We start from the raw sequence: 56,671 nt of genomic DNA, 5'->3' as shown, positions 1-56,671 counted from the left end.
GCATGCCGAACGAGACCCGGGTGAACCCGTGCTCGCGGAGCCGGGCCAGCCCGGCGGCGTCCACCGACTCCGGGTTGGACTCGGTGGTCACCTCGGCGTCGTCGGTCAGCCCGAACCGGTCCCGGACGCCGGCCAGCAGCCGGCCCAGGTCGTCCGGTGGCAGCAGCGTGGGCGTCCCGCCGCCGACGAAGACCGTGTCCACCGCCGGGGCGCCGGGGCCGAGCACCCTGGCGGCGAGGTCGAGCTCGGACAGCGCGGCGTCGACGTAGCCGGCCCGGCTGGCGCCGGGGGCGCTGCCGAGCTCGTCGGCGGTGTAGGTGTTGAAGTCGCAGTAGCCGCAGCGGGTGGCGCAGAACGGCACGTGCAGGTAGAGCCCGAGCGGGGTGCCGGGCAGCTCGGCCAGCGCCGACGGGGGCAGGCTGCCGTCGGCGGGCACGGGTTCGCCGTCGGGCAGCTGCGAGGGCACCGCGTCACTGTAGTCGCCGGTGCCGCAGCCCAGCCCGGTCGTCGGCTCGGGCGCGGGTGTGGCTGCATCCGCACGCGGGTACCGCGCCGGACGACGGGGTGGGCTGGGCGACCGCACGGGTGAGGAGAGGTCATGATCGACCGTCGGAGCTTGCTGCTGGGGGGTGCGGGTCTGGGGGCCGCCGCGCTCGGCGGGTGCGCGGGATTCACCGGGCAGGGTGGTGGTGAGGCCTCGCGGGGCCAGACCACGCTGACCTTCGTCAACTGGTCCGGGGACGCCGAGAAGGCCGCCTCCGACGCGCTGATCAGCCGTTTCGAGGAGGCCAACCCCGACATCCGCGTGGAGACCCAGACGGTCCCCTACGCCGACATCTCCACCAACATCGACTCCCGGTTCCAGGCCGGCGACCCGCCGGACCTGTTCCGGGTCTCCTACATCGACATCGGCCTCTACACCAGCCAGGGCGTGCTGCTCGACCTGTCGGAGACGATCGGCGCCCGCGCCGGGGAGTTCGTGCCCGGGCTGTACGAGGCGGTGGTGGTCGACCAGGTGCCCTACGGCGTCCCGCACCAGATCGACACCACCGCCGTGCTCTACCGCACCGACGCGTTCGAGGCAGCCGGCATCACCGACGTCCCGACCGGTCTGGAGCAGGCGTGGAGCTGGGCGGAGCTGGCCGAGGTGGCCGAGCGGCTCAAGGGTGTCACCGGCGCCGACCAGTACCCGTTCGTCTACAACTGGCAGGCGGCGGGGGCCTACCGCTGGCTGTCCTGGCTGTTCCAGGCCGGCGGTCGGCTGCTCACCCGCGGTCTGGACGCCGCCGCGGTCGCCAGCGACGAGGGCCGCCGCGCGGTCGAGTTCACCCAGCGCTTCTTCACCGAGGAGTGGGTGGCCCGCAACACCTCCACCCAGGCGACCACCTACGCCAGCGACGAGTTCGTGGCCGGGACGGCCGCGATGGCCTTCGTCGGCGACTTCTCGCTGCCGACGATCGACACGGGTGCTGACTTCGAGTACGGGGTGCTGCCGATGCCGCGCGACGTCGAGGCGGCCAGCGACCTCGGCGGGAACGCCGTGGTGGCCGCCGCCGACGGCCCGAACACCGGGGCCGCCGCGCGGTTCTGCGCCTTCATCGCCGAGGAGGAGCAGATGCGCCGCTACTGCGAGGCCACCGGCCAGCTGCCGACGCTGACCGCGCTGACCGAGACCGAGCTCGCCTTCGAGGTGCGGCCCGACCTGATGCCGACCTTCGTCGAGCAGGCCACCACGCTGACCGCCGAGCAGGTCCGCCAGGTGACGGTGCCGGCCTTCGGGCGGATCAACGCGCTGCTGGGCGAGGAGCTGGAGCAGGCCTTCCTCGGCGGCCGGGACGCCGCCGCCACCGTGGACGCCCTGGCCGCGGCCGTGGACGGGGCGCTGGGGTGAGCGCGCCGTCCGTCCCCGGCGTGCGCCGCCAGGGTCGTGGCGACCGGTCGGCGCCGCTGTTCGCCGGTCCGGTGGTGCTGCTGGCCGGGCTGTTCCTGGTGCTGCCGATGGGGCTGGCGCTGGTCTTCTCGCTGACCGAGATCGCCCCGCTCAGCGGTGAGGTCGGCTGGGTCGGCCTGGCCAACTTCGCCACCATGGCCGCCGACCCGACGTTCTTCCGCTCGCTGCTCAACACCGCGCTGTTCGCGCTGGTCACCGTGCCGGGCAGCATGGCGATCGGGCTGGCGCTGGCGCTGCTGATGAACTCGGTGCTGCCCGCGCGGCCGCTCTTCCGCACCGTCGTCTACCTGCCGCTGGTGATCTCCGGGGTCGCGGTCGGGCTGATCGGCAGCCTGCTGTTCAACGAGACCAGCGGGGTGCTGCGGGCGCTGGCGCTGGCGCTCGGGCTGCCGGTGGTGCCGTGGCAGTCCTCCGGCCCGGCCGCCTTCGCCTCGGTGGTGCTGATCACGCTGTGGGTCCGGGTCGGGTTCTGCATGATCATCTACCTGGCCGCGCTGCAGGCCGTCCCGCCGGAGCTGCACGAGGCCGCCCAGGTGGAGGGAGCCAGCGGGTGGCAGCGGTTCCACCACGTCACCCTGCCGCTGCTCGGCCCGGCCACCTTCTTCCTCCTGATCATGAGCGTCATCTACTCGTTCAACGTCTTCGACACCGTCTTCGTGCTCACCGGCGGCGGACCGGGGTCGGCCACCGAGGTGCTGGGCACCTACGCCTACGACACCGCCTTCGGCCCGGCCCGCGACCAGGGCTACGGCGCGGCGATCGGCGTGGTGGTGTTCGTGCTGACGATGGTCTTCACCCTGGTGCAGTGGCGGCGCAGCCGGGCGGCCCGGGACGGGGCGCTGTGATGGTCGCCACGGTGCCGACCCGCGGCCTGACGGTGGTGGACGCGCGGGCGCGCACGGCCCGCGCCCCCGGACGTCCCGGACGCCGGCGGGTCGGGTGGACGCTGCGGGTGGTGGCGGCGGTGCTGGTCGCGGTCGTCATGGTGTTCCCGCTGTGGGTGATGCTGGTGACGGCGTTCTCCTCCGGCTCGGCCTACTCCCAGACGCTGCGGCTGTGGCCGTCCGAGCCCACCCTGGACAACTTCACCCGGGTGTTCGCCGCCTGGCCGGTGGGGTCGTGGTTCGCCAACTCGGTGGCGGTGGCCGGGGTGACCACCGTGCTCAGCGTGACGGTCAGCCTGACCGGCGGGTTCGCCTTCGCCAAGCTGCGCTGGGCGGGCCGGACGCCGGTGTTCCTGCTGCTGCTGGCCACCATGATGATCCCCGCCCAGGCGATCCTCGTGCCCCAGTTCCGGCTGGTCAGCTCCCTCGGCCTGGTGGGCACCTTCTGGGCGGTGATCCTGCCCGGGGCGGCGGCCACCTTCGGCATCTTCCTGGCCCGGCAGTTCCTGATGGCGATCCCCACCGAGCTGGTCGAGGCGGCCCGGGTGGACGGGGCGTCGACGCCGCGGGTGTTCTGGAGCATCGTGCTGCCGCTGTGCCGGCCGCTGATCGCCGTGCTCACCCTGCTCGCGCTGATGTACCAGTGGAACGACTTCCTGTGGCCGCTGGTCGTGCTGCGCGACCCGGCGCTGTTCACCCTGCCGATCGGGTTGCAGTTCCTGCAGGGCCAGTACCTCACCGACCACGGCGCACTGATGGCGATGACGCTGCTCGCCACCGCGCCGCTGGTGGTGCTGTTCCTGGTCTTCCAGCGCTACTTCGTGCAGGGCCTGGCGACCACCGGGTTGCGCTGAGGCGCCGCCGACCACGCCGCCGCGACGGTGACGCCATGGCACGGCCGACCCCCGTCGACCACCGCGAGCTCTCCCTCGAGGGGGTCGTGGTCTCGTTCCCCGTCCCCGTGGCCTGCTCGCCGAGCGGTGGGGCCGGCCCGGACGGTGGGCCGGCACCCGGGGCACGGTGCTGACCTGGCACGAGCACGGCATCTTCGCCCACGCGGCCGACGAGGAGCACGTCACGACGCTCTGCCTGCAGCTGCAGCCCGAGCCCGACCCCCCGACCTCGCCCCACGCTCGACCTTCGCCGGCACCTTCCTGGTCGACGGCTCGCCCGCGACGGCAGGCATCGAGCTGTCGGGCGGCGGCACCGGCGCCGCCGCCCGTGCCGCGGGAGAAGTACCTCCTCCCTCCGGCCACCGGCCCGGTGCTGCGCTTCACCGACCTCAACCTCGAGCTGGCCGTCGTGGACGAGCTGATGTACCGGCAGCAGGAGCACACCCCGACCTTCTCGCTGGCCGAGTTCGCCCGCTGGTACGACGCCCGCACGACCGACCTCGAGCGGGAGGCCGGCCGTCCGGTGCCGGAGGTGCTGGACTACTTCGCGGGGTTGCCGATCGAGCAGGCGCTGGCCGACCGCGTCCGCGAGCTGGTGGTCGACGCGGGTAACGAGATCTACCAGCAGGTCGCCCCGTGGTGGGACGGCGAGGACGCGACCTTCGACATCGGCTCGTGGGACGACCTGGCGCTGCTGCCCGCCCTCGAGCGCCTCGCGTTCGTCTCGCTCACCCCGACGCGGCCACCCTCGTCGCGCTGCGGGAGCGGGGGCTGCGGGTCGACGCCTGAGCCGCCCTCAGCCGGCGTGCCAGAGGGTCTGCATGTCGCCGAAGTCGAGCCCGCCGGCCAGTGAGTCGAAGCGGCCGTGTTCGAGGATGTCGCGGGCGGAGGCCACCGCCGTCGCGTAGGCGAGGGAGGCGACGTCGTTGCCGACGCTGATCCGGCGGACACCGGCCGCCCGCAGCTGGGCGGCCGTCGGTCCGCCGGCGGCGGCGAGCACGTTGACCGGGGCGGCGATCGCGGCGGTGAGCCGGGCGAGCACCGCCAGGTCGAGCAGCCCGGGGACGAAGACGCTGCCCGCCCCGGCCGCCACGTACGCCGCGGCCCGCGACACCGTCTCGGCGAAGGCCTCCTCCCCCGTGCCGCCGAGCAGGTAGACATCGGTGCGCGCGTTCACCCACAGCCCGGTGCCGGCGGCGGCCGCCACCGCCTCGGCGGCCCGTCCTTCCTCGACCAGGGCGCCGTCCCGGGCGTCCTCGAGGTTGATGCCGACCACCCCGGCGTCGGCGAACCGGCGCACGGAGGCCGCCACCTGCTCCGGGCCGTCGGCGTAGCCGGACTCGATGTCGGCGGTGACGGGCACCCGCACCGCCGCCACCACCCGGGCCGCGGCCGCCAGTGCGAGGTCGGCGTCCAGGTGGTTGCCGTCGGGCACGCCGTGGACCCACGAGACCGCCGAGGAGCTGGTGGCGACCGCGGGGGCGCCCGCCCGCTCGAAGAGCCGGGCCGAGGCGGCGTCCCAGGCGTTGGGCAGCACCAGCAGGTCGTCGTGCAACGCAGCGAAGACGTCGAGCGGGGAGGTCATGGCGGCAGTCAAGCAGCCACCTCCGCCGGGCGCGGCCACGTCCGGCCGACGGTAGAAGTTTCAACTAGGGTCGCAGGGTGACCGCGCCCACCCCTTCCGCGCTCCCGGCGGGACCGCCGCCGGGGCGGACGCGTCGTCGCCGGAACCGCGACGCGCCGGTGGCCTGGGTGCTGCTCGCGCCCGCCCTGGCCGGCATCGTCGCCTTCCTGGCCCTGCCGATCCTCGTGGTGGCCTGGATCAGTCTGACCCGGTGGAACCTGCTCGCCCCGCCGACGTTCGTCGGCCTGGACAACTGGGTGCGGGTGCTGACCGAGCCCACCTTCGGCCACTCGATGCTCGTCACGGTGCTGTTCGTGGCGATGGTCATCCCCACCCAGACCGGGCTGGGGCTGCTGATGGCGGTGCTGCTCTCGCGCGGGCTGCCGGGCTCGGCCTTCTTCCGGGTGGTCTACGTGGTGCCGTGGATCTGCGCGCCGCTGGCCCTCGGTGTCGTCTGGAAGTGGATCTTCGCCCCCTACGGCGGGGCGCTCAACGCGCTGCTCGGCACCTCGGTGGAGTGGCTGACCTCACCCGCCCTGGCGCTGCCGGCGGTGGCGGCGGTGAGCATCTGGTCCCAGGTCGGCTACGTCACCCTGTTCTTCCTGGCCGGCCTGGCCGCCATCCCCGGCCAGCTGCTCGAGGCCGCGGCCCTGGACGGCGCCGGCGCCTGGCAGACGTTCTGGCGGATCAAGCTGCCGCTGCTCGGGCCGACCACCTTCTTCGTCCTCGTCACCGGCGTCATCGCCAGCTTCCAGGCCTTCGACCACATCTACGCCCTCACCCCCGACGGCGGACCGCAGGGCGCCACCGACGTGATCGCGGCCCGGATCTACCTCGACGCCTTCGGCAGCGGCGCCTTCGACCTCGGCCGGGCCGCGGTGATGGCGCTCTGCCTGTTCGCGGTGCTGGTGGTGGTGACGGTGCTGCAGCAGCGCTTCTTCGCCCGGCGGGTGACCTATGACCTCTCCTGACACCCGCGGCCGGCGCCGGAGCGAGGCCCTGCGACCGGCGTCCCTGCTGGCCTACCTGGTGCTGGTGGTCGGGGCGGTGCTCACCCTGGCGCCGTTCCTGCTCAGCTTCCTCACCGCGCTCAAGACGCCGCGCCAGTTCGCCTCGCAGTCCCCGCTGGCCTGGCCCGACCCGGTGACCGGGGAGAACTTCGCCGAGCTGTTCGGCGGCGGAGGCTTCATCTCCCCCGTCGTCGTCACCGCCCAGGTCGTGGTGGTGGTCGTGGTCGGCCAGCTGGTGTTCTCGATCATGGCCGCCTACGCCTTCGCCTGGCTGCGCTTCCCCGGTCGGGACGGGCTGTTCTGGCTGTTCCTGGCCACCCTGATGGTGCCGCAGGTGGTCACCGTGGTGCCGCTGTACACGATGTTCTCCGCGGTCGGGCTGAGCAACACCTTCTGGGCCCTGGTGCTGCCGTTCGTGCTCGGCTCGCCGTACGCGGTGTTCCTGCTGCGGGAGTACTTCCGCGGCATCCCGGCCGACCTGCTCGACGCCGCCCGGATCGACGGAGCCGGCACCTGGACGATCCTGTGGCGGGTGGTCGTCCCGCTGGCCCGTCCGATCGTCGCCACCCTGGGCATCATCACCGTGGTGACCCACTGGAACACCTTCCTCTGGCCGCTGATCATCACCACCGGCCCCACCTGGCAGACCGTCACCGTCGCCACCGCCGCCCTGCAGAGCCAGTACGACAGCAACTGGACGCTGGTGATGGCCGCGACCACGGTGGCGATCGCGCCCCTGCTGGTCGTCTTCGCCGTCTTCCAGCGCCACATCGTCAGCTCGATCTCGCTCACCGGTTTCCGCTGAGCCCGTCCCCCGACCGTCCACCCCGACCGACCCTGGAGGCACCATGACCCCGCCCGTCCCCCACCCGCTGACCCGACGCACCCTGCTCGGCTCCGCCCTCGGGCTCGGGGCCGCGGCCGCCGCCGGCTGCTCGCCGGCCGCCCAGCAGCAGCCCGGTGGCAGCGGCGCCCAGCGCACCGTGACCGTCCGGCTGTGGGACGAGCAGGTCGAGGCGGCCTACCGCAGCAGCTTCGACGCCTTCACCGCCGCCAACCCCGACATCGCCGTGCGCACCACGCTGGTGCCGTTCGCCGACTACTTCACCAAGCTGACCGCCGACGTCCAGGCCGGCAACGCCGACGACCTGTTCTGGCTCAACGGCTCCTACATCCAGCCCTACATCGACAACGGTCTGCTGATGGAGATCGGCGCCGACTTCGAGGCCCAGCGCCCGGGCTGGATCGAGCCGGCGGTGCAGCAGTACACCCGTGACGGCGCGCTGTGGGGCGTCCCGCAGCTCACCGACGGCGGCATCGCGATGTACTACAACGCCCAGCTGCTCGAGGCCGCCGGTGTCACCCCGGCCGAGCTGGCCGACCTCACCTGGGTCCCCGGCGGCGGCGAGGGCGACACCTTCCTGCCGGTGATGCAACGGCTCACCGTGGACGCCCTCGGGGTGCGGGCCGACGAGGACGGCTTCGACGGCGACAACCCCGGCACCTGGGGCTACTCCGCGGCCCAGGACCTGCAGGGCATCTACTACAACTTCCTCGGCTCGGCCGGAGGGGCGTTCCAGGACGAGCAGGGCCGCTTCGTCTTCGACTCCCCCGAGGGCCGCGACGCCTTCGGCTACCTGGTCGACCTCATCAACACCCACCGGGTCTCCCCCGATGCCGCCAACACCAACGACAACGGCGACTTCACCCGCGACCAGTTCCTGCAGGGCAAGATCGCGGTCTTCCAGTCCGGCATCTACAACCTCAAGAACGTCGCCGACGGCGCGGACTTCTCCTGGGGCATCGTGCCGATCCCGGCCGGACCGCGGGGTCGGGTGTCGGTGGTCAACAACGTGGTGGTCTGCGGCAACGCGGCTGCCGAGGACGCCGACGCCGTCACCCGGGTGCTGCAGTGGCTCGGCTCGCCGGAGGGGGCGGCCCCGATCGGGGCGAGCGGGGCCGCGCTGCCGGCGGTGACCGAGGCCCAGCCCGCCTTCGAGGAGTACTGGTCGGGCCAGGACGTCGACCCTTCCCAGTTCGCCGAGCAGGGCCGCCAGCCGTCCATCGGCGCTCCCACTGGGGAGCGCTACGGGGCGGCCCTGACCGCGTGGAAGCCCTTCTTCAACGAGATGTTCCTGGGCCGGCTGCCCGTGGAGGAGGCGCTGGCACAGGCCCAGCAGGCGGCCAACGAGGCGATCGAGGGCTGAGCGAGCGAACCCTTCAGGCGGTCAGGGGGTGCGATGACCTGACCCGTCGTCCCCGCACCGACCACCCGCGGCGAGGCCACCCGCTGGGGCGGGGACACGGTCATGCCGTTCGCCGCCGACGTGGCGTCGAGGGCCGGCGTCTGCGCGGTGGTGATCCCCGCGACAACCTCGACCGGGTGCTCGAGGAGGCCCGCCGGATCGAGGCCGAGGACCTGGACGTCACGGCGCGGATCCGTGCGGAGGGCCCTGCCGCCGTGGTCCGCGACGACACCTGAGCACTTGACCGTGTCCCGACCACACGGTCTTCACTACCGGCAGCGCCAGACCGCGCAGCACGTCCTCGCCCCGCCCCCGCCGCCCGGGCCCGGTCGGGTCGCCGACCTCCGCGACCGACCTAGGGGTCTTCCACCGACGCGAGGACGGTGCCGCCCGGTCGAGCGTGGGAGCGGGACCCGAGGACACCGCCTCCCCGGTCCGTCGACACGAAGGGATCACCATGCCGAGCAGCCCAGGGGGCGAGGTCGGACGACCCGACGCCCACGACGGCGACCTGACGAGCCGCGCAGGCGTCTCCTCCGCAGGGCGGGGGGTGGGGGTGTGCGCGCGACGCCGGTAGCGACGTTCGACGACCTCGTGGTGGACCAGCCCGCCTACGCGCTGGTGGGGAACACCGACCTGGTGGTGCTGCGTCACGCCGGTGACGAGGTCTCGGTGATGTACGGACGCTGCCGGCACCGTGGCGCACTCCTGGCGGACGGCCACGTGAGCGGCGGCCAGCTGGTCTGCGGTCTGCACGGCTCCACCTACGCCGCCCGTACCGGCGTCAACGTCCGCTACCGGGGCGCGGATCTGCAGAGGTTCGCCCACTGGACCGACGGTGGGCGGGTGTGGGTCGACGCCGACGCGATCGCGGACTGGGAGCAGCAGAGCCCCCAGCCGTACCAGCGCGACGCCTACCAGGGCCTCTACGCCGACCACACCGGGACCGAGGAGGAGCCGGCCAACGGGGCCATCCAGGCGCTGGCGACCCACGGCCTGACCCGGACCGGGCACCATGGACCGGTCGAGGCGATGGGGGTGCCAGGCCCGGCGCTGCCGAGCTGGGACGACATCCAGCTGCTGACCGCGCAGCTGCACCGTGCGCCGCTGCTCGACGGCGAACCCGTCGGCACCGAGGTCACCATCGGCCCCGGCGCCCGGCGTCCGGTGCGGCTCGCGATCCCGCTGCTGGTGTCCGACATGAGCTTCGGAGCACTCTCGGCGGAGGCGAAGACGGCGCTGGCGCGAGGTGCGGAACGGGCCGGCACCGCGATCTGCTCCGGTGAGGGTGGTGTCCTCCCCGAGGAGCACGCGGAGAGCTCCCGGTACTTCTACGAGCTGGCCTCGGCGCGTTTCGGCTACTCCATCGAGCGGGTGGCGCAGTGCCAGGCGTTCCACTTCAAGCTCGGTCAGGCGGCCAAGACCGGGACGGGGGGCCACCTGCCCGGCCAGAAGGTCAGCGGGCAGATCGCGGACGTCCGCGGACTGGCGGAGGGCCAGGACGCGATCTCACCGTCCCGCTTCCCCGACCTGACGACACCCGCCGACTTCCGGCGGGTCGCCGAGGAGGTCCGCGCGGCCACCGGTGGCATCCCGATCGGCGTGAAGCTCTCCGCCCAGCACATCGAGGCCGACCTCGATGCGGCCCTGGAGATCGGCGTCGACTACGTCATCCTCGACGGCCGGGGCGGCGGCACGGGGGCAGCGCCGCTGCTGTTCCGGGACAACATCTCGGTGCCCACCATCCCCGCCCTGGCGCGGGCGCGGAAGCACCTGGACCGGCGGGGTGCGGAGCAGGTCTCCCTGATCATCACCGGTGGGCTCCGCACGCCGGCGGACTTCCTCAAGGCGCTCGCCCTCGGGGCCGACGCGGTGGCGGTCTCGAACGCGGCGATGCAGGCCATCGGGTGCCTGGCGATGCGGGCCTGCCACACCGGCAACTGCCCGGTGGGCATCGCGACCCAGAAGCCGCACCTGCGCCAACGGCTCCCCGTCGAGGAGGCCGCGCAGCGGCTGGCACGGTTCTTCGACTCCTCGGTGGAGCTGATGAAGGTCATGGCGCGGGCCTGCGGCCACCGCAGCCTCGACCACTTCCACCCGGGGGACCTCACCGCCTGGAAGCGCGACGTCGCCGATCTGGCCGGGATCCACTTCGCCGGAGACGGTGCGGGCCCCTCCGGCGGGCCGGCCGATCAGGCGGTCAGCCGGTCAGCGGGTGCACGGTGACGCCTCGGACCACCCGGTTGACCTCGCCGGTGGGGAACGGGTTGTCCGGCACCAGGCCGAGGTCGAGCGAGCAGGCCTGACCGACCAGCTGGGCGACCAGCACCCCGGCCAGCCCCCAGCAGGGGTCCGGCAGCCCGGCCGTGCCGACCAGCCCGACCCGGGTGCCCTGCGGGGCGTCGGAGCCGCGGTCGTCGGCGTCCACCACGAGCACCTGCTCGGGCCCGAGCTGGGCCACCAGCTCGGTGACGATGTCGAGGTCGTAGCGGCGGGTGTAGGGGTCGTTGGAGAGGTAGACCACGACCAGCGTCCGCGGGGTGAGGATCGCCTTCGGGCCGTGCCGGAACCCCAGCGAGGACTCCGCCCAGGCCACCACCTGGCCGGCGGTGAGCTCCAGCAGCTTGAGCGCGGACTCCTCGGCCAGCCCGAGCAGGGCGCCACTGCCCAGGTAGACCACCCGCTCGGGACGGGCGGCCACCACGGCCTCGATCTCGCCGCGGCGCGCCAGCAGGTCGTCGGCGGCGGCCGCCACGGCCTCGACCTCCTGCGGCCCACCGAGGGCGACCAGCGCGGCCAGCGTCATCGAGGTGAAGCTGGACGTCATCGCAAAGCTCTGGTCGTTGCTGCCCTCGGGCATCACCAGCACGAACGACCCCTCGGCCCGCTCGTGCGCCCGGGCCAGGTGCCCGTCGGGGTTGCAGGTGATGATGAGGTGCCCGACCCGGGTCAGCACCTGCTCGGCGAGCTCGGTGGCCGCCACGCTCTCCGGGCTCTGCCCGGAGCGGGCGAAGGAGACCAGCAGCGTCGGCACGTCGGGGCTGAGGTGCTCGTGCGGGGCGGCGACCAGGTCGGTGGTGGCGATCGCCTCGACCCGGCGCTGCAGCCGGCGCGACAGCCAGGGCGCGAGCACCTGGCCGGCGTAGGCGCTGGTCCCGGCGCCGGTGAGGACCACCCGGGCGGTGGCGTCCTCCATCCAGGGGCGCAGGAAGGCCGCGAGCTCCTCGCGACGGGTGTCGAGGGTGACCGCCAGCTCGCGCCACAGCCGCGGCTGCTGGCGGATCTCGCGGTCGGTGTGCAGCCCCGAGGGCACCTGGTCGGTCATCCGCTCCTCCTCCGTCGTCCGGTCGTCGTCAGGCTAGAGGTCTGCTTGCGGTCTGGCAAAGCCGCCGATTGGTATGGTCTTGGTATGCCTGTCGAGCTGCCCCGGAGCCTGCTGAGCGAGGACGCGCTGCCGCTGTACGGACGCATCGCGCGGCGGCTCTGGGCCGATGTCGAGGCCGACCGGGCCGGGGCCGGCGACCGGTTGCCACCGGAGCGGGCGCTGGCCGAGCGTTACGCGGTCTCCCGGGTGACGGTGCGGGCGGCGCTGGCCGACCTGCAGGCCCGCGGGCTGGTGGAGCCGGTGCAGGGCCGGGGCTGGACGGTGCGGGGGGCGGGCGCACCTGCGACCCCGAACGTCCTCGGGTTCGCCGACTACGCGCAGCGGCTCGGGCTGCAGGTCGGCACCCGGGTGCTGCAGGTGCGGACCCGTCCGGCCGGCCACGACGAGGCCGAGCGGCTGCGGATGCTGCCCGGCGCCGACCTGTTCGAGCTCCGCCGGCTGCGCTACCTGGACGCCCAGGTGGTGGCGCTGGAGCACAACCGGGTGCCGCTGGCGCTCTGCCCCGGGCTGACCGCGGTCGACTTCGGCACCGCCTCGCTGTACGCCACCCTGCGCGCCGCGGACCCGCCGCAGCTGCCGGGCACCGCCGAGTACTCGGTGGAGGCCCGGACGCCGGACGAGGAGGAGCGCCGGCTGCTGGAGATCACCGGGGACGTGCCGCTGCTGGTGGCCACCCAGCTCACCGCCAACCAGCACGACCGGCCGCTGGAGCTCACGGTGCAGGCCTACCGGGGCGACCGCTACCGCTTCCAGGGTCGGATCACCAGCTGACCGGCGCGCTCAGGCCGGCGCACCGGGCACCAGCCCAGGCGCCCGCCGGGGTCGACCCCGGCGCGCCGCAGGTCACGTTGCAGCTCCGCCCCGCGCTCTGCCGTGCGCACCGCGGCGCGGACCCGGTGGCCCTGCTCGAGCAGGGCCGCCGTGGTGTGCGTCCCGAGGTAGCCGTTGGCGCCGGTGACGAGCACCGGGCGTTCCTCCGTCGTCAGGGTTCTCCCTCCGTGGTGTGCCAGGCCTCTGACGACAGAAGGTGCCCCGATGTCAGGAGGGTCCCCGGGCAGCCCGGGCGAGCGGCCGTGCCCCCGGCGCCTCACACCACCGGGGGCTGCCTCGTCACCCCGGGTGGCCGCCGCTGCGGCGCGTCATCCACGGCCCGACCGGGCCTGCTGACCGAGGAGACCCATGAGGATCGCGATCGCCGGTGGTACCGGCACCGTCGGACGACACGTGCGGGAGGAGGCCGCTCGCCGGGGCCACGACGTGGTCGTGCTCACCCGCGGGAACGGCGTGGACGTCCTGGCCGGCACGGGCCTGGAGTCCGCCCTCGCCGGGGTCGAGGTCGTCATCGACGTGCTGAACACCACCACGCTGTCGACGCAGAAGGCGGTCCGGTTCTTCTCCACCACGAGCCGGCACCTCCTCGCCGCCGGGGAGCGTGCCGCAGTGCGCCACCACGTCGCGCTGTCGGTGGTCGGGATCGACGGCATCACCACCTCCTACTACGCCGGCAAGCTGGCCCAGGAGCGGCTGGTGCGGACCTCACCGGTCCCCTCCACCATCGCGCGGACGGCGCAGTTCCACGAGTTCGCCGAGCAGGTCGCCGCCCAGACCAGCCTGGGGCCGGTGACGCTGGTGCCCCGCACGCTCACCCGGCCGGTGGCGGCCAGCGAGGTCGCCGCGCACCTGCTCGACGTCGCCGGGTCGGCCCCGGCCGGCCGGGCACCCGATCTGGTCGGCCCGCGCGACACCACCCTGGCCGACATGGTCCGGCAGCTGTACGCCGCCGACGGCACGACCCGCCGCGTCCTCGACCTCCGCCTCCCCGGGGCCTACGGCGCCGGTCTCGCCTCCGGCGCCCTGCGTGGGGGGGACGGGCCCCGACGCACCGGCCACCTGACGTTCGAGGAGTGGCTCGACTCCGACCACCGCCGCCGATGACCCGTCCGACCCAGCACCGGGGAACCCCCGTGCCCACCGACGTCCCTGCTCGCCCCGGCCGGCTCCAGCTGGCCTCCCTGATCGGCACCCTCGTCATCGCCGCCGTCGTCGGGACGTGGGCCTACGCCCGCCGCGGGAGTTCTACGACCACTTCCCCGCCGTCCTCGGGGAGTGGATCTCCCAGGACGGGCCGTACAACGAGCACCTCATCCGGGACCACGGCCCTCCTGCCGGTCTGCGCCGCCCGTCCCGGTGGGCCCGCCGGTGGGGCCGCGCAGGGCGACGAGCACGACGAGGGCCGCCATCCCGGCCGCCGCGACCCAGATCGCCTGCTGCCAGCCGAGGACGAAGGCCTCCTGCGCGGCGGTGAGGACCTGCTCGGCGTGGCCGCCCGCGTGCTGGCTGGCGGCGGCGGCGTTGGCGATGCCCTCCCTCGCGGCGGCGGCGAGGTCGGCCGGGACGCCGTCGAGGCGGCTGCTGATGGCGCGCTGGTAGCCGGCGACCAGGAGCCCGCCGAGGAGGGCGATACCCAGTGCGGCGCCGAGCTCGCGGGTGAGGTCGTTGAGCGCCGAGGCGACACCCTGCTGCTCCCGGGGCAGCGAGGAGGTGATGGCCTCGGTCGAGGGCGTCATGGCCAGGCCGGCGCCGAGACCCATGGCGACCAGCCCGGGGAGCACGGAGAGGTAGCCCCCGGTGACCGAGACCAGCGACGCCATCAGGGCGAGTCCGCCGGTCGTGATGGTGAGGCCGGCGACCATCGCTGCACGGGTGCCGATCCGACCCGCCAGCCGCGGGGCCAGACCCGAGGCGACCATCATCAGCAGCGCCATCGGCATCAGCCCGAGCGTGGCCAGCAGCCCGCTCCAGCCCAGCACCACCTGGAAGAAGGGGTAGAGCACCAGGGCGATGCCGCCCTGGACGCCGAAGAGCACGAGCAGCAGGGTGGTCCCGGAGGAGAGGCCGCGGGCGCGGAACCGCCGGACGTCGAGCAGCGGCGACGGTGCCCGCAGCTCCCGGCCGATGAACGCGGCGGTGGCGAGCACGGCCACCGCGAGGGTGACCAGGATGACGGGATGGCCCCAGCCGAGCGTGGGCGCCTCGTGCAGCGCGTAGGTGAACCCGACGGCGGCGACGACCGAGGTGAGGGCGCCGGGCAGGTCGAAGCGGCCCGGCGCCGGCTGACGGGAGTTCGGCACCGCGGCGAGAGCGATCACCGCCGAGAGGAGCGTCAGCACGGTCGGGAGCGCGAACAGCCACCGCCAGCTGGCCAGGTCGACCAGCAGCGCCGAGAGGTACATGCCGAGGATGCCGCCGCCCCCGGCGACCGCGGTCCACAGCCCGATCGCCTTGGAGCGGTCCCGGTCGGGGAACGAGGCCGTGATCACCGACAGGGTGACAGGCATGATCATCGCCGCGCCGATCCCGCTGAGCAGACGGGCGCCGAGCATGGTCTCGGTGGTGGGGGCGAGGGCCGCGGCGACGTTCGCGACGCCGAAGAAGACCAGGCCCGCGAGCAGGACGGGCTTGCGGCCGAGCCGGTCCCCCGCCCCACCCAGCGGCAGCAGGAGGGCCGCGAGGGTGAGGGTGTAGGTGTTGATGATCCACAGCACCTCCCCCTGGGAGGCGTCGAAGGTGGCGGCCAGCTGCGGCTGGGCGACGTTGAGCCCCGAGACGGAGGCGACGACCGCCATCAGGGCGAGGCAGACGGCCCAGAGGACCGCGCGCTGGCGTCGCGGGTCGTCGATGATCGGCGCGGCCGGAGGCGCGCCATCCGATGCGGTGGTGGTCATGGTCGAGAGTCCTTCCGGGTCGTCGCGCCTGGCGGTGCCGGCACGGTGGGCAGGGTGGGACGGCGTCGCGGCACGACCGCGACGCAGGTCGGGGAGACGGTGGGGTGATCAGGCGGTGCGGCGGGCGCGGACGACCACGTCGTGCAGCGGTACCGCCCGGCCGCCGGCGTGGACGGTGCGGGTGTTCTCGTAGCGGGCCTCGATGCGCCAGTCCGGGGCGGCGAGGACGTCCGTGATGCCGGTCGCCGTGGCCGTGGCGCCCTCGGGGTGGGCGTGGCCGTGGTGCTGGCCGGGGAGGTGCCCGACGACCAGCAGGGTGCCGTCCGGGGCGACCCAGGACGCGATCCGGCGGTAGAAGCCGACCTGGTCGGTGTCGGGGTGGGCGTAGCTGGTGACCACGAGGTCCCACCGCCGCCCCGGCTCCCAGCGGGCCAGATCCGTCTGGACCCACTCGACCCGGTCGTCGAGGCCGGCAGCGCGGGCGTGGTCGGCGGCGCGCGCCAGGGCGGTCGCGGAGATGTCGGCGGCGGTGACCTGCCAGCCGTGCTCGACCAGCCACAGCGCTTCGCTCCCCGTGCCGCAGCCCGCGTCCAGCGCGGTGCCGGCGGGCAGGTGCTGGGTCTCGGCCTGCAGGTACGGGTGGACCGGGAGGCCCCCGCCCGGAGCGGCCCGCCTCCAGTGCTCCTCCCAGTAGGACCCGTCGAACCGGTGGGTCATCCGCCGCCCGCCTCCTCTTGTCGTCCCTGCTTCCTCGACCAGGGTGCTGCTACCCGTGCGCGTTGGCAATCTTTGTTGCCGGATGGAAAACTGCGGGATGTGGATGCCACCACCGACCAGACGCTGGACGCCGTGGGACCCCGGCTCAAGCACCTCCGCCTGCGCCGTGACGTCACGCTGACCACGCTCGCCGCCGCGACCGGGATCTCCGTCAGCACGCTGTCCCGGCTGGAAGCAGGGCTGCGCCGGCCCACCCTGGAGCAGCTGCTGCCGCTGGCCCGCTACCACGGGGTCACCCTCGACTCCCTCGTCGATGCACCCCGCACCGCGGACCCCCGCATCGACCTGCGCCCGCTGCAGTGCCGCGACGGGTCCGTCATCATCCCGCTCACCCGCCGTCCCGGCGGCATCCAGGCCTACAAGTTCGTGCTGCCGACCGGCGACGACGCGGCGGTGCCCGACCTGCGCTCCCACGAGGGGTTCGACTGGGCCTACGTGCTGAACGGCACCCTGCGCCTGGTCCTCGGCGACCACGACCTGCGCCTGCGGCCCGGGGAGGCCGCGGAGTTCGACACCCGGACCCCGCACTGGTTCGGCGCCACCGGCTCCGGCCCGGTGGAGTTCCTCAGCCTCGTCGGGCGCCAGGGTGAACGGGCCCACGTCCGGGCGACGACCGACGGGCGGACGGGGCCAGCAGGACGACCGTGACCCGCCCGGCAGGGGGCGTCCCACCGGTCACTCCCCGGGGTCGAGCGCGACCCGCTCGGCCGGCGCCGACGCAGCGGACGGATCGGCACGACGGCCTCCTCCGGGCGGGACTCCCCGATCATCGCACCCGGTCGACCGGGTCAGCGCCCCCAGTCGGTGACCACGCTGCCCCAGACCAGGGCGGCGTCCTCGGCGGCCAGACCCTCGTCGCCAGGTGCCGGCTCGGCCAGGGAGCGCAGCACCACCGCACCACCCGGACGGACCGCGTGCCGCACCGCCACCCGCAGCCGGACCGCGTAGTCGGCCGAGGCGCCGTCGAGCACGTTGGACAGCGAGACCGCGTCGTAGTGCCCTTCCGGGACGCCGGCCAGGTGCTCGGCGACGTCGCCCGCCACCCACTCGACGTCCTCGGACTCGACCGCGGGCAGACGCCAGCCCGGCAGCTCCTCCCCCGACAGCACCCGCCAGGCGAACCGGTTGTCCCGCATCCCGTGCCGGGCCAGGCCGCGGGCCAGGCGGGCACGCAGGATGTCGTCGAAGCGGCGCGGGATGAAGCGGGCGAACTCGCGGGTGAGCAGGCGGATGGTGAACGAGCTGGGGCGGACCAGACCCGCCAGCGTCCGGCGGGCCATCCTGGTGTCGAGATAGGCGTGCCAGTAGGCGGCGGCCTCCGCCGGCCCGGCCTCGGCCAGCGGCCGGGTGAGCCGGCTCAGCCGCCAGCCCGGCACCCCGGCCCGCAGCAGGGTGCGACCCACCGTCAGCAGGTGCTCGGCGCTGCCCCGCACCGGAGGTGCGCCGGCCAGGCGACGCCGGGCGTAGGCCAGCTGGTGCGGGTTGATGTCGACCGCGGTGACCCGGTGCCCGGCGGCGACGCAGGCGGCGGCGAGCTCACCCGGGCCCGCGATGACGCAGACCCGGCCGGGCGCTCCGAAGGCGGCCAGCTCGACCCGCTCGTCCTCGTGGCTGCGGCCGAAGAGGACCTGCGGCGGCCCGAACCGGGTCAGCCGACCGTGCTGCCACGGGGTGCTGACGACGTCGGGCTCGAGACGCCGGCCCACCCCGGCTACTTCTTCTCGGCCTTGGGCGGCTCGGTGGTGGAGAGCGCGGCCACGAAGGCCTCCTGGGGCACCTCGACACGGCCGACCATCTTCATCCGCTTCTTGCCCTCCTTCTGCTTCTCCAGCAGCTTGCGCTTGCGGGTGATGTCACCGCCGTAGCACTTGGCCAGGACGTCCTTGCGGATGGCGCGGATCGTCTCGCGGGCGATCACCCGGGCCCCGATCGCGGCCTGGATGGGCACCTCGAACTGCTGGCGCGGGATCAGCTCCTTGAGCTTGCCGGCCATCATCACGCCGTAGGCGTAGGCCTTGTCGCGGTGCACGATCGCGCTGAAGGCGTCCACCGGCTCGCCCTGCAGCAGGATGTCCACCTTGACCAGGTCGGCGGCCTCCTCACCGGCCGCGTCGTAGTCGAGCGAGGCGTAGCCCTTGGTGCGCGACTTCAGGGCGTCGAAGAAGTCGAAGACGATCTCGGCCAGCGGCAGGGTGTAGCGGATCTCCACCCGGTCCTCCGACAGGTAGTCCAGCCCCTGCTGGACGCCGCGGCGGGCCTGGCAGAGCTCCAGGATGGTGCCGATGTGCTCGGCCGGGCTGAGGATCGTCGCCTTCACCACCGGCTCGAGGACGGTGGCGATCTTGCCGTCGGTGGGGTACTCGCTGGGGTTGGTGACGGTCAGCTCGCGACCGTCCTCCATCCGCACGCGGTAGACGACGTTGGGTGCGGTGGAGATGAGGTCGAGGCCGAACTCGCGCTCCAGCCGCTCCCGGACGATCTCCATGTGCAGCAGGCCGAGGAAGCCGATCCGGAAGCCGAAGCCCAGCGCGCCGGAGGTCTCGGGCTCGTAGGTGAGGGCGGCGTCGTTGAGCAGCAGCTTGTCCAGCGCCTCGCGCAGCTCGGGGAAGTCGGCGCCGTCGATCGGGTAGAGCCCGGCGTAGACCATCGGGTTGGGGTGGCGGTAGCCGCCCAGCATCTCGGTGGCCGGCTTGCCGACGGTGGTGACGGTGTCGCCCACCCGGGACTGGCGGACGTCCTTCACTCCGGTGATGAGGTAGCCCACCTCGCCGACCCCGAGGGCCGCGGTCTTGACCGGTTCGGGTGAGATGACGCCGACCTCCAGCGTCTCGTGGGAGGCCTTGGTCGACATCATCAGCACCCGCTCGCGGTGGCTGAGCTCGCCGTCGATCACCCGGACGTAGGTGACCACGCCCCGGTAGGTGTCGTAGACGGAGTCGAAGATCAGGGCCCGGGCCGGCGCGTCGGCGCGACCGGTGGGCGGCGGCACCTGCAGCACGATCTCGTCGAGCAGCTCGGCGACACCCAGGCCGGTCTTGGCCGACACCCGGAGCACGTCGGAGGGGTCGCAGCCGATGATCCCGGCCAGCTCCTCGGCGAACTTCTCCGGCTGGGCGCTGGGCAGGTCGATCTTGTTGAGCACCGGGATGATCTGCAGGTCGGCCTCGAGGGCGAGGTAGAGGTTGGCCAGCGTCTGGGCCTCGATCCCCTGGGCGGCGTCGACCAGCAGGATGGCGCCCTCGCAGGCCTGCAGCGACCGGGACACCTCGTAGGTGAAGTCGACGTGGCCGGGGGTGTCGATCATGTTGAGCACGTAGTGCTGCTGGCCCTCACCGACGTCGCTGGCGTAGGGCATCCGGACGGCCTGGGACTTGATGGTGATCCCACGCTCGCGCTCGATGTCCATCCGGTCCAGGTACTGCGCCCGGGCGGCCCGCTCGTCGACCACCCCGGTCAGCTGCAGCATCCGGTCGGCCAACGTCGACTTGCCGTGGTCGATGTGGGCGATGATGCAGAAGTTGCGGATGACCGAGGGGTCGGTCGCACCCGGGGCGGGGGCGGACGCGGCGGTCGCAGTGGTCGGGCTCAAGGACGCTCCAGGCTCGGGACGTTCGCGGGCGGGACCCGCGGCGGTCCGGGTCGCACGACGCCCACCGGAGGCGCGCCTCCGAGGATCGCCGGGTGACCCGGACGGTCAGGTGTTCGGCCCATCATCCCACTGCGGACCGGCACTCCCAACCTGCGACGCCGCCGCTCAGGCGCCGCCACCGCCGGTCTTGCGGCGGAAGCCGCCGCCCGAGGTGTGCCCCTGCACCCCGTGCAGGTGCTCGGTGCCGTCGGTGCGGGCCCCCTCGGCCGTCGGGTGCTTCTGCTGCCGCTTGCGCTCCAGGGCCTCGCGCATCTTCTGCTTGAGGTCGTCGGCGCCGCTGCCGCTCTGCTGGGCCATGGGTCCTCCTCCGGTGGGTGGTCGGGCCTACTGTGCCGTCGCCGCCACGCCGGCGCCAGGGGTTTGCGCCGTCGGGTCGGCGATCCGCCTCAGCCGCCGAAGCGGAAACGGGTGACGTCGGCGGGGAAGCGGAACCAGGCCAGGGCCGTCCGCGGCCGCAGCACGCAGAGCCCGCCGGCGTCCTCCCCGGACCAGGAGTCGGGGCCGGGCTCGTAGCCGTCGGCGGCGTACTTGGCGCGGAACGCCGCCGACAGCCGCTCCCCCAGCTCGCCGACCACCGGCTCCGACGGACCGGAGGTGCCCTCGACGATGACCGCCTCCTTGCCGCTCTCCAGGTGCAGGGTGCAGGCCGGGTTGGTGCGCAGGTTGCGGGCGTGCACCGTCTCCGGGGAGCCGTCGTAGTGGTAGCACCCGTCCAGCCAGACACCCCACCGGGGCACCACGTGCGGACGTCCGTCGGGACGGGTGGTGGCCAGCCAGACGTGGGCCGCGTCGACGAGCCGCTGCTCGACGACGGACCACTCCAGCAGGCCGTCGGTGGTCTCGGGCACGCCGTAGCCGTCGGGCATCTGCGGCCGGTCGATGTGCCGGGGCGCTGCCGGGTCGTCGCTTCGTCGCGTCGTCATGCCCAGAACCCTAGGACCGGCCACTGACAAGATCCGCGGGCGCGACCCGGAGCTCGCGCAGCCGACGCTCCCGGACCGCGAGGAAGAGCGGCAGGGCGAAGGCGAGCGCCACCACCGGCGCGAGCACCAGGTAGACCCAGACGTGGCGGATCCCGAGCCGACGGGCCTCCACCAGCATCAGCACCCAGCAGGCGAGCAGCACGACCACCACGTCGACCACCAGCGAGGAGACCGACGGCCCGCTGCCCAGCCAGTCGCCCAGGTAGTCCCGCCCGGCCGCGATGGACAGCACGTTGAACGTCCAGGTGCCGACCAGCCCGACCCCGGCGAGCACGAACCACAGCACCTCCGCCGCCCGGCCGGTCACCGCACGCTCCCCGCGACCCGGTCGACCTCGGCCGACCGGCGTCCCCGCAGCAGCACTCCCACGGCGGCACCGAGCGCGACCACGCCGACCGCCACCGCGGCCAGCACCGTCCAGGCGTCCGGTGCCACCACCGACTGCCCGCGCAGCGCCTGCCAGGTGAGCAGCCCGGTGACCGCCAGCCAGGCCGCCGCACCGACCAGCACGAGGTCGCGACGGACCCGGACGGAGCGCAGCACCGCGACCCGGGTGGCCGCCAGCTCCAGGGCGACCAGCAGCAGCGGCACCGCCTGGAGCGCGTGCATGCCGACGAAGTGGCCGATCCTCAGGTCGCCGGCGACCGTCGACCAGCCGAGCAGCGGCAGCCCCGGACCGCCGTCGGCCACACCCACGGTGTGCGCCCCGATGACCCCCTGCGGGTCGGCCAGCTGGTGCGCGGTCGGCGAGGTCATCAGGAAGGCCTCGGCCATCCCGACCAGGGCGACCGCCAGACCTGCCCGCAGCGCCGCGGCCCGGGCCGGGTCGGCGATCCGGGCCCGCAGCAGCAGCACGCCGAACACCAGGGCCACCACCCACAGCCCGGTGATGGAGGTGCCCATCACGCCCCACAGCGCGGCGGCGGTCGGGCTGCTGACGTTGAAGTGGCTGGTGGTGCCCGCGACGGCCGCGCCGACGATGATCACCTGCTCGACGACCAGGAACAGCGCGGTCAGGGTGCCGAGCCACCACAGCACCCGGCGCCTGGGCACCAACGCCAGCATCCAGCTGAGGGTGAGGGCGTAGAGCGCGATCGAGACGAAGAACTTGATCGGCTTGGCCCACAGCGGCGCGCCGGTCACCAGCCGCGGGTCGGCGACCAGGCCGATGCCGGCCACGGCGGCGCCGACCAGGCAGGCGGCGGCGACCGCGAGCAGCGGTCGGTGCCAGGGGGTGGCGCCCCACAGCCCGGCCGGGGGCCGGGTCGGGGCGGGTGCGGTGGTCAGTGTCATGACTCCTCCTCGGGCTGGGTGCGGGTGAGCTGGGTGCGGGTGAGCTGGGCCTGGGCGACGCGGCGCAGGCCGGCGAGCAGGACGTCGCCCATCGAGGTGCCGACGGCGACGAGGCGGACCCGTTCGGTGGTGCCCGGACGGCGTCCGACCTCCTCCAGGTCGGCCCGGGCGACGAGCTGGGCGGCCTCCCAGTAGGTGCGGAGCCAGGTCTCGCTGGGGACGCGGTCCCCGGCGGCGAAGCCGTCCAGGGCGCGGGCGGCCATCGCGGCGCCGACGTCGGAGACCGGCTGGGAGTCGCCGCTGGTGAGCTGGACGACCCGGGCGCTCGACTCCTCGGTGGCGGGCTGGCCGCCGGCGGAGACGAGCCGCTGGGCGACGCCGAAGACCTCGCCCAGCGGCTGGCCGGCGTCGAGCACGGCGGTGAGCTCCTTCACGCCCGCCACGCTGACCCCGGCCACCTCGACCAGCGCCCGGACGAGGGCGAGCCGCTCCACGTGGTGCTCGCCGTAGACGGCCTGGGTGGCCGAGGTCCGCTCGCCGGCGGGCAGCACCCCCTCACGCAGGTAGTACTTGATGGTGGCGACGGGCACCCCGGTGCGGGTGCTGAGCTCGGAGATCCTCACTTGGATAGTTTAACTATCGGATAGTGCTGCTGTCCACTGGTGCCCGGCGTGGACCGGTGTGGCATCGTCGGGGTGGGAGGTGGTGTCGAGGATGACGCGAGCCCAGCGGACGGGGCGGCTCGTCGCGGCGGCGACGGTCGCGGTGCTGACCGCCTGCACCGAGCAGGAACCGCTCGTGACCGAGCCCCCGCCTCCGATCCCGCCGGAGACCGAGCTGTGGGCGCACGGGATGCTGCTCCAGCAGGGCACCGACGCCCCGGTGCTGTGCGTCGGCGGGGTGATGGAGTCCTACCCGCCGCAGTGCGGTGGGCCGGAGGTGGTCGGCCTGGACTGGGCCGACGTCGCCGAGCACGAGGACGCGTTCGACGTGCGGTGGGGTGAGGCCTACGTGGTCGGCACCTTCGACGGGCGGCGGTTCACCCTCACCCGGCCGCCCAGCACGACGGTGCCCACCGGCGTCCCCACCCCGGCGCCCGAGCCGGAGCCCGACTTCCCCCAGCTGTGCGACGACCCGTTCCGCGGCGGCAGCCAGGAGGCGGGTGAGGACCTGGACGCCCAGGCCGCCCTGCAGGCCCGGCTCATCGACTACCCCGGCTACGTGGCGTCGTGGGTCTCCAACGGGCGGAACCTGTTCAACGTCACCGTCACCGGCGACCCGGAGCAGGCCTGGTCGGACTTCCGCGAGGTGTGGCGGGGCGGGCTGTGCGTGGCCCAGCGCGACTCCCCTCCGCAGAAGGACGTGCTGGCCGCGCAGGAGGCGGTGACCGGCATCGCCGACGAGGTCGGCGTCCTCGGCGCCGCCGGCACCAGGACCGGGCTGCTGGAGGTGGACGTCCTGCTGGCCGACCAGGCCACCGTGACAGCGGTGCACCGGGCCGTGGCCCCCTGGCTCTCCCCCAAGCAGGTCGAGGTCACCGGCGCGCTGCAGCCCGTCCCGGGGTGAGCATCAGGATCCCGTCAGGACGCGGGTGCGCCGAACCCGGCACCGGCCGCGCGGCGGTTAGCCTCCTGCGGGGCTGCACCTGCGCGTGATCTGCCCACCCGATGCCACTCCCGAGGTGCTGGCCCGGTTGCGCGACTGCCCCGGGACGGCCCATCTGGTGCTCAGCCGCGGGGTCGCGCTGGAGCCGGCCGGCGACCTGGTGGAGGCCGACGTCGCCCGGGAGAGCGCCGATGAGCTGCTCGAGGCGCTGGGCATCGACCACAGCGGCGGGATCACCCTGGAGCCGTTGGACACCGTGCTCTCCGACGCGGCCGACACCGCCCAGCGCGAGGCTCCGGGCGACCCGGCCGACGCCACCGTCTGGGAGGAGCTGATCGCCCGCACCGGCGACGACTCGCGTCCCACCGTCACCTTCCTCGCCTTCCTCACCCTGGCCTGCCTGATCGCGGTGGTCGGCATCGTCACCAACTCCCCGGTCACCGTGGTGGGGGCGATGGCGGTCGGACCGGAGCTCGGCCCGCTGGCCGCGCTGGCGATCGGTGTGGTGCTGCGCCGGCGCGACCTGGTGCGCCAGGCGGCCCTGGCCCTCGGCGTCGGGTTCCCGCTGGCCATCCTCGCCACCACGGCCGGGGTGCTGCTCTGCGAGGCGACCGGGCCGATCTCGGTGACCGCCCTGGACACCGCCGACCAGGTGGCTTCATCGACCAGGTGGAATCGTTCTCCCCGATCGTGGCGCTGCTCACCGGGGCCGCGGGGATGCTGTCGCTGACCTCGGCCAAGTCCGCCGCCCTGGTCGGGGTGTTCATCTCGGTGACGACGGTGCCGGCCGCCGCGTTCGCGGTGGTGGCCGCCACCACCGGGGACTGGGCCCGGGCCGGGGAGTCGCTGCTCCAGCTGGGGCTCAACCTCGTCGGCATCGTGGTCGCGGCCGCCGCGGTGCTGTTGCTGCGCACGCGCCGCTCGGCCGGGTTGCGGCGTCTGCCGGTCGGAGGCTGACGGGCCCGACCGCGGACTGCCGGCGTCCGTTTGGCCGTGGTGGCCGGTCGTTGGTAGAGTGCACTGTCGCTCCGGAGCCGACCTCCCCGGGTGCTCGCACCTGACGGGTCGGACGCGTCCGGGGCCTCCGAACCCGAAACCAGCTCGACCAGACCAGAGGCTTGCCCAGTGGCGAACATCAAGTCCCAGATGAAGCGGATCAAGACGAACGAGAAGGCTCGTCTGCGCAACAAGGCCGTCAAGTCCGGCCTGAAGACGTCGATCCGCCGCTTCCGTGAGGCCGTCGAGGCCGGTGACACCGCGAAGGCCCAGGAGGCCGCTCGCGTGGCGTGCCGCAGCCTGGACAAGGCGGTCTCCAAGGGAGTCATCCACCGCAACCAGGCCGCGAACCGCAAGTCGGCGATCGCGTCCAAGGCCGCGGCCCTCAGCTGACCCGCTCGCGCTGACTCGCCGGCCCCGGCCGGTGCGGAGCCCGATCACCTCTGGTGGTCGGGCTCCTTGTCGTCCCCGGGATCAGCGCCGGCTGCGGCAGCGGGTGACCTCGAGCACCGCCGACTCGATCGCGTGGTCGGGGTCCTCGGCGGCGCCCTTGATCTCGCCGTCGGCGCGCGCGACCACGGAGATGGCGCGGGCGAGACCGGCCTGGTCCCAGCCGCGCAGCTGCTGGCGCATCGACTTCACCTTCCACGGCGGGACGCCGATCTGCTTGCCGACGTCGGCGTCGCGCATCCCGGTGCCGGGCAGGCTGGACAGCTTGCCCAGCCCGCGCAGGCCGGAGGCGAGCGCGCTGCTCACCAGCACGTGGGCCACCCCGGTGCTCAGCGCCCAGCGCAGCTGCTCCATCGCCTGGTCGGTGCGTCCCGCCAGCGCGGCGTCGGCGACGGCGAAGCTGGTCACCTCGGCCCGGCCGCCGAAGTAGCGGCGGACCAGCGCCTCGGTGATCTCGGGTCCCTCGGCGTCGGCCACCAGCTGCTGCACCGCCGAGGCCAGCGCCCGCAGGTCGTGCCCGACGGCGTCCACCAGCAGCGCCGCGGCCGGCGGCTCGATCCGGGCGCGGACGCGGCGCGCCTCCGCGGTGACGAACTGGGGCAGCTCCCAGATCTTGGGCGTCGGGCAGTCGACCACCTCGGCCCTGGCCTTCTTGATCTTGTCGAGCAGCGCCTTGCCCTTGTTCCCTCCGCCGTGCACGAGGACGACCGCGCACTCGGGCTCGGGCGCGGTGGCCAGCTGGGCCACCTGGTCGGCGAGGTCGGCGGGCAGGTTGGCCAGGTCGCGCACCACCGCGATCGACCGGCTGGCGAAGAGCGAGCCGCCGACCATCTCCGAGAGCTGGCCGGCGTCCAGGCCGGAGGACTCCACGTCGTGCTCCTCCGCCTCCGGCGACTCGGCCAGGGCGGCGTTGACCAGCTCCTGCACCGCCCGGTCGGCCAGCAGACCGGACCCGGTGACCAGCACGACCCGTCCGAACACCGACTCCCTGACCGCCACGGGCCACATCCTGCCAGCCCGCACCGACAGCACGGGGGCCGTCGACCTCAGCGCTGGCTGGTCACGCTGATTCCGGCGGCCGAGCCCGAGAGCACCACCGCGCCCTGCTCGTCGGTGCGCAGCACCCGCATCCCGGCTCCGTGCAGCACGTCGAGCGTGCGCGCGGCGGGGTGGCCGTAGTCGTTGTCCCTCCCGGCGCTGACGACCGCCAGCCGGGCCCCGGTGCCGGTGAGGAGGTCTGGGTCCTGGTGGCCCGAGCCGTGGTGTGGCACCTTGAGCACGTCGGCGGGCAGCGGGCCGTAGCGGCGAAGCAGCCGGCCCTGCCCCGGCGGCTCGACGTCGCCGGTGAGCAGTACCCGTACCCCGGCGACCTCGGCGTAGCCGACCACACTGGCGTCGTTCTCCCCGCCGGACTCCCCTCCGCCCTCGGTCACCGGCTCCGGGGGCGGCAGCTCGACCGGTCCGAGGGTGGTCCAGGTGACGTCCCCGACGACCCACTGCTGGCCGGGCTGGGCGAGCACCGGCACCGCCCCGGCCGCGTCCAGGGTGGCTGAGGCGGCGCGGTGCTGGTCGGCCGGCAGCGGGAGCGGTGAGACCAGCACCGTGCCGACGCCGCGACCCTCGAGCGCCCCGGCCAGCCCGTCGACGTGGTCGGCGTGGAAGTGGCTGAGCACCAGCAGCGGCACCTGCTGCACCCCGAGGGTGGTGAGGCAGGCGTCCATCGCGGCCGGGTCGGGGCCGACGTCGACCACCACCGCCGACCGCGGCCCGGCCCGCAGCACCACCCCGTCGCCCTGCCCGACGTCGCAGGCCACCAGGAACCAGTCCGGCGGCGGCCACCCCGGCTGCACGGGGGGACGCAGCAGCGCCGCCACCAGCGCGAGCGCCACTCCCGCCGAGCACCACCAGCGGGCGAGGACCACCGGAACCACCCGCAGCAGCAGCACGCAGGCGCCGGCCAGCACCGCCAGCGACCAGGCGTGCACCGGCCAGGCCCAGACCGCCCCGGGCAGGGCGGAGCCGAGGTGGGAGACGGTGATGATGCCCTGGGCGCTCAGCGCCGAGCCGAGCGCGACGAACTCGGCCAGCGGCGGCCACAGCAACGACGCCCCGGCGGCCGCGAACCCGGTCACGGTGGCCGGGCCGACGAAGGGCCCGGCCAGCACGTTGGCGGCCAGCCCGGCCACGCTCACCTGCTGCGAGATCGCCGTCACCACCGGTTGGGTGGCGAGCTGGGCGGCCAGCGGCACCGTCACCGCCTGGGCGGCCCAGGACGGGAGCCAGGACATCCGGGTGGCCCAGGGCCCGGCCCACAGCACGATCCCCGCCGAGGCCAGCACCGACAGCGCCATCCCGGCCGAGCGGGCCAACCAGGGGTCGAGGAGCAGCAGCACCACCACCGCCGCCCACAGGTGGCGCAGCCCGCGCCGTCCGCCGCGTCCGCCCCATCCCAGCGCGGCGAGCGCGACCAGCCCCATCGCCGCGGCCCGCAGCACGCTGGGCTCGGTGCGGCACAGCGCCACGAACACCCCCACCCCGACCAGCCCGACCAGCCGCAGCCACCACCCACGCACCCCGGCCATCCGGGCCGCGCCGAGCAGGAAGGCCAGCAGCAGCGTCAGGTTGGCCCCCGACACCGCTGTCAGGTGGGTCAGCCCGGTGACGGTGAACCGCTGCTGCAGCTCCTCCCCCATCAGCGACGTGTCGCCGAGCACCAGCGCCGGCACCAGCGCCCGCTGCTCCTCCCAGCGCGGCGCCACCGCCGTCCGCAGCCCCGCCCGGACCCGTTCCACCAGCTGCTCCCCCGCCCCGGCCGGCGCCACCAGCGCACGATCGCCGCGGACGCGGACGACGGCGGCCACGTCGGAGCCGCGGTCGGGCGGGGCCAGCCGGGCCAGCACCCGGACCCGGTCACCGGCCACCCCCTGCTGCCACTGCCCGACCCGGTCGCCAGTGACGATGACGACGACCGGCTGGGCGGTGGCCACGTGCGTGCCGCGCCCGTCCACCCGCACCAGCTCGGCGCGGAGCCACCCCAGCTCCCCGCCCCCGGCCCCGGACGTCCGCTGCAGGTCGGTGCGGGTGACCACGTCGACCTCGACCACCGCCTGCTCCCCGGCCAACCCGGCCACCGGACCGCTGCGCACGGCGTGCACCCGCACCAGACCCACCACGCTGGCCCCGACCAGCAGCACCGCGACCGCGCCGACCAGCCAGGACCGCCGCCACAGCGCCACCCCGCCCAGCAGCACCGCCGCCCCGACCACCAGCGCCACCGCGAGCGACTGCTCTCCGGTGGCCACCCACTGCGCGCCCCACACCGCCCCGGCCACCGGCAGCAGCCGCCAGTCGTGCGCCGGCGGGGCCCGGTCGTCGGGGACGTCGCTCACGACCCAGAGGTGGCCGCCCGGTCACCCGGCCGTCGGCGCCCGACCCGTCCCTGTGGACGACGCGTCGCCGGCGCCGACGCCTGTGGACGACTCCGCCCCGGGCAGCACAGCGCCCCCGAGCCCTGCGGCTCGGGGGCGCTGTGCGTCAGCGGGTCAGCCGCGGCGGCGGGACGCGACCACCGTGGCGCCACCGGCGAGCAGCAGCACGGCGGCCAGGGCCACGACCGCCATCAGGCCGGCGTCGGAGCCGGTGTCGGCCAGGTCGCCCGGGCCGTCGGTGTCGTCGCCCGCGTCGTCACCGTCCGGGGCCGGGGTCGGCTCCGGCGTGGGGTCCTCGCTCGGGGTGAGAGTGGGCTCCGGCGTGGGCTCGGGGGTCGGCTCCGGGGTCGGCTCGGCCGCGGCCGCCTCGACCTCGAGCGTGATGCCGACCAGGCTGCCGGTCTCGGTGGCCAGGAACAGCTGGTGGGTGCCGCTGAGGTCGGCCGGGATCTCCACCGACACCTGCGCCTCGCCGTCGACCACCGCGACGTCGCCGAGGTAGACCCCCTCGTCGGGCGCCTGGGCCCGGGTCTGGACGCCCTCGTCGGCGGAGCCGTCGTCGAGCGCGCTCAGCACGGCCATCGGCTGGCCGCTCTCGGTCACCTCACCGCCGCCGGCGAGTGCGTCGCCGTAGGCCTCGAGCAGGTCGGCCAGCGCGCCGCCGTCCTCGGGCAGCACCCCGACCGCGGCCTCGGTGACCTGCGGGGCGCCGATGCTGGTCTGGTCCAACCCGCCGACCGTGAGCTCGAGGGACTCCCCGGCCGTCACCTCGACCGGGGCGTCACCCGGGTAGACCGCCGAGCGCTTGGAGAAGTCCGGCGTCAGCGGCGCCTCCGCGGCCTGGAAGGCGGACAGGTAGGCGAACCACGCGTCACGGTCCACCAGACCGGAGTCGCGCAGGTCGGTGCCCTCGGTGAAGACCCGGAAGTTGTCACCGCCCTGGGCCAGGAAGGAGAAGGTGCCGATGCGGTACTCACCCGCCGGGTCGATCGGCACACCGTCGACGAAGACCTGGGTGATGTGCTCGCCCTGCGCGGCGTCGGGGTCGAAGGTGTAGCTGACGTTGGCCGACAGCCCCAGCTGCAGGTAGGCCCGCGACGGCACCTCGCCGAACTCGTCGGTCTGCCACTGCTGCTCGAGCAGGGTGGTGAACTGCTCACCGGTCAGGGTGACGGTGTTGAGGTTGTTGAGGAAGGGCAGCACCGCGTTGGCCTCGGCCACGGTGATGTCACCCGCGTCGAACTCCGAGCGCAGACCGCCCGGGTTGACGACGGCGATCTCGGCGCCACCGCGCTCCTCGGGAGCCAGGGAGGTCAGCAGCGCATCGGCCACCAGGTTCCCCATGGCGGACTCGCTGCCGCGGTCGTCCCGGCTGGCGCCGAAGTCGTCGGAGGCGAAGTCGGTCGGGTCGGCGGGCTCGCCGTCGTAGTCGCCGTAGCCCTGCTCGCCGTAGCTGCCGTCGGTGAAGGCGGTGGTGATCGGGGCCTCGGCCTCGGCCAGCACGACCTCGCCCTCCTCCTGCGCGAAGGCCAGGGCGTCGTCGATGATGCCGTCGATCTCGGCGATCCGCGGGTACTCCGCCGCCAGCTCCTCGGTCAGGGCCTCGATCTCGGGGCCCAGGTCCTCGTCGCCGTCGTCCTCGACCGCGATCGGGTCGACGATCTCGGCGGTGGCGGCGACCGCCGCCGGGCCGCCCTCGGCCGCGTCGTCCACGGTGATGGTGATCTGACCGATCCCCGAGGCGTACTCGCCGGCCTGGATGACCGGGCGGGTGCCGCCCTGCAGACCCTCGACCGGGCCGTCGTAGTCGTAGGCCTGGTGGCTGTGGCCGGTGATGATCGCCGAGACGCTGTCGTCGGTGTCGTTGACGATCGCGTCGAAGATCTCGCTGGAGCCGACGGCGTCCTCGAGCCCGTCACCCTCGGCGCCGTAGCCCTCGTGGTAGGCCGCGACCAGGACGTCGGCCTCGCCGTTGCCGTCCTCGCCGTCGGTCAGCTCGCCGGCCACCCGGTTGACGGCCTCGACCGGGTCACCGAAGTCGATGTCGGCGACCCCGCCGGGCGAGACCAGGGTTGGCGTCTCCTGGGTGACGGCACCGATGACGCCGACGGTGATGCCGTCGACCTCGAACAGCGCGTACTCCTCGAGGGCGGCGTCGGTGGTGCCGGCGTCGTAGACGTTCGCGCCGAGGTAGCTGAAGTCGGCGGCCGGACGTCCACCGTTGGGGTTCTCCCCGACATCCTCGCCGGCGATGACGTCACCGGTGAGGTCGTCGAAGCCCTGGTCGAACTCGTGGTTGCCCACCGCCGAGGCGTCCACGTCGAGGGCGTTGAGGATGTCGATCGTCGGGTCGTCGTCGTCGACCGCGGACTCGAACAGCGAGGCGCCGATGTTGTCGCCGCCGGAGACCAGCAGGGTGCTGTCCTCGCCGGCCTGCTCGCGCAGCTGCTCGATCTGGCCCGCGAACGGGATGGTGAGGTCGGGGGTGATCCGGCCGTGGTAGTCGCTGAACGACAGGATGGTGATGTCGCGCTCCGCCGCCTGCGCCGGCGTCAGCGGCAGCACCGACGCCGTCAGCGCCAGACCCGCCCCCGTCACGGCGGCGATCCGCCAGGTCCTTGTGCCCATGTCCGTCCTTCTGTCTCGCAGTCGAGTGACGCTCGGACGCTACCGGAGCCCTCCCGTCGGGTCGATGGCCGCGAGGTGAACAAAAGGGGTTGACGGTCCCCTCGGTCTGAGTAAGGTCGCTCCTCGCCCCTCCACCCGTCCCGAGTGCATCGGAGCTCTTGGCATGCCCTCTCCCCCGACCGCCACCGAACCGCAGCTGGACGCCGAGCGGCGCCACCTGGACGACTCCCGACGGGCACTGGCAACCATGCGGGCGCGCACCGAGGCGGCCGAGGCCTCCGGCGGTGACTCCGTCTCGCTGCAGTACGTGAAGCAGGTCCTCTACCGCCGGATGAAGGCGCTGGAGGACGACCCGTCCGTGCCGCTGTTCTTCGGCCGCCTGGACTACGACACCGCCGTCGGCGCCGAGCACGACGAGCGGCTCTACATCGGACGCCGCCACGTCACCGGCGAGGCCGGCGACCAGCCGTTGGTGATCGACTGGCGCGCCGGCATGTCCCGACCCTTCTACCGGGCGTCCCGGACCGAGCCGATGGGCGTCCGGCTGCGCCGCCGCTTCGGTTTCGACGCCGGCCGCCTCACGGCGTATGAGGACGAGCGGCTCGCCGACGACACCGAGCCGTCGACCGACGCCGCCTCGCAGATCCTCCAGAGCGAGATCGAACGCCCCCGCACCGGGCCGATGCGCGACATCGTCGCGACCATCCAGCCCGAGCAGGACGTCCTCGTGCGCGCCGAGCTCTCCCGCTCGCTGTGCATCCAGGGTGCACCGGGCACCGGCAAGACCGCGGTCGGTCTGCACCGGGCCGCCTACCTGCTCTACGCCCACCGCCACCAGCTCTCCCGCTCCGGGGTGCTGGTGGTCGGGCCCAACGACTCCTTCCTCGGCTACATCGGCGACGTGCTGCCCGCCCTCGGCGAGATCGACGCCCGGCAGGAGACCGTGCAGTCCCTGGTCGCGGCCGCCACCGGGCAGGAGGTCCGCGCGGTCGAACCGGTCGAGGCCGCCGTGCTCAAGGGCGACGCCCGGATGGCGACCGTGCTGCAGCGGGCGGTGTGGTCGGCCCTCGGCACCCCGGACGCGCCGCTGGTGGTCCCCCGCGGGTCGCGCCAGTTCCGGGTCGCCGCCTACCGGCAGGAGGAGCTGGTGGTCGAGCTGCGCGGACGCGGCGTGCGCTACGAGGCCGGCCGCGCCATGCTCGCCCAGCGGCTGGCCCACGAGGTGCTGCTGCGGATGGAGGCCGCCGGCGACTCCCCCGACGACCGGGTGCAGGCGGCGGTGGCCCGCAGCAAGCCGGTCCGCGACTGCGTCGCGGCGCTCTGGCCGGCGCTGCAGCCGGCCCGGGTGCTGCACCGGCTCTACACCGACCCCGACCACCTGGCCGCCTGCGCCGAGGACGTCCTGGACGCCGACGAGCAGGCCCTGCTGCGTCCCGCCCGGGCCGCCCGCAGCGCCGCCGGCCTCCGCTGGACCGCCGCCGACCTGGTGCTGCTGGACGAGCTGGCCGACCTGCTGCAGCGCACCCCCAGCCTCGGCCACGTCATCGTCGACGAGGCCCAGGACCTGTCGGCGATGCAGCTGCGGGCGGTCGGACGCCGCGCCAGCACCGGCTCGGTGACCTTGCTCGGCGACCTGGCCCAGGCCACCACGCCGTGGGCCTCCCGCTCCTGGCAGGAGTCGCTGCGCCACCTCGACCAGCCGGAGGCGGAGGTCGCCGAGCTGGTGGCGGGCTTCCGGGTGCCCGCGGCGGTGATCGACTTCGCCGCCCGGCTGCTGCCCACCATCGCCCCCGGGCTCCGGCCGCCGCACTCGGTGCGCCGCGGCAGCGGTGACCTAAAGGTGCGCCCGGGCGGGCTGGAGGAGGTGGTCGACGCCTGCCGGACCGCCCTGGACCGCGAGGGCACGGTCGGTCTCATCGTGGCCGACGCCGCCGCCGACGAGGTCGGCGCGGCGCTGCGCGGGGCCGGCCTCGAGCACGGGGTGCTCGGCGAGGAGCCCGCCGGGACGGAGTTCCGGCACCGTCTGGACGTGGTGCCGGCCGGCCTGGCCAAGGGTCTGGAGTTCGACCACGTGGTGCTGGTCGAGCCGGCGGCCGTGGTCGCCGGGGAGGCCGACGAGACCACCGGGCTGCGCCGGCTCTACGTCTGCCTCACCCGGGCGGTGACGTCCCTGGCCGTGGTGCACCGGCACCCGCTGCCGGCCCAGCTCGCCGGCTGACGCCGTCGGCGGGTCTTGCCGGACCCCGGCGGCCGGGCGAGAATGGCCACGCACCGGATACCCCGGGCCGCCGTCTCGAGGGGGGACGCGATGGTCGAGGTGCTGCTCGTCACACCCGTGCGGATGCTGCGCGACGCCCTGACCGCCGCGCTGACCGCGAAGACCGAGCGCGTGGTCGCCCGGCACGCCGGCACGGCCGACGAGGCGCTCGCCCAGGCGGTGGTGCACCCGCCCGACCTCGGCCTGCTCGACTACGCGGTCGGACGTCCCGGCGACCTGGTCGAGGCGCTGGGACGGCTGGTCCCCCGCACCCGGTGGATCGGGCTGGGGATCCGCCCGGTCGACCACGACGACGACGTGCTGCGCTGCGCCGAGGCCGGGATGGTGGGCTTCGTCGACTCCGAGCAGGCCTTCGCCGACCTGGAGCAGGCGGTGCGGGTGGTGCTGGCCGGCGGCGCCTGCAGCAGCCCCCGGACGTCGGCCCTGCTGCTGCGTGGTCTGCGCCGGCGTCCGCTGCCGCCGCGCGTGGTGCGTCCCGGACCGGACTCCCGACCCGCCCTCACCCCGCGCGAGCAGGTCGTCGCCGACCTGATGTCGGTCGGTCTGACCAATCGCCAGATCGCCGCCCGGCTGGTCATCGGCGAGGCCACCGTGAAGACCCACGTGCACTCGGTGCTGGCCAAGCTGGGGCTGCGCTGCCGCGCCGAGCTGACGCCCTCGCCCTGACCCGCTCTCCACCGGTGGAGTGGGGTGGAGTCCCGGCTCCACCACCAACCTCCACCCCGGCTCGCCCGCCGCGGTGGATCCGCCGCCGACGCCGCCCCGCGATGCTCGCAGTGACCGCAGCGACGAGCAGGGAGGCCCCACGATGGACGTCAAGGATCTGATGGGCAAGGTCGTCGACGCCTTGTACGACGGCCTCACCGGTGGCAGCGCGGAGCTGCCGCTACCCGACGACGTGATGATCAACTGGATCCAGCCCGGCATCCCGTTCCACGAGAGCGCCTTCGACTTCGCCATCGCCGGACCCTTCTCCGGCCCGACGCCGCTGACGCTGCCCTACTTCCGGGAGCTGGTCGAGACGTTGATGGGCCCGCAGGGCGGTGAGGGCGGGGAGGGCGGGGTGAGCCGCGAGGAGGCGGTCGAGCAGGCCAAGCTGATGTACCAGCAGCACCTGCTCGGCACCTGGGAGCAGTGGTCGCGGCTGGTGGACTTCATCCCGCTGCCGACCCCGACCCCGCAGCGCTCCCGCTGGCTGGCCACCGGCGGCCAGGGCAAGTACAAGCACGTCTCGGTGGTCTACGGCCAGGCCGGGCTGCGGCTCAGCGAGCTCTACGAGGACACCCTGCGCCGGTGCGAGGTGGCCGACGAGCAGCTCACCGCCGAGCAGCAGGCCATCGTGGACCGGATGCGCGCGCTGCTGATGGAGACCGTGGAGGTCGAGGACTTCCTCACCGGTGAGAAGACCCAGGAGTCGCGCGACAGCCGGGCCATGACGGCCTACAAGGCGAAGAAGAGCGCGTACGAGAACGCCGTCACCGACTACGCCTCCCGCCTGGCCCGCGCCAACGGCGGCAGCGCCCAGGACCTCATCGAGTGGCAGCGCTCGGGCGGCATCTACCGCCGGCGGGCCACCGAGGCGCTGCGCGACTGGGAGGCCACCGGCTACAAGCTGGACGTCGAGCGGGCCCAGTCCACCCTCAACCACATCCTCGGCAGCTCGATGGTGCAGTGGAAGACGCGGCTGCTGGAGAGCATCGACGACATCAACAACAACACCACCGGCCAGTTCGGCTACCCGTTCTTCCCCGCCACCGTGCTGCCCGGCTCCTTCGCCCGCTCCGACGGCTGGTCGGAGTACGACGAGCGCCACATCTCGCGCCGCTCGACCTCCTCCTCCTCCAGCCACTCCGGCTCGGGGGCGGTGGGCTTCAGCCTCGGCTTCTTCAGCATCGGCGGCGGTGGCGGGCACAGCGTCACCGAGCACCAGTGCCAGGTGGACGCCTCCGACTTCGGGATGCACTTCTCCTACACCACCGTCGAGATCTCCCGGCCGGCGTTCAACCCCGGCTTCTTCTCCTCCCGCGGCTGGCGGCCCACCACCGAGTTCGTCGCCGACCACGGCCCGCAGCACTCCGACGGTGCGAAGCCGCCGAAGGGCGCGATGATCGGCTACGCCACCAGGGCGCTGTTCGTGCGCGACCTCACCATCTACTCCTCCGCCTTCGCCAGCTTCGTGCGCTCCATGCAGTCCCAGACCCAGGGCGGCGGGATGATCGGCATCGGGCCCTTCTGCATCGGCGGGAAGTACCAGCAGACCAACCGCGAGGACGAGTCCAACCTGCAGGTCGACACCGCCTCGATCACCGTGCGGGGGCTGCAGCTGGTCGGGTTCCTGTCGGCGCTGATCCCCAAGGCGGCCGACCCGAACCCCGACGTCACCGCCTGGATCTGACGGCCGACGACGATGGACGCCGGTCTGCACCTGGCGCTGGCCGCCTGGGTCCACGCCCGCTCCGGCGGGCAGGGGTTCCTGGCCTGCCCCGAGCTGCCCGTCCCGCTGCAGCTGGTCGACCTGTCCGCGCCCGGGTCGATGACCGACCTGGGTCGGGCCTGGGAGTTCGCCCAGCTGACCAACGGGGACGTCCGGCGCGGGCAGCCGGCGCGGTCGGCGGCCGTGCACCCGCCGCTGTGGGTGCGCCACCGGCAGCTGCTGCAGCGGATGCAGTTCGCCACCCGCAGCTGGTCCGCGGCGGAGGAGGCCCAGCTGCAGGCCGCCCGGGCGGTGCTGTTCAGCGACGGCCCGGGCGGGTTCCCGGTCCCCTCGCCGGCCTTCACCCTCTACCAGGAGTACCGCTCGGTGCACGACGACCTGCAGACCCAGGGCGCCGCGCCGGAGGAGCTGACCGCGCTGCTGGCGGAGTGGCTGGTCGTCGGGCACAAGTCGGCCGTGGAGGCGGCCCTGGCCACGGTGTCGCGGCTGGCGTCCCGCTCGACCCTGCCGACGGCGGAGCGGCAACGGCTGATGCTCGCCGACGACCTGCTCCCGGCCAGCGCCGACGGGTCGTACGCGGCCACCACGTTCACCCCGCTGTCGGCGGTCGACCCGGGCACCTGGCTGGTCGCCCGGGTCGGCCTGGACGACCTCGACGCAGCCCTGCCGGGCGACCTCCCGCGGGCGGCGTGGGACGGCTGGCGGAGCAACCGCGGCGGCCACCTCGACCTCCGCTTCACCGCCCTCGAGCTGCACCGGGCCTGGTTCACCGCCGAGCAGTACGCCGCCTCGGACTGGCGGGTCCCCGACGGGGTCAGCGCCTCGGCCGGCGACGGCGTCCACGGCGAGGTGCCGGCCTACGCGGTGCGCGCGTACCTGGTCGAGGTGACCGGCTCGGCGCTGCCGGGTCGGACGGTCGACCCGCCGCCACCGCCCGACCCGTACCGCCCGGCCGGCCGGCCGCGCGTCCGCGCCGGGAAGCTCGGCGGCGTCCTGCCCGAGCTGCAGGTCTCCCGCGCGGTGGCGTCCCCGCTACGGCCGGCGACGTCGCTGACCGTCGCCCCGTTGCGCCGGGTCCAGCTCGACGTCTCCGCGGCCGGGGCCGTCGAGCCGACCGTCCAGCTGCAGCACTTCCCGCTCGGGCAGGTGCGCCAGCTGGAGCAGCCGGCCGTCCGGCGCCGGCTGCGCCTCACCGCGGAGCTGGTCGCCCTGCCCGACCTCGTCCACCCGAGCACTCCTCCCCCGCCGCCGGCGCCCGCCGGTGCGTTCCTCGTCGGTCTCGGCTGCGTGCCGGTCCCGCTGTCGCCCAACCCCGACCCCACCTACACCTGGGCGCCCTGACGCGCCGGAAGGAGACCGTCATGTTCCAGTCGCACCGCTTCACCCGCGTGGTCACCGCGAGCACGCACCAGCGGCTGCTCGCCGCCGAGAGCAACCAGCGTCCGATCAGCCGGGGCGAGAGCCACCGGGGGGCGGTGGTGGCCGTGCAGGAGGCGCTGAGCTCACTCAACGCCGGCTACCTGACCGGCAACGAGGTGGACGGCTACTTCGGCCCACGGACGTTCGCCGCGGTGGACGCCTTCCAGCGCGAGTACGGGTTGGTCGCCGACGGCATCGTGGGGCGCCAGACGCTGGGCCAGCTCGACAGCCTGTTCTGCGGCACCGTGGCGCGCGACCCCATCGGGATCGCGCTGCACTTCGGCGTCGACCGGGTCGATCCGGCCCACTACGGCTCGGAGATGCTGCTGCCCTCCTGCGGCAACGACGCCCGGGCGATGGCCGACCTGGCCGGGCGGCTGGGCTACGACACCGCCGTGCTGATCGACTCCGAGGCCACCACCGAGGCGCTGTACGGGCTGGTCGGCAGCGCGGCCGAGCAGCTGCAGGCCGGGGACGCGCTGCTGATCAGCTTCTCCGGCCACGGCAGCCAGATCCCCAACGAGTCCGCCGACGCGGAGGCCGACACGATGGACGAGACCACCTGCTTCCACGACCGGATGCTGGTCGACGACGAGCTCTACGCGCTGCTCCGCAGCCTGCGCCCGGGGGTCCGCGCCCACGTCGTCTTCGACAGCTGCCACTCCGGCACCGCCTTCAAGGACCTGGTGGACGGGCGGTCGGCCGACGACGTCGCCGCCGCGCACGCCGTCCGGGTGAAGTCGGTGATGGCCGCCACCACACCGACCAGCAGCCAGTCGCTGGGCACCACCACCGAGGACGACGTCACCCCGATCTCGACGGCGTCGCTGGACCGGGCCCTCGACGGGGAGGCACCGGAGAAGGGCGCCGCCCCGGTCGGTGAGGAGGGCCGCGACGAGGCGGTGGCCGAGCTCTTCGGCGGGCTCTACGCCGACGGCCTGCTCGGTGCCGACAAGTTCACCGAGGGCGCCCAGGTGTACGCCACCCACAAGCAGCTCTACGACGCCGTGCGCTCCGCGGCCTGCACCGTTCCCGAGGGCGAACCGCTGCCGTGCACGGTGACCACGCTGTCGGCCTGCGCCGACCACCAGACCACCCCGGCCGGCAACCCGCTCTCGGCGTTCACCTTCAACCTCACCTCGGTGTGGGCCGGCGGCGGGTTCCCCGGCTCCTACGACGACCTCTCCCGGGCACTGCGGGGCCGGGCCACCCCGGACGCCACCCCGCAGCTCAACAGCTACGGCTCCGGCGGGGCCGTCGCCCGGGTGGTGGAGCGGCCGTTCGCCTTCTGAGGATCAGCGCACCTGGAAGTCCGCCAGCCCCTCCGGGTCGACCGGCTCCCGGTCGACCTGGCTGACCGAGGCCAGCAGCGGCCCGCGGCCGCACCACCCGACCATGTGCTCCACCTGCTCGGCCGGCCCCTCGAAGTGGGCCTCCACCGTGCCGTCGAACACGTTGCGCACCCAGCCCGCGACCCCGGTGCGCTCGGCCTCGCGCCGGCAGGACGCCCGGAAGGTCACGTCCTGCACGCGCCCGTGCACCACCACCCTGACCGCCACCACCCGGCGACGGTACCGCGTCGGCCGTCGCGGTCAGGCGCTGGCCCGTGGCCGCACCTCGGCGTCGACCAGCCTCCGCCAGGACCGCACCATGGCCGCGTCCACGTAGGCCTTCCAGGACCGGTCGGGACGGGCGTCCCGGTCGATGCGGTAGGCCCGGACACCGGCGCGGGCCAGCCACGGCACGTGGTCGGGGTGCAGGTCGCCGCCGGCCATCACCAGCCGCGCCACCCGCTCGTCGGCGCGGGCCCGTCCGATCAGCTCGTCCAGCCCCTGCTCCACACCGCGGGCCGACCCGGCGGTGAGCACCTGGTCGAGCCGGGGCAGGGTGAGCAGCCGCCGCCAGGAGCGGTCGGAGTCGAGCGCGGCGTCGATCGCCCGGTGGCACGTCCAGGGCCAGTCGCCCCACTCCAGCAGCGCGCCGAGCACGTCGATGTCGATGTCGCCGTGGCCGTCGAGGAAGCCCATCACGACCCCCTCGGCACCGGCGTCACGGTAGGCCGAGGCCAGCCCGCGCAGCCGCACCAGCTCGCCGCCGTCGGTGCCGTAGCCGTCCCGCAGCCGCAGGGTCACCCGGACCGGGACCTCGACCGCCCGGCAGACCTCCTCGACCAGCTGGGGCTCGGGCGAACCGCCGTCGGGGTCGGGCTCGCCGACCAGGTGGAGCCGGTCGGCCCCGCCCTCGACCGCGCGCACCGCGTCGGCGGCGTGCAGCACCAGCACCTCGAGCAGTCCGGACATGGCGGCCCCCTCCCTGGGCGTGCGTCTCGACACATCGTGGCCCAGCGGCGGCCGTCCGCGGCGTTCCGGCGCGCCGGTCGCCGCCGACATCCTCCGACGCCGCGCTCAGCGGGACGCGGCGGGGAGCGGGAGCCCGTCCGCCAGCTCCTGGAAGGCCTCGGTCAGCAGCTCGGGCAGACGCTCGCGCGGAGCATCGGCGTGCACCCACGACGCCACCGCCACGCGCAGGGCGCCGGTGACGACGGCGGCCACCAGACCCGGGTACAGATCCGTCGCGAGCTCGGTGCCGGTGCGCGCGGCGATGCGCTCCCCGATCGCGGTCTCGAACGCGTCGTACCGCGCGGCCTCGTAGGGCTGCATGGCCGGGTACCGCTGGCTGAGCCGGAGCTTGCCCGCGGTGACCGCCAGCTGCTCGTCGGTGCGGTCGCGGACCGCGTCCACCACCAGCTCGCCGAGCGAGTGCAGTGGCGGCTCGTCGGTCGGACGCTCGTCCAGGGCCTCGAGGATGCCGGAGAAGACCGGGCTGCCGGCGGCCACGACCGCCTCCTCCTTGCAGCTGAAGTAGTTGGAGAACGTGCGTGGGGAGATGAAGGCGAGCTGGGCGATCTCGTCGATGGTGACGTTCTCCAAGCCCTTGTCCAGCACCAGCTGGTACGCCGCGTCGGCGATCGCCTCACGCGTCAGCTGTTTCTTGATCTCCCGCAGCCCGGTCCCCGATCCAGTCATGATCAGCAGGCTAGCGCAGACCGTGCAGGTGAGGCGTACTTGCCGATTCTGCAGGATTTCGCCGGGGCCCTGCGGCTGCACCCGTAGTAGACCCTCTGACACGGTGCGGCTCTCTTGTTGACGGCGGCACGGCTGTCAAATCCCTTGACGGGTGGTCTCCTGTTCTGACTGGCAGGTGTCGGCAAAGTTACGACATTGACCATCTTGCGCAATTGGCAAACTTCTGCGACCGTTCTCTCCGACGCGGTGAGCGGCTCTGCTCACCGGCACCGGGACCGAATCGGGGCGGACCCACCCACTCAAGGAGACCAGCATGACCACCTTGTTCGTCCGTCTCGGCCTCGTCCTCGGCCTGCTCCGTGACCGCCTGGACACCCGCAGCGACCGCGGCGCCACCGCCGTCGAGTACGGCCTGCTCATCGGCATCATCGCGATCGGTCTGATCGCCATCCTGGGAGTGTTCAACACGGCGATCAGCGGGTTCTTCGTGGACATCGCCGCCCAGTTCAGCGGGGCCGTCGACGGCGAGTGAGTCACTGACCAGCGCCCATGCTCCCGGTGCGTCGCCCAAGCAGCGGGCGGCGCACCGGGACACCTCTCCGGGACGGGAAGGACCTGCGATGCGCCGAGCGCGTCGGGACGACCGTGGGGCCGCGGCGGTCGAGTTCGCACTGGTGGTGCCGGTGCTCCTGCTCATCGTGCTCGGCATCGCCGAGCTCGGCCGGGCCTACCACGTGCAGACCACCCTCTCCGGAGCGGCCCGTGCCGGCGTCAGGGTGATGGCGCTGGAGAACGACGACCGCGCGGCACGGACGGCGGCCCGCTCGGCCGCAGGTGGCCTGGCCCTCACGAACACCCAGATCAGCGTCACCCCCACCTCCTGCGACCGCACCGGCTCGGCGCCGGCGCAGACGGCCACGGTGACCATCACCTACCCCCTGGACCTCATCGGCGGAGTCCTCGGCGACTCGATCACCCTGACCGGCACGGGAGTCATGCGATGCAACGGATGACCCCGCACCCCGGGCGCGACGAGCGGGGCGCTGTGAAGGTGATGTTCGCGCTGCTCGTCGTCCCGCTCCTCGGCTTCGCAGCGATCAGCCTGGACATCGCCGCCATGTGGCACGCCAAGCAGCAGCTGCAGAGCGGGGCCGACGCCGCCGCCCTGGCCATCGCGCAGGACTGCGCGCGCGGCGGCTGCGGCAACGCCCCCTCCACCGCCGGCACCCTCGCTGACGCCAACCTCCTCACCTCCGACGCCGACGCGGCCGTGCTCAACCTGACCAGCAGCAGCGTCACCGTCCGCACGAGCACCATGCAGCGGCACGTGTTCGCCCCGCTCCTCGGGTTCGACGAGGACGATGTGGTCGCCCACGCCACGGCGGCCTGGGGGGCACCGTCGGGCGGCACCACGGTGCTGCCGCTCGCCTTCTCGCTGTGCGAGTGGGACGCGCAGACGGGAGGCGGCCAACCGTCGGGCACCACGCAGTACACGATCTACCAGACCAAGTCTTCCGGAACCGACTGCACCGGACCCTCGGGCAACCTCGTCCCAGGCGGCTTCGGCTGGGTGGACTCCGACCCGGGACGGTGCGGGGCCACCAGCACGATCGGACAGCGGCTCTCCTCCGACCCGGGCAACAACGTGCCGAGCGGCTGCGGCGACGTGCTGCGCAGCCTGGTGGACGAGACCGTCCTGCTGCCCCTGTTCGACCAGTACGGCGGCAACGGCACCAACGCCTGGTACCGGGTGCACGGCTACGCCGCCTTCACCCTGACCGGCTACCACCTCTCCGGGCACGACGTCGGCACGCCGTGCGGCGGCAGCGAGCGGTGCATCCAGGGCTACTTCACCCGCTACGTCGACCTGGACGACGACTTCGACTCCTCCCCCAGCGCGCCCCGGCTCGGGGCGTCCCTGGTCCGCCTCACCGACTGACCCGAACGAGAGAACCCCTGATGAGACGTCGTGTCGTCGCCGCGGTCGCCGCGGTGGTGCTGGCCGCCCTGGGCGGCGCCCTGGTGCTCAGCTACGTCAGCACCGCCGACCAGCGCGCGCTGGCCGGCGTGCAGGCCGTCGACGTGTTGGTGGTCACCGACCCGGTAGCCGAGGGCACACCGGTGGAGGACCTGGGGTCGTCGGTCGAGGTCCGCTCCGTGCCGCGGGTCGCAGTGCCCACGGGTGCGTTGGGCAGCCTCGGCGACGTGGCCGGTCTGGTCGCCGCCACCGACCTGGTGCCCGGCGAGCCGCTGCTGGCGGTCCGCTTCGTCGACCCCGCCGCCCTCGCCACCCCCGGCGAGGTCGAGGTGCCCGCCGGGCTGCAGGAGGTGTCGGTGCTGCTGGACTCCCAGCGGGTGCTCGGCGGCCACCTCAGCGCCGGCGACCACGTCGGCGTCTTCCTCACCCCCGAGGAGGGACGGACTCGGCTGACGCTCGACCAGGTGCTCGTCACCCGCGTCCAGGGCGGCCTGCCCGCTCCCGAACCAGGGCCGGAGGCCGCGGCGTCCGACGACCCGGCCAGCTCGGCTGCCCTGCCCGAGAGCGGCGCCCTGGTGACCCTGGCGCTCGACCACCGCGACGCCGAGCGGGTCGTCTACACCGCCGAGCACGGCACCCTCTGGCTCTCCCTCCAGGACGACGAGACCACCGAGGCCGACTCCGGGATCACCACCGCCGAGGAGGCGCTGCGATGACCCGCACTCTCCTGCTCAGCGGCGACGAGCCGCTCGTCCGGACGGTGCGGGAGGTCACCGCCGGCGACGTCGTGGTGCTGCCCGGTCGCCCGCTTGCGGCCGACCCCGGACCGCTCCGCGCCGTCCTCGACTCCTCCGCCGCCGAGGTGCTGCTGCTCGACGCCCGCGACGAGCCCGGCCCCGCCCTCGGGCTGGCCAGGGCCGTGGTCGACCAGCACCCGGGGGTCGCCGTCGTGCTGGTCGCCGAGGCCTCGGCCGAGCTGGCCCTTGCCGCCCTGCGGGCCGGGGTCCGCGACGTCGTCGCCCCCGACGCCGGGCTGCCCGAGCTCGCCGCGGCCCTGGAACGGGCCGGTCGCGCGGCCAGCCCGGGCCCGGCAGCCGGCGGGTCGCCGCTCGAGCCGGGCACGGCCGGGCGGGTGATCAGCGTCGTCTCACCCAAGGGTGGCGTCGGCAAGACCACCGTCGCCACCAACCTCGCGGTCGGGCTGGCCCGGCGCTGGCCGGGCTCCACCGTGCTGGTCGACCTCGACATCCAGTTCGGTGACGTCGCCAGCGCGCTCGACCTCGAGCCGGAGCACTACCTCGGCGACGCCGTCACGGGCCCTGCCCGGCGCGACTCGATGGCGCTCAAGACCGTGCTGACCCGCCACCCCACCGGGTTGCACGTCATCTGCGCCCCCGACTCCCCCGCCGACGCCGACGCGGTCACCGAGTCCGACGTCACCCACCTGCTGCAGGTGCTGGCCACCGAGTTCCGCTACGTCGTCGTCGACACCGCCCCCGGGTTGTCGGAGCACACGCTGTCCGCGCTCGACCAGACCACCGACCTGGTGCTGCTCGCCAGCATGGACGTCCCCGCGGTCCGCGGGCTGCGTAAGGAGATCGACACCCTGGCCCGGCTCGAGCTGCTCCCGCCGTCGCGCCACGTCGTCATCAACTTCACCGACCGCCGCTCGCTGCTGACGATCGCCGACGTCGAGTTCACCATCGGCACCGCGGTCGACCTGCAGCTGCCGCGCTCGAAGGCCGCGCCGGACTCGGTCGACCAGGGCGTCCCGCTGCTGCAGAGCGGGGTGAAGGACCCGATGACCACGCAGCTGCACAAGCTCCTCGAGCGCCTGGCCGGGCCCGACGGCGCCGCGCCCGTGCCCGTCCAGACCGATCCCGCTGCCCGCAAGGGCAAGCGCGCCGCCTCCCGGTGGCGCCGCACCCGGGCGGCGGTGGCCTGATGCGTCTGTCCGAGCGGCTCGGGCGCCGCATCGACGCCCCATCCCCCGCCGAGCGCGAGCCCGCGCCGGTGTCCACCGCCACCGCGGCCGCCCCCACCCGTGAGCCCCAGCGCCCACAGGTCGAGGTGGTCGTCGACGTCGACCCGCTCGCCCGGCTCAAGGCCGACGCCGCCGAGGCTCTCTTCACCCGCCTCGGCGCCCGGCTCAACGACCCGAGCCTCAGCGAGGACCAGCTGCACGCGATGGTGCGGACGGAGCTGGGTGAGGTGGTCGCCGAGCAGCAGGTGCCGCTGACCACCGAGCAGCGCCAGCGCCTGGTGCACGACGTCCAGGACGAGGTGATCGGGCACGGACCGCTGCAGCGGCTGCTCGACGACCCGACCGTCACCGAGATCATGGTCAACGGGCCCGAGACCATCTACGTCGAGCAGCACGGACGGCTGACCCGGGCCAGCGCGCGGTTCGCGTCGGAGGAGCACCTGCGCCGGGTCATCGAGCGGATCGTCTCCCGGGTGGGCCGGCGCATCGACGAGTCCTCGCCCCTGGTCGACGCCCGGCTTCCCGACGGCTCCCGGGTCAACGCCGTCATCCCGCCGCTGGCCTTCAGCGGCTCCTCCCTCACCATCCGCAAGTTCTCCCGCGACCCCTTCAAGGTCGACGACCTCATCGAGTTCGGGACGCTGACGCCGGAGATGGCCGAGCTGCTGCGCGCCTGCGTCGAGGCCCGGCTCAACGTCATCGTCTCCGGCGGCACCGGCACCGGGAAGACGACCCTGCTCAACGTGCTCTCCTCCTTCATCCCCGAGGGTGAGCGGATCATCACCATCGAGGACGCCGTCGAGCTGCAGCTGCAGCAGGACCACGTCGTGCGCCTCGAGAGCCGGCCGCCCAACATCGAGGGCCGCGGCGAGATCAACATCCGCGACCTCGTCCGCAACTCGCTGCGGATGCGGCCCGACCGCATCGTCGTCGGCGAGGTCCGCGGCGGGGAGAGCCTGGACATGCTGCAGGCGATGAACACCGGCCACGACGGCTCGCTGTCCACCGTGCACGCCAACTCCCCACGCGACGCCATCGCCCGCCTGGAGACCCTGGTGCTGATGGCCGGGATGGACCTGCCGCTGCGGGCCATCCGCGAGCAGATCGCTTCCGCCGTCGACGTGGTCGTCCAGCTCACCCGGCTCCGCGACGGCACCCGCCGGGTCACCGCGGTCACCGAGGTGCAGGGCATGGAGGGCCAGACGGTCACCCTGCAGGACGCCTTCCTCTTCGACTACGCCGCCGGGCTGGACGCTGACGGCCGCTTCCTCGGCCGGCCGGTGCCGACCGGCGTGCGGCCCCGCTTCACCGACCGGTTCGAGCAGCTCGGCATCCAGGTCTCGCCGCAGGTGTTCGGCCTGGCCCGGACGGGGCGGCTGCGGTGACCTGGACCGCGACGCTCGGGGTGGCGGCCTGCGCGGTGGCGCTGCTGCTGGCGGTATGGGCCCTGCTCGCCCCCGGCCCGGCCCGGCTACCGCTGGCGCGCCGGCGTCCCGGTGCGCAGCCCGACCCCACCCTGCTCAGCGCGGCCGCCACCCGGGCCACCGGGCTGGTCGAGCGGCCGCTGCGCAGCCGCGGGCTGCTGCAGTCCGGCGCGGCCGCCCTCGAGCAGGCCGGGGTGAAGATGCGCCCCCAGGACGCCGCCGTGCTGATCGTCGTCGGCATGGTGGTGGCGCTGGCGGCCGGTTCGGCCCTGGCCGGACCGCTGCTCGGGCTGGCGCTCGCGGTCGCGGTGCCGCTGGTGACCAAGGCCGTCCTCGGGATCCTGGCCGGACGCCGGCAGAAGGCCTTCGCCGACCAGCTGGAGGACTCGCTGCAGCTGATGGCCGGCAGCCTGCGCGCCGGGCACAGCATGCTCCAGGCGCTGGACTCGGTCTCCCGCGAGGCCGAGCACCCCACCTCGGAGGAGTTCGCCCGGATCATCAACGAGAACCGGGTCGGCCGCGAGCTCGGCGCGGCCCTGGAGGACACCGCACGGCGGATGGGCAGCGAGGACTTCGACTGGGTCACCCAGGCCATCGCCATCAACCGCGAGGTCGGCGGCAACCTGGCCGAGGTGCTCGACCAGGTGGCCGGAACCATCCGCGAGCGCGCCCAGATCCGCCGCCAGGTGCGGGCCCTGAGCGCTGAGGGACGGCTGTCGGCCTACGTGCTGATGGCGCTGCCGGTGTGCATCGTCGCCTTCCTCTCCGTCGCCTCCCCGGGCTACCTCGCCGGGTTCACGTCGAATGTGCTCGGCTACGCCATGATCGCCGTCTCGGTGGTGCTGATGGGGGTCGGCGCCCTGTGGCTCCGCAAGGCCACCAGCATCACCTTCTGAGTCTGAGGAGATCCGTTGCCCCCCGTGCTCGCCCTCGGCACCGCCGCCATCAGCCTGGCGCTGGCCCTGCTGACCTGGGCCGTCCTGGCCTCCCCGGACCGCCGTCGCCGCGTCGTGCTGGCCAACCTGCAGCGCGGCAGCCGCCGCGCCGTCTTCGCCGACCCCGCCGCGCCCGCGCCGCGGCAGGCACCCAGTGGGCTCGTGCAGCTGGCCCGGCGGCTCACCCCTGCGGCCGCCGTCGCCCGGCTGGACCGGCTGCTGTCCCAGGCCGGACACCCTCCGGCCTGGCCGCTGGGCCGGGTCGTCGCGGCCAAGATCGTGCTCCCGGTGGTGCTCGGCTCGCTCGGCCTGCTCTACGTCACCGCCCAGCCGACCGCTCTGTCCATGGGGCTGGCACTGCTGGTGACCGTGGTGGCCTACTTCGTCCCCGACCTGCTGCTGCAGAGCCGAGCGCAGGAGCGCAACCAGCAGATCACCCTCGAGCTGGCCGACACGCTCGACCAGATGACCATCGCGGTCGAGGCCGGACTCGGCTTCGAGGCCGCGATGGCCCGCGCGGGTCGGAACGGCAAGGGCCCGCTGGCCGAGGAGCTGGTGCGCACCCTGCAGGACGTCCAGATGGGCCGGTCGCGGCGTGAGGCCTACGAGGCGCTGGCCGCGCGCACAGACACCCCCGACCTGCGTCGCTTCATCCGCGCGGTGCTGCAGGCCGACGCCTACGGCATCGCGATCTCCGACGTGCTGCGCACCCAGGCGGCCCAGATGCGTCTCAAGCGGCGCCAGCGCGCGGAGGAGCAGGCCATGAGGATCCCGGTCAAGGTGCTCTTCCCGCTGATGCTGTGCATCCTGCCCGTGCTGTTCATCGTGCTGCTCGGCCCGGCCGCGATGGACATCATGGCCGCGTTCAGCTGAACCGGTGGACGCCTCCGCGGTGCTGGTCACCGCCGTGCTCGCCGGTGCGTCCGCGGCGTTGCTGACGCCCTGGGTGCGCTCGGTGGCACGCAGCCGTTCCCGCTGGCTGGCCCGTCCCGCGACATCGCTGCTGGCGGGGACGGCCGGAGCCGGGGCGGCCGCGCTGGCGTCGGACTGGCCCGAGCTGGTCGGGTTCGCCCTGCTCGGGCTCGGCGCGGCGCTGCTGGTGCTCCTCGACCTGGCGGTGCTGCGGCTGCCCGACGTCCTGGTCGCGCCGCTGTACCCGCTGCTGCTCGGCCCGCTCGCGGTGGCCGCCGCCCTGGACGGCGACCCCGGGCGGTGGGTGCGCGCGGTCGGGGCGGGGCTGCTGCTCGCGGGGGTGTACCTGGTGCTCGCCCTGGTCTCGCCGTCGCAGCTGGGGGTCGGCGACGTCAAGCTGTCGGGGGTGCTCGGCGCCTTCCTCGGCTGGCTGGGCTGGCCGCACCTGGTCCTCGGCGGGCTGGCCGGCTTCGCCCTCAGCGCGGGGGTCTCGCTGGTGCTGCTGGTGGTGGTGCGCGCCGACCGCCGCACCGCCTTCCCGTTCGGGCCCTGGATGGTGCTGGGCGCCGTCCTGGGCGCGGTGGCGGGACCCGTCGTGCTGCCCGTCCTGGCCTGACCGCGCCCCGTCCCGTCCTTGCGGGCCGACCTACCCTGGGCGCGTGCGGAGGATGCTGACGGTGGTGGCGACGGCCCTGGCCGGGGTCGCCCTGGTCGCCTGCGCGCCCGCCGCCGAGCCCACCCGGACGCCGGCGCCGACACCCCCTCCCGCCGAGCGGACCACCGGGCAGGGCGAGCGACTCGACCCCGAGCGCCGGTCCCCGCTGCCGGACGCCCGCGGCTTCGACGTCGTGGCCCTCGGCGAGGACGGCGAGGTCGTCGTCCACCACGTCGGCGACCGCTGAGCCCCGGCCCCGGGGGGAGGTCAGCCCCGCCGGCGCCGCACCGCCAGCGCTGAGCCGGAGAGGACCAGCGCACCTCCGAGCAGGGCCAGGCCGGCTCCCGGGCCGCCGGTGTCGGCGAGGTCGCCCTCACCCGACGACGGGTCACCAGGCTCGGCCCCACCCGTGGGCTCCTCGTCCGCCCCGCCACTGGCCGGCTCGTCCGAAGGTTCCGCGGTCGGCTCGGACGTCGGGTCCGCGGTCGGGGTCGGCTCGGGCGTCGGGTCCGGGGTCGGCTCGGGTGTCGGGTCCGGGGTCGGCTCGGTCGTCGGGCCCGGGGTGGGCTCCGGCGTCGGCTCCGGGGTCGGCTCGGTCGTCGGCTCCGGCTCGGGCGTGGGCTCCGGCTCGGGGGTCGGCTCCGGCTCGGGGGTCGGCTCCGGCTCGATGAACTCGGCTGCCGCACCTCCCAGGAAGGAGGTGGGCTCCGCGTCGTCGTCGGTGGCGTAGCTCACCGGGTCCTGCCGCGAGGCGGTCACGGTCTGCGGCAGCTCGGCGTGCTGCTCCTCGAACTCCTCCCGGGTGAGGTTCTCCCGCGGGGACGCGGCGAAGTCGACGCCACCGCCCACCGAGAAGGTGTAGGTCACGGGCTGACCGTCCACGGTGTGCTCCCGCTCGACCGTGAACTGCACGGTCTGGAAGTCCTCGACGTAGTCGTCGTAGACCTCCTGCGGGTCCCAGTCGGTCCGCGCCGGCCACCGGCTGACGTCCCCGCTGCCGATGATCTCGTCGAAGGAACCGGGGCGCTCGGCATTGCGCTGGCGGACCCACTCGGCCGCCACCCGGCTGAGGTAGACCCGCCGCAGGTCGGCGAACTCGGGTGCGGTGTTGACGGCCTCCTCGGTGGCCGGCACCACGTGCTCGCGCATCACCTCGAGGTTGCGCTCGAGCTCGGCCTCCGGGGCGGTGCAGCCGACCTGCCCACCGGGACCGGGGCCGGTGATGTCCATCCGCTCGATCTGCACCGCCAGCGGGGCGTCGAGGATGTACAGCTCGCCGTCCTGCTCGCGGACGGTGGCGGGTCGGGGCTCGATCCAGGTCCGGTAGGAGTCCCAGCACGGCTGGTTGTCCTCCCCCGCCTCGAGCGCGTCCCAGAACCTGCGGCCGGCCTCGGTCTTGGCCGGGTTCATGTTGTCGACGTTGGTGCGCTTCAGCTGGAGGTCGGCCTCCAGCAGCACCCGGCCCGCGTCGGTGCTGGCCAGCTCCTCGTCGATCACCGTCTCGGGTTGGTCGGGGTTGAGGTTGACCCAGAACGTGCTCGGCTCGAGCGCCAGCCAGGTGAACAACGCGTCGGAGCTGAGCTGGGTGGCCGCGAGTCCACCGAAGGAGGGGTTCTCCTCCTCCTCGGCGGCGTCCTCGGCCGAGAAGGCGTAGCCGAGCTCGCCGTCGGCGTCCTCGGACAGGTAGCGCAGCTCCATCGAGGTCCAGTCGATGCCGCCGGGCCGACGGAACCCGTCGAGCCGGTTGCCGGTCTGGCGCTGCAGCTCACGGGTGTAGCGGGCGGCCTCGCGAGCCTGGTCGGCGTTGCTGCCCGACCCGACAGCCAGCCGGTTGGCGGCGCCCTGCGAGCCACGGTCGGGGTTGGTGGCGAACAGTCCGGAACCCGGGCCGCGCGGGGCGACCGCGTTGGTCGCCCGGGCCTCCACCCGCACCGGGTTGGAGATCATCCCACCCTGGCGGATGGCCGTGGCGGCCGCGCGGGAGGGGGTCTGGCCGTGCACGTAGGCTCCGCGCCCGCCGTCGGCCCGGTTGGCCGCCTGGATCGCCCGCAGCTGGGGCCGGTCGTAGCCCGGCCCGGACTTGATCTCGAGCTTGTCCCCGGTGCGCCGGTTGTAGGCGTCGACGACGACCTTGCGCCGCTGCCCGTCGACGTCGACCTCGATCTGCACCTGGCACAGCCAGTCGTCGTCGTAGAACCCGAGCCGCTCGATGACGAGCTTCTCGTAGGCTTTGCCGCGGGCGTTGTTGTCGTGGACGCGCACGTAGCTGGCCAGCCAGGCGTCCCAGCTCAGGACGACCGGGCGGCGGCCCTGCGGGTTGGCGTCCCACTCCTGCTGCTTGCGCAGCTGGCCGTTCACGTAGCGGTTGCGCGCGGAGTAGAGGTGGTCGGTGGTGCCGACCTCCTTGCCCCTGGTGTCGTCGTCGTACTCGGCGAGCTCGTCCGCGTCGGGCCTCGGCCAGACCCTCCACCGGGGCTGCCGGGTTCAGGTACTCCAGCACCAGCTCGCCGAGGTCGACCGCGTCGTCGAAGACCGGCAGCCGGTCCCGCTTCGGCGGCACCGGCGCGGTGACGCCGTACACGTCCCGGCACAGGCGGCCGGTCGGAGCCGCGGCGGCCCCCGGGGACGGGGCGGTCAGCAGGGCGACGGCGGTGCCGGCCAGCAGGGCCAGCACGGCGACCAGGCTGACGCCTCGTCGCGGACGGGTGGAGGGCATCGGGAACCTTTCACGGCTGGGCTCGCTCGGCACAGGAGATCCTCGGGTACGTCGACGGCGACGACCGCGCCGCACACTACGGTGGCAGGGTGTCAGCCGACCAGCCTCCGCTCGACCTCTTCGTGGACCGCCTGCCGGTGGTGCTGGCTCGGCTCCGCGACGTCGAGCTGCCCGACCACTTCCCCTTCGACCTCACCCCCGCCTCGGTGGCCGAGCTGGACCGGTCGACGGCCGGGCAGGGCGAGGACGGGGCCGACGTGGTCGCCCTCGCGGCCTACCTCGGCGAGGTGCTGCTCCGGGTCGGGGGTGGGGGCTGGCGCTGGGACGAGCGCGACGGGCCGGTGGTGGAGCTCGACCCGGGCCTGGGGCTGGACGCGGTCCCGGTCGTCCGGGCGGTGCGGGAGCACCTGGGGGCCGGGCGTCCCCTCCGCGGCGTGGTCGAACCCGTGGAGCAGGCGGTGGCGCAGCGGCGGCGGGACGAGCCGGACTGGCGACCACGGGCGGAGCAGCGCCCCGCGGTCGGCGACCTTCGGGTCGAGGACCTGCCGCAACCGGCCTGGTTGGCCGGCTGGCTGGCCGAGCGCTCAGCCGCCTTCGCCGGCTGGGCGGAGCAGCACCGCGGCAGCTGGGACTTCAGCACGGCCTCGTTGGACGCGCTCGAGACGCTGCTGCTGGAGCACCTCGGCTCCCCCGAGGCCGTCTCCGCCGCCGCTCGGACGCCGCTGGTCGATGGCGCCGTCTGGTACCTCGGGGAGGTGCTGTGCCGGACCCGCGACGCCCGCTGGCACTACTTCGAGCCCGACCCGGCCAACCCGCCCAACGCCTTCGTCGGCCGCCCGCACGTCACCCAGGACCGTCCCGACGGGGCGTCGGTGGTCCCGCTCGGGTTGCTCCGGGCGGCCGTCCGGGCCCGTCGCCCCGGTGAGCTGAGACGCCGGGCGGAGGCCTTCGGCGGCGGCTGAGCGCAGACGCCACGAGGGCGGCCCCCCTGCTGGGGAACCGCCCTCGGAGCGCTGGCGCGAGGCCTCAGAAGTCCATGCCACCCATGCCGGGGTCACCGGCGGGAGCGGCCGGGGCCTTCTCCGGCTTGTCGGCGATGACGGCCTCGGTGGTGAGGAAGAGGCCGGCGATCGACGCGGCGTTCTGCAGCGCCGAACGGGTCACCTTGGCCGGGTCGATGATCCCGGACTCGACCATGTCGACGTACTCGCCGGTGGCCGCGTTGAGGCCCTGGCCCGACGGCAGGTTGGCGACCTTCTCCGCCACCACGCCACCCTCGAGACCGGCGTTGACGGCGATCTGCTTCAGCGGAGCCGCGCAGGCGGTGAAGACGATCTGCGCACCGATCTGCTCGTCACCGGACAGCTCGACCTTGGCGCCCTTGCTGGCCTGCAGCAGGGCCACGCCACCACCGGCGACGATGCCCTCCTCGACGGCGGCCTTGGCGTTGCGGACGGCGTCCTCGATGCGGTGCTTGCGCTCCTTGAGCTCCACCTCGGTGGCCGCACCGACCTTGATCACCGCGACGCCGCCGGCCAGCTTGGCCAGCCGCTCCTGCAGCTTCTCGCGGTCGTAGTCGGAGTCGCTGCGCTCGATCTCGCCACGGATCTGGGAGACCCGGCCGGCGATCTGGTCGGCGTCACCGGCACCGTCGATGATGGTGGTCTCGTCCTTGGTGACGACCACCTGGCGGGCCTGGCCCAGGTCGTCCAGGGTGACGGCGTCCAGCTTGAGACCGATCTCCTCGCTGACGACCTGGCCACCGGTGAGGATGGCGATGTCGGCCAGCATGGCCTTGCGGCGGTCGCCGAAGCCCGGGGCCTTGACGGCGACGGACTTGAAGGTGCCACGGATCTTGTTGACGATCAGGCCGGCCAGCGCCTCGCCGTCGGTGTCCTCGGCGATGACGACGAGCGGCTTGCCCGACTGCATGACCTTCTCCAGGACCGGCAGGACGTCCTTCAGGCTGGAGATCTTCTGGTTGGCGATGAGGATGTAGGGGTCGTCCAGCACCGTCTCCATGCGCTCGGCGTCGGTGACGAAGTAGTGGCTGGTGTAGCCCTTGTCGAAGCGCATGCCCTCGGTGAGCTCGAGCTCCAGGCCGAAGGTGTTGGACTCGTCGACGGTGATGACGCCTTCCTTGCCCACCTTGTCCATGGCCTCGGCGATGATCTCGCCCACGGCCGGGTCGGCGGCGGAGATGGAGGCGGTGGCGGCGATCTGCTCCTTGGTCTCGATGTCGACCGCGGCCTCGCTCAGCTTCTCGCTGATGGCGGCCACGGCCTTGTCGATGCCGCGCTTCAGCCCCATCGGGTTGGCGCCGGCGGTGACGTTGCGCAGACCCTCGCGGACCATCGCCTGGGCCAGCACGGTCGCGGTGGTGGTGCCGTCACCCGCGACGTCGTCGGTCTTCTTGGCGACCTCCTTGACCAGCTCGGCGCCGATCTTCTCGTACGGCTCCTCGAGCTCGATCTCCTTGGCGATCGAGACGCCGTCGTTGGTGATCGTGGGGGCGCCCCACTTCTTCTCCAGCACGACGTTGCGACCCTTGGGGCCAAGGGTGACCTTGACCGCGTCAGCGAGGGTGTTCATGCCCCGCTCGAGGCCGCGACGTGCCTCGACGTTGAATTCAATGAGCTTTGCCATGTGTTCCGGGAGTCCTCCCGCGTCAGGGGCCGTCAGCCCCGTGGGTTGATGTCGGTCGTGTGCTGTTCGTCAGGCGGTGCCCGCGACGGACGGGGCCCGCACAAGACCCCTCACCGGACTGACGGTGGCACTCGAGCTGGCCGAGTGCCAACTCAATGTTTAGCACTCGCCCCTGGTGAGTGCAAACAACTGGTGGACGCTGTCGATCCTGGACCTGCTCCGACGTCAGGGAGGTGAGGCAGGCTGGACCGCAGCCGCCGGAGGAGGAGAGGACACACCATGAGCGTCGAGTACGCAGTGCTGCTGCCAGGCGACGAGCGCCCCTGGGTCGAGGCCGACCAGGCCACCCGGGACGCCGTCTACGCCCGGCACACCGAGTTCGCCCGGCTGCTGACCGAGCGCGGCCACACCATCACCGGCGGCGCCGAGCTGGAGCACTCCAGCCGGGCCCGCGTGGTGCGCGGCGAACGCGGGTCGGTCACGGTCACCGAGGGCCCCTACGCCGAGACCGTCGAACAGCTCACCGGCTTCTACCTGGTGCGCACCGACGACCTGGACGACCTGCTCGACCTCTGCGGGCTGCTCGCCGGCGGTGGGGCGGTCGAGGTGCGGACCGTGGTGCCCGACCCCCAGCCGGCGACGGAGGCCGGCGCGGCCGGGCAGGCGGTCGGCTCGTGAAGTACGTGGTGTTGCTGTACCAGGACGAGCGGGTCTGGGCCGAGGCCGACGAGGCACTGCAGCGCGAGACCATCGCCGCGCACGAGGCGTTCTCCCACCGAGTGGAGCAGCACCCCGCTGCGGAGGTGGTGGCGGGCGAGGCGCTGCGGGTGGTGGCCGAGGCGACCACGCTGCGGCGGCAGGGCGGCCGCACGGTGCTGACCGACGGGCCGTTCGCGGAGACCGCCGAGCAGCTCGGCGGGTTCTACGTGGTGGAGGCGCCCGACCTCGACACGATGCTGGAGCTGGCCGAGGCGCTGCCGGGCGACTACACCCTCGAGGTCCGGCCGGTCGACGACGGGATCTGACCGGGTGGACGCCTCGACCACGGCCGCGCTGGAGCTGGCCCACCGGGAGCACTGGGGCCCGTTGATGGCCCTCCTGGTCGGCCGGTTCCGCCGGCTCGAGCTGGCCGAGGACGCGCTCGCCGACGCGTTCGAGCAGGCGAGCCGCCACTGGCCGCGCGACGGCGTCCCGGACAATCCGGCGGGCTGGCTGCACACGGCGGCCCGCCGGCGGGCGGTGGACGTGCTGCGGGCCGAGGCGGTGCGGGCGCGCCGGGTGCCGGAGCTGGTGGGCGAGCAGGTCGACCGCGAGGAGCGTGCCGGCCGGGCCACCGCCGAGCGGCTGGCCGAGGTCGAGGAGGAGGTGCTCGTGCGCGACGACGTGCTCCGGCTGGTGTTCCTGTGCTGCCACCCCGCCCTGGCGCTGGAGGCGCGGGCGGCGCTGACGCTGCGGCTGGTGCTCGGCCTGCCGACCGCCGAGATCGCCCGGCTGTTCCTGGTCAGCGAGCCGACGATGGCGGCCCGCCTGACGCGGGCGCGCAAGAAGCTGGTCGGCGCCGGGGTCGCGCTGCGGCTGCCGCCCGGGGAGCGGCTGGACGACCGGGTCGAGGACGTGCTGCGGGTGGTCTACCTGACCTTCACCGCCGGTTACGCCCCGGGCGCGGAGCCGGCACCGGTGGAGGGTGGCGCGGCGGAGGAGGCGGTGCGGCTCGGCCGGCTGCTGGACGCCCTGCTGCCCGGACGCGCGGACGTCCGGGCGTTGCTGGCGCTGATGCTGCTGCAGCACTCACGGCGGGAGGCCCGGGTGTCGGCGTCGGGCGAGCTCGTGCTGCTGCCCGACCAGGACCGGGCGCGCTGGCACCACGACGAGATCGCGGAGGGTCTGGGCCTGCTCGTCGACCTGCCGGTGCCGAGGGGCGGGACCGCGCTGGAGCTCTACCTCCAGGCGATGGTGGCGGCCGTGCACGCCGGGGCCCCGACCGCGGCCGACACCGACTGGGGTCTGGTCGCGGGGCTGTACGCGCAGCTGGAGGAGCTGACCGGGTCGGCCGTGGTGCGCCTCAACCGGGCGGTCGCCGTGGCCGAGGCTGACGGGCCGGCGGCCGGGCTGACCCTGCTCGACGGTCTGGAGGATCAGCTGCCCCGCAGCCACCGGCTGCCCGCTGTCCGGGCGGAGCTGCTCTGGCGTCAGGGCCGGACCGGGGCTGCGGCGGCGGAGTTCGAGCGGGCGCTGCAGCTGTGCCCCAACGAGGTCGAACAGGCGCACCTGCACCGCCGGCTCACCGAGGTGCGCGCTGTCTGATCGGTGATGGCTCGTCGTCGTCCACAGGACGGCAGCACCGCGAAGCGTTGTCCACAGGTTTCGTCTGTGTGTTCGATTCGGTCGGTGGATCGCCCTAGCGTGGAACCATGCTCCAGGCCAGGGACGACCAGGTGGCGCGGAACCTCCGCGCCACCGCCGACGCGTCCACGCTGGGCTCAGGCAGACGCACGACCCCGGTGGCCGGCGATCTGGGCACGCTGCCGGTCGCGGAGCTGTCGGACCTGGTCGCTGAGCACACCCTGGTGGTGCGCCGCTGCGAAGCAGCCGTGCTCGACCTCGCCTGCGCCTGGGCCGACCGCTTCCCCGCCCCACACCCCGGACGCCGCCTCACCCGGCGCCAACGCGACGCCGCCACCGACCACGCCGACACCCTCACCCCACCAACCGGCCCCGACCCAGCCCGACCGCTCGA

Annotated in this window: 54 protein-coding genes and 1 pseudogene (1 of these 55 cut by a window edge); 34 read left to right on the top strand and 21 right to left on the bottom strand. The window is 73.9% G+C overall.

Going from position 1 to position 56,671, the window contains the following annotated elements; all coding sequences use genetic code 11:
- A protein-coding gene (gene hemW / locus DT076_RS10585; RefSeq protein ID WP_114126652.1) for a radical SAM family heme chaperone HemW crosses the window boundary here: on the bottom strand, window positions 1–466 show its start. The gene continues 752 nt to the left of window position 1, outside the view; 466 of the gene's 1,218 nt are visible here — the first part of the coding sequence; it begins with the start codon at window positions 464–466; the stop codon falls past the left edge of the window.
- Window positions 467–598: 132 nt separating this feature from the next.
- On the opposite strand from hemW, the gene DT076_RS10580 reads away from it, so the two are divergent.
- From DT076_RS10580 to DT076_RS10565, 4 genes are all read left to right on the top strand, one after another.
- Window positions 599–1,891, top strand: coding sequence for an ABC transporter substrate-binding protein (locus DT076_RS10580; RefSeq protein WP_114126651.1), 1,293 nt, complete (start codon window positions 599–601; stop codon window positions 1,889–1,891).
- Window positions 1,888–2,796 (top strand): carbohydrate ABC transporter permease, encoded by a 909-nt coding sequence (locus DT076_RS10575; protein WP_199539116.1) that lies wholly within the window; start codon window positions 1,888–1,890, stop codon window positions 2,794–2,796. The genes DT076_RS10580 and DT076_RS10575 overlap by 4 nt, the downstream gene beginning before the upstream one ends.
- Window positions 2,757–3,689, top strand: a complete 933-nt coding sequence (locus DT076_RS10570; RefSeq protein ID WP_199539115.1) for a carbohydrate ABC transporter permease — start codon at window positions 2,757–2,759, stop codon at window positions 3,687–3,689. Before DT076_RS10575 ends, DT076_RS10570 begins: the two co-directional genes overlap by 40 nt.
- Window positions 3,690–3,855: 166 nt before the next feature.
- A complete protein-coding gene (locus tag DT076_RS10565; protein WP_147264121.1) occupies window positions 3,856–4,581 on the top strand; it encodes a DUF6892 domain-containing protein in 726 nt (241 codons plus the stop codon).
- On the opposite strand, the gene DT076_RS10560 is transcribed toward DT076_RS10565, so the two are convergent.
- Window positions 4,525–5,313, bottom strand: coding sequence for an isocitrate lyase/PEP mutase family protein (locus tag DT076_RS10560; protein ID WP_199539114.1), 789 nt, complete (start codon window positions 5,311–5,313; stop codon window positions 4,525–4,527). The genes DT076_RS10565 and DT076_RS10560 overlap by 57 nt on opposite strands.
- 77 nt (window positions 5,314–5,390) lie before the next feature.
- Here DT076_RS10560 and DT076_RS10555 point away from each other — a divergent pair, with 77 nt between their 5' ends.
- The 4 genes from DT076_RS10555 (at window position 5,391) to DT076_RS10540 (ending at window position 10,834) form a co-directional block, all read left to right on the top strand.
- A complete protein-coding gene (locus tag DT076_RS10555; protein WP_114126648.1) occupies window positions 5,391–6,323 on the top strand; it encodes a carbohydrate ABC transporter permease in 933 nt (310 codons plus the stop codon).
- Window positions 6,310–7,167 carry a carbohydrate ABC transporter permease gene (locus DT076_RS10550; protein ID WP_114126647.1) on the top strand — a complete coding sequence of 286 codons (858 nt, stop codon included), beginning with the start codon at window positions 6,310–6,312 and terminating at the stop codon, window positions 7,165–7,167. The genes DT076_RS10555 and DT076_RS10550 overlap by 14 nt, the downstream gene beginning before the upstream one ends.
- Window positions 7,168–7,210: 43 nt before the next feature.
- Window positions 7,211–8,569, top strand: a complete 1,359-nt coding sequence (locus DT076_RS10545) for an ABC transporter substrate-binding protein (RefSeq protein ID WP_199539113.1) — start codon at window positions 7,211–7,213, stop codon at window positions 8,567–8,569.
- A gap of 597 nt (window positions 8,570–9,166) precedes the next feature.
- Window positions 9,167–10,834 (top strand): glutamate synthase-related protein, encoded by a 1,668-nt coding sequence (locus DT076_RS10540; protein WP_114126646.1) that lies wholly within the window; start codon window positions 9,167–9,169, stop codon window positions 10,832–10,834.
- Here DT076_RS10540 and DT076_RS10535 read toward each other — a convergent pair.
- Window positions 10,809–11,933, bottom strand: a complete 1,125-nt coding sequence (locus DT076_RS10535) for an SIS domain-containing protein (RefSeq protein ID WP_114126645.1) — start codon at window positions 11,931–11,933, stop codon at window positions 10,809–10,811. The two genes, DT076_RS10540 and DT076_RS10535, sit on opposite strands and share 26 nt — an antisense overlap.
- 84 nt (window positions 11,934–12,017) lie before the next feature.
- On the opposite strand from DT076_RS10535, the gene DT076_RS10530 reads away from it, so the two are divergent.
- Entirely contained in the window at window positions 12,018–12,764 is a 747-nt protein-coding gene (locus DT076_RS10530) for a GntR family transcriptional regulator (protein WP_114126644.1), read from the top strand.
- On the opposite strand, the gene DT076_RS19400 is transcribed toward DT076_RS10530, so the two are convergent.
- Window positions 12,734–12,958 carry an NAD-dependent epimerase/dehydratase family protein gene (locus DT076_RS19400; protein ID WP_158548104.1) on the bottom strand — a complete coding sequence of 75 codons (225 nt, stop codon included), beginning with the start codon at window positions 12,956–12,958 and terminating at the stop codon, window positions 12,734–12,736. The genes DT076_RS10530 and DT076_RS19400 overlap by 31 nt on opposite strands.
- Before the next feature lie 214 nt (window positions 12,959–13,172).
- Here DT076_RS19400 and DT076_RS10520 point away from each other — a divergent pair, with 214 nt between their 5' ends.
- Complete coding sequence (locus tag DT076_RS10520) at window positions 13,173–13,928, top strand: SDR family oxidoreductase (protein ID WP_114126642.1); 756 nt, start codon at window positions 13,173–13,175, stop codon at window positions 13,926–13,928.
- 206 nt (window positions 13,929–14,134) lie between these two features.
- Here the strand turns inward: DT076_RS10520 and DT076_RS10515 are convergent, their stop codons facing one another.
- Both DT076_RS10515 and DT076_RS10510 read right to left on the bottom strand, forming a co-directional pair.
- Window positions 14,135–15,718: an MFS transporter gene (locus DT076_RS10515; RefSeq protein WP_199539112.1), complete on the bottom strand. Its 1,584-nt coding sequence runs from the start codon at window positions 15,716–15,718 to the stop codon at window positions 14,135–14,137.
- 108 nt (window positions 15,719–15,826) lie between these two features.
- A complete protein-coding gene (locus DT076_RS10510) occupies window positions 15,827–16,435 on the bottom strand; it encodes a class I SAM-dependent methyltransferase (RefSeq protein WP_114126641.1) in 609 nt (202 codons plus the stop codon).
- Between the two features lie 99 nt (window positions 16,436–16,534).
- On the opposite strand from DT076_RS10510, the gene DT076_RS10505 reads away from it, so the two are divergent.
- Window positions 16,535–17,143, top strand: coding sequence for a helix-turn-helix domain-containing protein (locus tag DT076_RS10505; RefSeq protein ID WP_114126640.1), 609 nt, complete (start codon window positions 16,535–16,537; stop codon window positions 17,141–17,143).
- Between the two features lie 140 nt (window positions 17,144–17,283).
- Here DT076_RS10505 and DT076_RS10500 read toward each other — a convergent pair whose 3' ends face one another.
- The 7 genes from DT076_RS10500 to DT076_RS10470 all read right to left on the bottom strand — a co-directional run bounded on the left by DT076_RS10500 (window position 17,284) and on the right by DT076_RS10470 (window position 23,043).
- Window positions 17,284–18,201 carry a methyltransferase domain-containing protein gene (locus DT076_RS10500; protein WP_114126639.1) on the bottom strand — a complete coding sequence of 306 codons (918 nt, stop codon included), beginning with the start codon at window positions 18,199–18,201 and terminating at the stop codon, window positions 17,284–17,286.
- Window positions 18,202–18,206: 5 nt separating this feature from the next.
- Complete coding sequence (gene lepA, locus DT076_RS10495; protein WP_114126638.1) at window positions 18,207–20,084, bottom strand: translation elongation factor 4; 1,878 nt, start codon at window positions 20,082–20,084, stop codon at window positions 18,207–18,209.
- Between the two features lie 165 nt (window positions 20,085–20,249).
- On the bottom strand, window positions 20,250–20,441 hold the full coding sequence (locus tag DT076_RS10490) for a DUF5302 domain-containing protein (protein ID WP_114126637.1): 192 nt from the start codon (window positions 20,439–20,441) through the stop codon (window positions 20,250–20,252).
- A gap of 89 nt (window positions 20,442–20,530) precedes the next feature.
- Window positions 20,531–21,067, bottom strand: a complete 537-nt coding sequence (locus DT076_RS10485; protein WP_114126636.1) for a pyridoxamine 5'-phosphate oxidase family protein — start codon at window positions 21,065–21,067, stop codon at window positions 20,531–20,533.
- A gap of 10 nt (window positions 21,068–21,077) precedes the next feature.
- A complete protein-coding gene (locus DT076_RS10480) occupies window positions 21,078–21,434 on the bottom strand; it encodes a DUF2834 domain-containing protein (RefSeq protein WP_199539111.1) in 357 nt (118 codons plus the stop codon).
- Window positions 21,431–22,420, bottom strand: coding sequence for a hypothetical protein (locus tag DT076_RS10475; RefSeq protein WP_199539110.1), 990 nt, complete (start codon window positions 22,418–22,420; stop codon window positions 21,431–21,433). The genes DT076_RS10480 and DT076_RS10475 overlap by 4 nt, the downstream gene beginning before the upstream one ends.
- Complete coding sequence (locus DT076_RS10470; RefSeq protein WP_158548103.1) at window positions 22,417–23,043, bottom strand: MerR family transcriptional regulator; 627 nt, start codon at window positions 23,041–23,043, stop codon at window positions 22,417–22,419. The genes DT076_RS10475 and DT076_RS10470 overlap by 4 nt, the downstream gene beginning before the upstream one ends.
- Window positions 23,044–23,134: 91 nt before the next feature.
- Between DT076_RS10470 and DT076_RS10465 the strand changes: the two genes are divergently transcribed.
- The 3 genes and pseudogenes from DT076_RS10465 (at window position 23,135) to rpsT (ending at window position 25,414) form a co-directional block, all read left to right on the top strand.
- Complete coding sequence (locus tag DT076_RS10465) at window positions 23,135–23,986, top strand: hypothetical protein (RefSeq protein ID WP_114126634.1); 852 nt, start codon at window positions 23,135–23,137, stop codon at window positions 23,984–23,986.
- A 493-nt stretch (window positions 23,987–24,479) separates the two neighbouring features.
- A pseudogene (locus tag DT076_RS20355) lies at window positions 24,480–24,982 on the top strand (DUF389 domain-containing protein).
- Between the two features lie 168 nt (window positions 24,983–25,150).
- Window positions 25,151–25,414: a 30S ribosomal protein S20 gene (gene rpsT, locus DT076_RS10455; RefSeq protein ID WP_114126633.1), complete on the top strand. Its 264-nt coding sequence runs from the start codon at window positions 25,151–25,153 to the stop codon at window positions 25,412–25,414.
- A gap of 81 nt (window positions 25,415–25,495) precedes the next feature.
- On the opposite strand, the gene holA is transcribed toward rpsT, so the two are convergent.
- From holA to DT076_RS10440, 3 genes are all read right to left on the bottom strand, one after another.
- On the bottom strand, window positions 25,496–26,479 hold the full coding sequence (gene holA, locus DT076_RS10450) for a DNA polymerase III subunit delta (protein WP_114126632.1): 984 nt from the start codon (window positions 26,477–26,479) through the stop codon (window positions 25,496–25,498).
- A 38-nt stretch (window positions 26,480–26,517) separates the two neighbouring features.
- Window positions 26,518–28,860 (bottom strand): ComEC/Rec2 family competence protein, encoded by a 2,343-nt coding sequence (locus DT076_RS10445; protein ID WP_114126631.1) that lies wholly within the window; start codon window positions 28,858–28,860, stop codon window positions 26,518–26,520.
- A gap of 153 nt (window positions 28,861–29,013) precedes the next feature.
- Entirely contained in the window at window positions 29,014–31,527 is a 2,514-nt protein-coding gene (locus DT076_RS10440; protein WP_147264120.1) for a bifunctional metallophosphatase/5'-nucleotidase, read from the bottom strand.
- Window positions 31,528–31,690: 163 nt separating this feature from the next.
- Here DT076_RS10440 and DT076_RS10435 point away from each other — a divergent pair, with 163 nt between their 5' ends.
- From DT076_RS10435 to DT076_RS10415, 5 genes are all read left to right on the top strand, one after another.
- Window positions 31,691–33,745, top strand: coding sequence for a HelD family protein (locus tag DT076_RS10435; RefSeq protein ID WP_114126629.1), 2,055 nt, complete (start codon window positions 31,691–31,693; stop codon window positions 33,743–33,745).
- A gap of 90 nt (window positions 33,746–33,835) precedes the next feature.
- On the top strand, window positions 33,836–34,471 hold the full coding sequence (locus DT076_RS10430) for a LuxR C-terminal-related transcriptional regulator (protein ID WP_114126628.1): 636 nt from the start codon (window positions 33,836–33,838) through the stop codon (window positions 34,469–34,471).
- A gap of 142 nt (window positions 34,472–34,613) precedes the next feature.
- Window positions 34,614–36,200, top strand: coding sequence for a hypothetical protein (locus tag DT076_RS10425; protein WP_114126627.1), 1,587 nt, complete (start codon window positions 34,614–34,616; stop codon window positions 36,198–36,200).
- Between the two features lie 12 nt (window positions 36,201–36,212).
- Window positions 36,213–37,580 (top strand): hypothetical protein, encoded by a 1,368-nt coding sequence (locus tag DT076_RS19395; protein WP_114126626.1) that lies wholly within the window; start codon window positions 36,213–36,215, stop codon window positions 37,578–37,580.
- A gap of 20 nt (window positions 37,581–37,600) precedes the next feature.
- On the top strand, window positions 37,601–38,950 hold the full coding sequence (locus tag DT076_RS10415) for a peptidoglycan-binding protein (RefSeq protein ID WP_114126625.1): 1,350 nt from the start codon (window positions 37,601–37,603) through the stop codon (window positions 38,948–38,950).
- Window positions 38,951–38,953: 3 nt separating this feature from the next.
- On the opposite strand, the gene DT076_RS10410 is transcribed toward DT076_RS10415, so the two are convergent.
- The 3 genes from DT076_RS10410 to DT076_RS10400 all read right to left on the bottom strand — a co-directional run bounded on the left by DT076_RS10410 (window position 38,954) and on the right by DT076_RS10400 (window position 40,684).
- Window positions 38,954–39,220, bottom strand: a complete 267-nt coding sequence (locus DT076_RS10410; RefSeq protein ID WP_114126624.1) for an acylphosphatase — start codon at window positions 39,218–39,220, stop codon at window positions 38,954–38,956.
- A 30-nt stretch (window positions 39,221–39,250) separates the two neighbouring features.
- Entirely contained in the window at window positions 39,251–39,958 is a 708-nt protein-coding gene (locus DT076_RS10405) for a copper homeostasis protein CutC (RefSeq protein ID WP_114126623.1), read from the bottom strand.
- A 105-nt stretch (window positions 39,959–40,063) separates the two neighbouring features.
- The gene (locus tag DT076_RS10400) at window positions 40,064–40,684 is read right to left on the bottom strand and encodes a TetR/AcrR family transcriptional regulator (protein ID WP_114126622.1); all 621 of its coding nucleotides are present in this window, start codon (window positions 40,682–40,684) and stop codon (window positions 40,064–40,066) included.
- A gap of 313 nt (window positions 40,685–40,997) precedes the next feature.
- Between DT076_RS10400 and DT076_RS10395 the strand changes: the two genes are divergently transcribed.
- The 10 genes from DT076_RS10395 (at window position 40,998) to DT076_RS10350 (ending at window position 48,819) form a co-directional block, all read left to right on the top strand.
- A complete protein-coding gene (locus DT076_RS10395) occupies window positions 40,998–41,216 on the top strand; it encodes a Flp family type IVb pilin (protein ID WP_114126621.1) in 219 nt (72 codons plus the stop codon).
- Between the two features lie 88 nt (window positions 41,217–41,304).
- Window positions 41,305–41,697: a TadE/TadG family type IV pilus assembly protein gene (locus tag DT076_RS10390; RefSeq protein ID WP_114126620.1), complete on the top strand. Its 393-nt coding sequence runs from the start codon at window positions 41,305–41,307 to the stop codon at window positions 41,695–41,697.
- Window positions 41,694–42,623: a pilus assembly protein TadG-related protein gene (locus DT076_RS10385; protein ID WP_199539109.1), complete on the top strand. Its 930-nt coding sequence runs from the start codon at window positions 41,694–41,696 to the stop codon at window positions 42,621–42,623. Before DT076_RS10390 ends, DT076_RS10385 begins: the two co-directional genes overlap by 4 nt.
- 20 nt (window positions 42,624–42,643) lie before the next feature.
- Window positions 42,644–43,378: a Flp pilus assembly protein CpaB gene (gene cpaB, locus DT076_RS10380; RefSeq protein WP_114126618.1), complete on the top strand. Its 735-nt coding sequence runs from the start codon at window positions 42,644–42,646 to the stop codon at window positions 43,376–43,378.
- Entirely contained in the window at window positions 43,375–44,607 is a 1,233-nt protein-coding gene (locus DT076_RS10375; protein ID WP_114126617.1) for an AAA family ATPase, read from the top strand. Before cpaB ends, DT076_RS10375 begins: the two co-directional genes overlap by 4 nt.
- Entirely contained in the window at window positions 44,607–46,031 is a 1,425-nt protein-coding gene (locus DT076_RS10370; protein WP_114126852.1) for a CpaF family protein, read from the top strand. Before DT076_RS10375 ends, DT076_RS10370 begins: the two co-directional genes overlap by 1 nt.
- Window positions 46,028–46,966, top strand: a complete 939-nt coding sequence (locus DT076_RS10365; RefSeq protein ID WP_114126616.1) for a type II secretion system F family protein — start codon at window positions 46,028–46,030, stop codon at window positions 46,964–46,966. Before DT076_RS10370 ends, DT076_RS10365 begins: the two co-directional genes overlap by 4 nt.
- A gap of 24 nt (window positions 46,967–46,990) precedes the next feature.
- Entirely contained in the window at window positions 46,991–47,878 is an 888-nt protein-coding gene (locus tag DT076_RS10360) for a type II secretion system F family protein (protein WP_233493893.1), read from the top strand.
- A 4-nt stretch (window positions 47,879–47,882) separates the two neighbouring features.
- A complete protein-coding gene (locus tag DT076_RS10355; RefSeq protein ID WP_114126615.1) occupies window positions 47,883–48,533 on the top strand; it encodes a prepilin peptidase in 651 nt (216 codons plus the stop codon).
- A 43-nt stretch (window positions 48,534–48,576) separates the two neighbouring features.
- Window positions 48,577–48,819, top strand: a complete 243-nt coding sequence (locus DT076_RS10350) for a hypothetical protein (protein WP_147264119.1) — start codon at window positions 48,577–48,579, stop codon at window positions 48,817–48,819.
- A 20-nt stretch (window positions 48,820–48,839) separates the two neighbouring features.
- Here the strand turns inward: DT076_RS10350 and DT076_RS19640 are convergent, their stop codons facing one another.
- Window positions 48,840–50,930: a hypothetical protein gene (locus DT076_RS19640; protein WP_199539107.1), complete on the bottom strand. Its 2,091-nt coding sequence runs from the start codon at window positions 50,928–50,930 to the stop codon at window positions 48,840–48,842.
- Window positions 50,931–51,377: 447 nt separating this feature from the next.
- On the opposite strand from DT076_RS19640, the gene DT076_RS10340 reads away from it, so the two are divergent.
- Window positions 51,378–52,250 carry a hypothetical protein gene (locus DT076_RS10340; RefSeq protein ID WP_114126613.1) on the top strand — a complete coding sequence of 291 codons (873 nt, stop codon included), beginning with the start codon at window positions 51,378–51,380 and terminating at the stop codon, window positions 52,248–52,250.
- A gap of 64 nt (window positions 52,251–52,314) precedes the next feature.
- Here DT076_RS10340 and groL read toward each other — a convergent pair whose 3' ends face one another.
- Window positions 52,315–53,934: a chaperonin GroEL gene (groL, locus tag DT076_RS10335; protein ID WP_114126612.1), complete on the bottom strand. Its 1,620-nt coding sequence runs from the start codon at window positions 53,932–53,934 to the stop codon at window positions 52,315–52,317.
- A 279-nt stretch (window positions 53,935–54,213) separates the two neighbouring features.
- On the opposite strand from groL, the gene DT076_RS10330 reads away from it, so the two are divergent.
- The 4 genes from DT076_RS10330 to DT076_RS10315 form a co-directional block, all read left to right on the top strand.
- Window positions 54,214–54,612, top strand: coding sequence for a YciI family protein (locus tag DT076_RS10330; RefSeq protein WP_114126611.1), 399 nt, complete (start codon window positions 54,214–54,216; stop codon window positions 54,610–54,612).
- Window positions 54,609–54,959: a YciI family protein gene (locus DT076_RS10325; protein ID WP_114126610.1), complete on the top strand. Its 351-nt coding sequence runs from the start codon at window positions 54,609–54,611 to the stop codon at window positions 54,957–54,959. Before DT076_RS10330 ends, DT076_RS10325 begins: the two co-directional genes overlap by 4 nt.
- Before the next feature lie 4 nt (window positions 54,960–54,963).
- Window positions 54,964–56,238, top strand: coding sequence for an RNA polymerase sigma factor (locus tag DT076_RS10320; RefSeq protein ID WP_233493872.1), 1,275 nt, complete (start codon window positions 54,964–54,966; stop codon window positions 56,236–56,238).
- A gap of 107 nt (window positions 56,239–56,345) precedes the next feature.
- Window positions 56,346–56,671, top strand: a 326-nt coding sequence (locus DT076_RS10315) for a hypothetical protein (RefSeq protein WP_199539106.1), incomplete at its 3' end; no start/stop codon positions are given.

The organism is Desertihabitans brevis (assembly GCF_003327535.1).
Classification (GTDB): Bacteria; Actinomycetota; Actinomycetes; order Propionibacteriales; family Propionibacteriaceae; genus Desertihabitans; species Desertihabitans brevis.
This window is presented reverse-complemented; position numbering and strand designations above follow the sequence as displayed.

Excerpts from the sequence above, each read along its gene's own strand:
- DT076_RS10580 (WP_114126651.1), top strand. The coding sequence starts at position 599 with ATGATCGACCGTCGGAGCTTGCTGCTGGGGGGTGCGGGTCTGGGGGCC.
- DT076_RS10560 (WP_199539114.1), bottom strand. The coding sequence starts at position 5,313 with ATGACCTCCCCGCTCGACGTCTTCGCTGCGTTGCACGACGACCTGCTG.
- DT076_RS10550 (WP_114126647.1), top strand. The coding sequence starts at position 6,310 with ATGACCTCTCCTGACACCCGCGGCCGGCGCCGGAGCGAGGCCCTGCGA.
- DT076_RS10545 (WP_199539113.1), top strand. The coding sequence starts at position 7,211 with ATGACCCCGCCCGTCCCCCACCCGCTGACCCGACGCACCCTGCTCGGC.
- DT076_RS10535 (WP_114126645.1), bottom strand. The coding sequence starts at position 11,933 with ATGACCGACCAGGTGCCCTCGGGGCTGCACACCGACCGCGAGATCCGC.
- DT076_RS10530 (WP_114126644.1), top strand. The coding sequence starts at position 12,018 with ATGCCTGTCGAGCTGCCCCGGAGCCTGCTGAGCGAGGACGCGCTGCCG.
- DT076_RS10520 (WP_114126642.1), top strand. The coding sequence starts at position 13,173 with ATGAGGATCGCGATCGCCGGTGGTACCGGCACCGTCGGACGACACGTG.
- DT076_RS10515 (WP_199539112.1), bottom strand. The coding sequence starts at position 15,718 with ATGACCACCACCGCATCGGATGGCGCGCCTCCGGCCGCGCCGATCATC.
- DT076_RS10510 (WP_114126641.1), bottom strand. The coding sequence starts at position 16,435 with ATGACCCACCGGTTCGACGGGTCCTACTGGGAGGAGCACTGGAGGCGG.
- DT076_RS10490 (WP_114126637.1), bottom strand. The coding sequence starts at position 20,441 with ATGGCCCAGCAGAGCGGCAGCGGCGCCGACGACCTCAAGCAGAAGATG.
- DT076_RS10485 (WP_114126636.1), bottom strand. The coding sequence starts at position 21,067 with ATGACGACGCGACGAAGCGACGACCCGGCAGCGCCCCGGCACATCGAC.
- DT076_RS10475 (WP_199539110.1), bottom strand. The coding sequence starts at position 22,420 with ATGACACTGACCACCGCACCCGCCCCGACCCGGCCCCCGGCCGGGCTG.
- DT076_RS10465 (WP_114126634.1), top strand. The coding sequence starts at position 23,135 with ATGACGCGAGCCCAGCGGACGGGGCGGCTCGTCGCGGCGGCGACGGTC.
- holA (WP_114126632.1), bottom strand. The coding sequence starts at position 26,479 with ATGTGGCCCGTGGCGGTCAGGGAGTCGGTGTTCGGACGGGTCGTGCTG.
- DT076_RS10440 (WP_147264120.1), bottom strand. The coding sequence starts at position 31,527 with ATGGGCACAAGGACCTGGCGGATCGCCGCCGTGACGGGGGCGGGTCTG.
- DT076_RS10435 (WP_114126629.1), top strand. The coding sequence starts at position 31,691 with ATGCCCTCTCCCCCGACCGCCACCGAACCGCAGCTGGACGCCGAGCGG.
- DT076_RS10430 (WP_114126628.1), top strand. The coding sequence starts at position 33,836 with ATGGTCGAGGTGCTGCTCGTCACACCCGTGCGGATGCTGCGCGACGCC.
- DT076_RS10425 (WP_114126627.1), top strand. The coding sequence starts at position 34,614 with ATGGACGTCAAGGATCTGATGGGCAAGGTCGTCGACGCCTTGTACGAC.
- DT076_RS19395 (WP_114126626.1), top strand. The coding sequence starts at position 36,213 with ATGGACGCCGGTCTGCACCTGGCGCTGGCCGCCTGGGTCCACGCCCGC.
- DT076_RS10415 (WP_114126625.1), top strand. The coding sequence starts at position 37,601 with ATGTTCCAGTCGCACCGCTTCACCCGCGTGGTCACCGCGAGCACGCAC.
- DT076_RS10405 (WP_114126623.1), bottom strand. The coding sequence starts at position 39,958 with ATGTCCGGACTGCTCGAGGTGCTGGTGCTGCACGCCGCCGACGCGGTG.
- DT076_RS10400 (WP_114126622.1), bottom strand. The coding sequence starts at position 40,684 with ATGACTGGATCGGGGACCGGGCTGCGGGAGATCAAGAAACAGCTGACG.
- DT076_RS10395 (WP_114126621.1), top strand. The coding sequence starts at position 40,998 with ATGACCACCTTGTTCGTCCGTCTCGGCCTCGTCCTCGGCCTGCTCCGT.
- DT076_RS10390 (WP_114126620.1), top strand. The coding sequence starts at position 41,305 with ATGCGCCGAGCGCGTCGGGACGACCGTGGGGCCGCGGCGGTCGAGTTC.
- DT076_RS10385 (WP_199539109.1), top strand. The coding sequence starts at position 41,694 with ATGACCCCGCACCCCGGGCGCGACGAGCGGGGCGCTGTGAAGGTGATG.
- cpaB (WP_114126618.1), top strand. The coding sequence starts at position 42,644 with ATGAGACGTCGTGTCGTCGCCGCGGTCGCCGCGGTGGTGCTGGCCGCC.
- DT076_RS10375 (WP_114126617.1), top strand. The coding sequence starts at position 43,375 with ATGACCCGCACTCTCCTGCTCAGCGGCGACGAGCCGCTCGTCCGGACG.
- DT076_RS10370 (WP_114126852.1), top strand. The coding sequence starts at position 44,607 with ATGCGTCTGTCCGAGCGGCTCGGGCGCCGCATCGACGCCCCATCCCCC.
- groL (WP_114126612.1), bottom strand. The coding sequence starts at position 53,934 with ATGGCAAAGCTCATTGAATTCAACGTCGAGGCACGTCGCGGCCTCGAG.
- DT076_RS10330 (WP_114126611.1), top strand. The coding sequence starts at position 54,214 with ATGAGCGTCGAGTACGCAGTGCTGCTGCCAGGCGACGAGCGCCCCTGG.